Consider the following 55,750-nt stretch of genomic DNA (forward strand, 5'->3'; position numbering starts at 1 on the left):
AGGATGTCCGCCTGCACCTGCTGGGTGCTGTTGCCGCCCTCGGTGGGCATGCCGCCCTGCAGCTCGGTAGTGAGCGCGCGGAAGCGTTCGCGCAGCACGAAGTTCACCACGCGCTGGTCGGCCGAATAGCCGAATTTGAGCGCGACTTCCTCGGGCAGGATATCGACGCGCTCGATCGCCTCGGTCGGCAGGTCGCGGATCTCGGCGAAGCTGGAGATGCGGCGACCGTTGAGCAGGACCACCGGCCGGCCGCTGCCGCGTCCGCTGCCGGTCTGCGGTGCGAGCTCGGTGAGCAGGTCGGAAACCGAGGAGACGGCATAGGCGCGGATATCGGCCTGGTTGAGCTGGATCTCGGGCGGGATATCGCCCTTCACCGCGCCGCGCGGTTCGCTGGCGGTGACGACGATCTCGTCGGTATAGGGGTCGTCCTGCGCCGGCGCGGCGGGCTGAGTCTGCGCAGGGCGGCCGCCCGACTGCTGCGTCGTCGTCGTCTGTGCCTGCGCTGCCAGCGGCGATACGCCCGCCAGCAGTCCTGCCAGGGTGGTCCCCAGTCGCTTCATCGTTGCTCCGTCCCTTTTCCGAATCAGAAGCGGGCCCGCAGGCCCGCTCGTCCTTGTTCGGCGAGTACGACGCACATGTCGCAAAACTGTGCCCGATTATCGGATAAATTGTCGCGCCTGTTGCACAGATGCGAAAATGGGGGCCGAAGCCCCCATCGTCTGTATTCATGGTGCGGTCGAGAAGACTCGAACTTCCACGGCCTTTCGGCCACAACGACCTCAACGTTGCGCGTCTACCAGTTCCGCCACGACCGCACGTGAATTTCCGCCGGCATTTCCATACCAGCGGCTGGTAAGGCAGCGGCCCCTAGCAAAGCGAAATGGGGCTGGCAAGCCGCTTTGTGCGGGTTTCTTGCGTTGTCGCTTCCGCCTATGCCCCGCTCCATGCCCGTCGCCACGCCGCTCGCCGCCGAAACGCGCCGCCTCCTCGCGCTGGCCTGGCCGGTGATGCTCACCGGGCTCAACTGGACAATCCTGCACGTTACCGACGTGGTGGTGGTGGGCCTGGCGGGCAGCCACCAGGTCGCGGCCCTCGCGGCGAGCCGGACGATCACCTTCCCGGGAATCGTGATGGGGCTGGGCGCGCTGACCGGCATCCTCGTCCATGTCTCGCGCGCCGATGGTGCGGGCGAGCTGCGCCAGACCGGCCGCGTGCTCCACGAAGGGCTGCTGCTCGCGCTGCTGCTCGGCATGGCGAGCATGGCGATCCTGTTCGGCTTCGCGGCGCCCATGCTCGCCGGGGTGGGTGTTGCGCCCGATCTTGTCGCCGCGAGCACGCCAGTGGTGCAGGTGATGGCGCTCGCCTATCCGTTCCAGCTGCTCACCATCGCGACCAGCTTTTTCCTCGAAGGCGTCAGCCGGCCGGCGCGGGTGACGGTGGTCAACCTCGCGGTGCTGCCGATCAACGCGCTGCTAGCCTGGCTGCTGGCCACCGGCGCCTGGGGACTTCCGGCGCTCGGCGCCGTCGGCGCGGCGACCGCCACCGCCATCGCCTCCGCACTCGGCGCAATCGGCATGCTTGCCGCCGCCTGGACGCTGCCGCGCGCCGAGCCGCGCGGCGTGCGGTTGCTCGGCGACTGGGGGCGGGCGGAAACGTGGCGCGGTGCCTGGGCCCTTGCCCAGTTCGGCGTGGTGCCGGCGGTTGCCTCGGGGCTCGAACTGGTCGGTTTCTCGATCCTGATCGCGCTCTCGACGCAACTGGGGGAGACCACCGCCCATGCCTTCCAGATCGTCTTCTCGATCCACAACGTCACCTTCGCGGTGGCGCTGGGGCTGGGATCGGCGGCGGGGGTGCGCGTCGGCAATGCCGTGGGCGAGGGCGTGCCCCAGGCGGCGGCAGGGCGGGCGGGCATTGCCGCGCTGCTCGCCGGCCTAGCAACGGGACTGCTGGCGGCGTGCCTGATGTTCGTGCCGATGCTGGTGGTCGAGCGCTTCCCGGCACCCGGCGACGTGCATGCGATGGCGGCGACGATGCTGCTGCTCTGGGCGCCGTTTATCCTGTTCGACGGCGTCCAGGTGGTGTTCGTCTATGCGCTGCGCTCGCTGGGCGACCAGGTCGCGGCGGGCATCAACGGCATCCTCGCCTTCTTCCTGGTGACCGGCGGCCTGGGGCTGTGGCTGGTCCAGGCGGGGTTCGGCGCGACCGCGCTGGTGCTCGCCTCGGGGCTGGGCATGGTGGCGGCGGCGCTGCTCGATGGCGGCCGCCTGCTCGTCGTCACCCGTCGAATTCGCTCACGAAGCTGAGCTTCACCGACTTGGCGCCGCTCGGCACGTCGACCTTGGCGCCGTTGAAGTCGAAGCCGCCCTGCGGCTCCAGCATGCGGACCGGCGGGGTGATCCGCCAGCTATAGACCTCGCGGCGCTCGCCATCGAGCAGCTGGATGCGGATATCCGGCACATGCTGGGCTGCGCCGCTGTCGTTGAGCACCTTGCCCGAGACGATGAACAGCTTGCTGCCGTCGGCGCGGGCCTGAAGCGCCACGTTCTTCTCGCTGAACACCAGCTGCGCATTCGCGCCCCCGATCGGCAGGCCGAGCTGGGTAAGCACCTGCGGCGCCTTCCAGTAGAGCAACGCCGCGCCGCCGAGCAGCACCGAGACGAGCGCAACCAGCGCCGCGATCGTCCAGCGGATGCCGCTGCGCTTCTTCGGCTCCGGCTCGTCGAAGGGATCGTAGCTCGGCTCGGGCGCGGGCTCGGCCGCGGCGAAGCTGCGTGAGGGGAGCGGCGCGGGTTCGGGCTCCGGCGTGGGTGCTGCCACCGGGGCGGGGGCCGGTGCGGTCAGCTCTAGCGGCGCGCCCGACTGGAACCAGCTATGCTTGCAATTGGCGCAGCGCACCGTGCGGCCGTCGGGGCCGATCGCCGCATCCGGCACCTCGTAGCGCGATCCGCACTGGCTGCACTCCAAGATCATGCCCAAACCCCCTGGTACCTGCCGAAAACGCGGCAGGACGTGCGAGTCTAGCGGGGCCGATTCGGGCCAGCAAGCGACTTGGGACGGACGGCGGCTTGAGCGACATCCGGGGCTGTGCGATGGCGACCGGGTACCAAAGCGAACAGGAGGCCGGGCCGCACGGCGCATGGGCAACATCGTGCACTTCGAAAATGTCGGCCTGCGCTATGGGACCGGACCGGAAACGCTGTCCGACGTGAGCTTCACGCTGGCGACGGGGGGCTTCTACTTCCTCACCGGCGCGTCGGGCGCCGGCAAGACCTCGCTGCTCAAGCTGCTCTACCTCGCTCAGCGGCCGACGCGCGGCGCGGTGCGACTGTTCGGCGAGGATGCGGGGTCGCTGCCGCGCGCGCGGCTGCCCGGCTTTCGCCGCCGCATCGGCGTGGTGTTCCAGGATTTCCGGCTGCTCCCGCAGCTTTCCGCCTATGACAATGTGGCACTTCCGCTGCGCGTCGCGGGGGTCCGCGAAAGCGAGATCGAGGCGCCGGTGATGGAGATGCTCGCCTGGGTGGGGCTGAGCGCGCGCGTCACCGCCAAGCCGCCGACGCTGTCGGGCGGCGAGCAGCAGCGCATCGCCATCGCTCGCGCGGTGATCGCCCGGCCCGAGATCCTGGTGGCCGACGAGCCGACCGGCAATGTCGATCCCGACATGGCGGACCGGCTGCTGCACCTGTTCGAGGCGCTCAATCGGCTGGGGACCACCATCGTCGTCGCGACCCACGACCTCCACCTGATCGGCCGCATCCCGCGTGCGCAGCTGATGCGCGTCGAAAAGGGCAAGCTGGTCGATCCCAGCGGCCTGCTCCGCCATCCGCCGGGGGGCGCATGAACGGCTTCCGGCACCGCGCAGCGATCGACCTGCGGCTGCTCGGCGAGGGCCAGCGCGGCTGGGTGATGGCGGGCATCATGGGGATCATGCTGTTCCTCACCGTGCTGGCAGGCGCGCTGGGGCTGGGCGTGGCGCGCTCTGCCGGCGGGCTCGATCGGCAGCTCGCCGGGCAGCTGACCGTCCAGCTTGTCGAGCCCGATGCCGGGCTGCGCGACGTGCGTGCCAAGGCGCTGGTCGCGGCGATCGCGAAAGTGCCCGGCGTTGCCCGCGTCCGTGAGGCCGATCGCGCCGAGCTGGCGGCGCTGCTCAAGCCGTGGCTCGGCGATGTCGGGCTCGATCCCGAGCTGCCGATGCCGGTGCTGATCGACGTGACCGCGACCGAAGGCTCGGCCGCGCAAGTGACCGCCGCCGCCCGCCGCGTGGCTCCGCAGGCGCGGGTGGACAGCAGCGCGCGCTGGCTGTCGCCAGTGCGCGGGCTGCTCGGCGCGCTGGGGCTGGTCGCGATCGGGCTGGTGCTGGTCATCGCCGCCGCGACCGCGGGTGTTGCGCTGCTCGTCGCACGCGCGGGGCTGGACACGCACCGCGATACGATCGACGTGCTCCACATGCTCGGATCGACCGACCTCCAGGTGGCGCGCCTCCTCCAGCGCCGAATCGCGCGCGACACGCTGCTCGGCGGCGCGATCGGCACGCTGGCGGCGCTGGCGCTGGTCGCGCTGTTCCAGACCAAGCTGGCGCTGACCGGGTCGGACGTGCTGGGCGGCGTGACGCTGGCGCCGGTCGACTGGACCTTGCTCCTGCTGCTGCCGATAGGTTTCGCGTTGCTCGCCACCGTGGCGACGCGGCTCACCGTGCTCCACACGCTGGGGCGCAAGCTGTGATCCGGCGGCTGTTCTTCCTGCTGGTGCTGCTGGCGCTGGCCTGGGGCGCAGGCTTCGCGCTGTTCCTGTTCAGCCTCGGCAAGCCGCTCGGCGGACACCGCACCGATGCCGTCGTCGTGCTGACCGGCGGGCCGGGGCGGATCCAGCGCGGGCTCGACGCGCTCCGCCGCGAGGATGCCAGGCGGATGCTGGTCAGCGGCGTGAACCCGGACGTGCGCCCGCGCGAACTGGCCGCGCAATTCCCGGCCGATCGCGCGCTGTTCCGCTGCTGCGTCGACCTCGGCCATGAGGCGGTCGACACCCGCTCCAATGCCGACGAGACCGGCCGCTGGGTGCGCGACCATGGCTATCGCAGCGTGCGGCTGGTCACTTCGGACTGGCACATGGCGCGGGCCCGGCTGGAGCTGCGCCATGTGCTGCAGGGCGTGGCGATCGTCGGCGACGGGGTGCCGAGCACCCCCGGATGGCGGATGCTGCTGCGCGAATATCACAAATATCTGGTGCGCCGGGGGGCGCTGTTGCTGGGGGTCGATTGATGGACGCGGTGCGTACTGTTCTCTTCCGCATCTTCTTCTACGGCGTGTCGATCCTCCTGGTGCTGTGCGTGCCGGTCGCGGCGCTGTTCGGCAGCCGATTCCTGCGCGCCTATTCGAACTTCTGGGCGTGGACGCTGCAATGGATGGTGCGCCGGATCGTCGGCGCGCGGCTGCGGATCGAGGGCAAGGTGCCGGAGGGCCAGTTGCTGTTCGCCGGCAAGCATGAAAGCTATTTCGAGGCGCTGGAGCTGACCCGCATGCTCGGCAGCCCGGCGACGGTGATGAAGCGCGAGCTGGCCCGTATTCCGCTCTGGGGCTGGGCGGCGCAGCGCTATGGCACGATCGTCGTCGATCGCGAGGCCAATGCGACCGCGCTGCGCGCGATGATGCGCGCGGCGCAGGCAGCGCGGGCGAGCGGGCGCTCGGTGCTGATCTTCCCGGAGGGGACGCGGGTGCGCCCGGGCGAGGCGCCGCCGCTGCGCTCGGGCTTTGCCGGGCTTTACCGCGCGCTCGATCTGCCGGTGGTACCGGTGGCGGTGCGCAGCGGCACCGTCTGGCCGCGCAAGGGGCTGATGCGGCGGGGCGAGATCGTCTTCCGCTTTGGCGAACCGATACCGCCCGGGCTGCCCCGGCGCGAGATCGAGGCGCGGGTGCACGCGGCGATCAATGCGCTGAACGGGTGACGCTGCTCACCCTCACCCTCCCCACCGCCTTCGGCGGCGGGTCCCCTCCCTCTCCCAAGGGGAGAGGGCGCTAATTCCCTCTCCCTTTGGGATAGGGAGGGAGCGGCGAAGCCGCGGAAGGGTGAGGGTGGGATCAGGCTCGGCTTACCGAGGCCGGGTCCAAAGCCCTGCCGGCCGCGGCGTCGGCGCGCGACGTTTCGCCTGCGTCCACGCCTTCACGATCGCGCCGAGCTTCTCGCTGCCCGAGGTGGTGGTGCGGCTGTCCCAGGCCTGCGGGCCGCGTGCGCGTACCTTGCGCGCGATCCCGCCATAGATGTCGGCTGCTGCCAGCACCGCCCAGGCCGAGCGGAACGACAGCGCCGCCGCGCCGCCGCGCGCGCTGATCTCATAGCCTTCCGCCCGGTCGGCGAGGCGGGTGCCGAGAATCGCCAGCGCGTTGCGGTCGGCCATCGGGTCTGTCGCGCTAAGCCCCACTTCGGCGAGCCAGTCGGCGGGCAGGTAGCAGCGTCCGGCTTCGGCATCCTCGCCGATGTCGCGGGCGATATTGGCGAGCTGGAAAGCGAGGCCGAGGTCGCAGGCGCGGTCGAGCACGGGCTCGTCGTCGGGCGCCACGCCCATCACCACCGCCATCATGCAGCCGACCACGCCGGCGACATGGTAGCAATAGCGCAGCAGATCGTCCTCGGTCTGCGGGCGCCAGTCCTCGGCGTCGAGGGCGAAGCCGTCGATCAGGTCCCAGGCGAAGCGGTGCGGCATGCCGGTCTCGGCCGCGACGATGCGCAGCGCGTCGAACGCGGCGTCGCCGACCCAATCGCCTGCCAGCGCCGCGGCAGTGCGCGCGCGCACCTCCGCCAGTCGCGCCGCCGGATCGGCGACGCGGGTCATGCCATGGCCATGGTCCTGGCCGTCGACGATGTCGTCGCAGCGGCGGCACCAGGCATAGAGCAGCCAGGCGCGCTCGCGGGTCTTGGGGTCGAACAGCTTGCTCGCGGCGGCGAAGCTGCGCGAGCCGCGGGCGATCGACTCGCCCGCGGTCGCGACGATCGCATCGCGGCCGGGAAAGCGCATTACAGCTGTTCGCGCCGCAGCTGTGCGATCGGCACCACCGGCTGCGCCTCGGCCATCTTGGTCAGCAGCCCGTCGATCGTGGAGTCGACCAGCAGCAGCCCCTGATGCTGGGGCCGCACGAAGCCGACGGTACCCATATGCTCCCAGAACTCGACCAGCTTGTCGTAATAGCCGGCGATGTTGAGCAGGCCGATCGGATCGGCGTGATAGCCGAGCTGCGCCCAGCTCATCGCCTCCCACAGCTCGTCCATGGTGCCGGTGCCGCCGGGCAGGTTGACGAAGCCGTCGGCCAGCTCGGTGAAGCGCGCCTTGCGCTCGTGCATCGTCTCGCAGACTTCGAGGCTGGTGAGCCCGCGGTGCGCGACCTCGGCATTGACCAGCAGGGTGGGGATCACGCCGATCACCTCGCCGCCGGCCTCCAGCGCCGCATCGGCGACTGCGCCCATCAGGCCGAGGCGGCCACCGCCATAGACGACGCCGATGCCGCGCTCGGCGAGCGTGCGGCCCAGCGCGCGGGCGGCTTCGATATAGACCGGATCGGCCGGGCTGGCCGAGCCGCAATAGACGGCGATACGCTTCATGCTGTGCTCCTGTGGCGGGGCTGATAGCGTGTTTTGGCGGGGAGGGAGAGCCTGATCTTAAGCCCCTCCCCTTAAGGGGAGGGGTTGGGGGTGGGGCAGTGTCTCACAGAGACCAACGAACGGACTGGCATCCCTCCACCCCCAACCCCTCCTCCAAGGAGGAGGGGCTAAAGTTCGTTCAGGCCATCTCGCCCAGCATCAGCTCGGCGGTCGCCTTGGCGCTTCCCACCACGCCCGGAATACCCGCACCCGGATGGGTACCCGCCCCCACGAAATACAGGTTCGAAATCGCATCGTCGCGATTGTGCACGCGGAACCAGGCGCTCTGGGTGAGGATCGGCTCGAGGCTGAAGCCCGAGCCGTGATGCGCCGCCAGATCGTCGCGGAAGTCGGTCGGCGCGTAATGGAACTTGGTGACGATCCGCTCGGCCAGGTCCGGGATCAGCCGGCGCTGGACTTCCGCCAGGATGCGCGATTCCAGGATCGGTCCCACTTCGTTCCAGTCCGCCGGGAACTTGCCGAGATGCGGCACCGGCGCCAGCGCGTAGAAGGTCGAATGGCCCTCGGGCGCCATGCTCGGGTCCGAGGCGCTTGGGTGGTGGAGGTAGAGCGAGAAGTCCTCGCTCACCACGCCGTGGGTGTAGATGTCGTCGAGCAGCCCCTTATAGCGCGGGCCGAACAGGATCATGTGGTGCGGGATGTCGGGGAAGGTGCCGCGCAACCCGAAATGCACGACGAACAGCGAGGGCGAGTAGCGCTTGTTGACCAGCCGGTTCGCCGTCCGCCGCGCGCTGCGCGAATTTCGCAGCAGGTCGCGGTAGCTGTGGACGATGTCGGCGTTGCTCGCCACCGCGTCGACCTCGACCTCGAAGCCGCTATGCGTGCGCACGCCGACGACGCGGTCGCCCAGCGTCAGGATCTCGTCGACCGGGTCGCCGATCCGTACCGTGCCGCCCAGCCGCTCGAAATGCGTGATCATGCCCGCGATCAGCCGGTTGGTGCCGCCCTCGGCCCACCACACGCCGCCGTCGCGCTCCAGCTTGTGGATCAGCGCATAGATGCTGCTGGTCGCCATCGGGTTGCCGCCGACGAGCAGGGTGTGGAACGACAGCGCCTCGCGCAGCTTCTCGTTCTTCACATAGCCCGCGACGACCGAATAGACCGAGCGCCAGGCCTGGTTCTGCATCAGCGCAGGCGCTGCCTTGAGCATCGACTTGAAGTCGAGGAACGCCTTGGCGCCCAGCTTTACATAGCCTTCCTGGTAGACCCGCTCGGAATATTCCAGGAACTTGCGATAGCCGGCGATGTCATTCGCATCGAGCTTGGCGATCTCGCCCGCCAGCACGGCGTCGTCATTGGTATAGTCGAAGGTCGTCCCGTCGGGCCAGGACAGGCGGTAGAAGGGCGTGACCGGCTTGAGCGTCACGTCCTCCGAAATGTCATGGCCGGAGAGGCGCCACAGCTCCTTCAGCGCATCGGGATCGGTGATCACCGTCGGGCCGCCGTCGAAGGTGAAGCCGTCGCGCTCCCAATAATAGGCGCGGCCGCCCGGCTTGTCGCGGGCCTCGATCACGGTGGTGTCCACCCCCGCCGACTGGAGACGGATGGCAAGGGCGAGGCCGCCGAACCCGGCGCCGATCACGACTGCGCGGCGCATCAGCGGCCCCAGATCGCGGAAAGCGCGCGGCCCACCGGCACCGGCGGCTTGCCCGACAGCACCCGCACGCGGTCCCCGAAGGTCGATTGCGCGGCGTAGAAGCGCTGGATCAATCCTGCATCCAGACGGTAAAAACGTTCCAGCACGCGATAGCGCTCCTCGGGTTCGGCCGCCTTGAACAACATCGCGGCGAGCATGCGATAGAAGCCGCGCTTGCGCCAGAGCGCGCGGGAATAGCCATACAGCATTTGGTGCAGCGCCTCGCCCGAATAGTCGCGGGTCTCGGCGATCAGCGCGGCGGTGCGGATCGCGTCGGGGAAGGAATAGCCGGTCATCGGGTGGAACAGCCCGGCCTTCATCCCCGCCTTGGCGATGCCGCGGCCGCCAGCGGCCCAATAGGCGGCATGGTCGCCGCCCATCGCCACCGGCAGGCTGCCCACTTCCTCGCGCAGCACGCGATCGACCTGCCAGCCCGCGGCATCGGCATAGGCCTCGATCCGGTCGCCGGTGGCGAGGATGTCGAGCGAGGGCGTGTCGCTGTAATAGGTGTCCTCGACGAATATCCGCGTCGGGCTGAACGGCAGGCAATAGACGAAGCGATAGCCGTCGATCTGCGGCACCGTCGCGTCCATGATCACCGGCCGCGTCACGTCGTGCAGGTCGCTCAGCACCAGCTCGGCGCCGTGGAATTTCTGCCAGCCGAGCTGGAGCGCGCTGGTATCGCCGACGCCGCGGCAGTCGATCACCCCCTCGGCCTCGACCAGGTCGCCATCGGCGAGCGCTACGGCCGTCGGCGTGATGTCCGCCGCCTCGCGCTCGAGCAACAGGCTCTTCTCGCCCAGCTCGGCGCGCACCACCCGATCGAAATGGTCGGACTCGACCGAGTAATAGCGCGACGGCAGGCTGCGGAAATGGCCGGGAAAGGCGACGTCATAGCCGTTCCAGCCATGGCCGATCAGCGGCGCGGAGAGCCAGCGATGCTCGGGCGCGACGTCGTCCGCGAAGAACGACCAGAGGTGATTGCCGCCGATCCGTGCCGAGCCTTCGATCAGCCGGACGGTGCAATCGGGTTTCTTCTTCCGGATGGCCAGCGCGATAAGCCCGCCGGCGAGGCCGCCGCCGACAATGGCAACGTCACAACTGATGGTTGAAGGCATGGCCGTCGCCTAGCCCAAGGGCGGGGGTGTGGGAACCCCACCCTTGGGGACGCGGCGCGAAACGGTCGCCGGCCCGGGGCGCCCCGGCGCAGACCCAAGTGGTTCATTTTATTTTAACTATCGTCACGCGGCTTGCACACTTGGCCCCTAATGCCGGGGAACCGCGCTGGCGGTTTGTGAAGTAGGGGAACCAAAGCAATGCAGAAGAAGCTTTTTGGCGCGACACTGGTCGCCGCCACGCTGCTCGCCGCGCCCGTCGCGCAGGCGCAGGTTGCGCTCACGGCCAAGACCTACACCCAGAATTTCGACACGCTGGCGACCAGCGGCACCAGCAAGGCGCTGCCGACCGGCTGGAAGCTCGACGAGCGCGGCAGCAGCACCGCCGGTTCGGACGACGCCTATGCGACCAGCAACGCCAATACCGGCACCGCCTATGCCTTCGGCACCGGCAGCGAGCGGGCGCTGGGCAGCGTCACCTCGGGCAGCGCGACGCCGATCCTGTTCGGCGCCTTCTTCACCAATGCGCTGGGCGGCGCGATCGAGTCGCTCACCCTCAATTATTTCGGCGAGCAGTGGCGCCTCGGTACCGCGAGCAGCGAGCGCCTCAGCTTCGAATATTCGCTCGACGCCACCTCGCTGTCGAACGGCAGCTGGACGGCGTTCAATGCCCTCGACTTCGTTAGCATCAAGAACGGCACCGGTTCGGGCAGTTCGAGCAGCGTGCTCGACGGCAATGCCGCAGGCAATCGCGCGGACATCAGCGCGACGATCGGCAACCTGTCGATCGCCAATGGCGGCGGCTTTGCCATCCGCTGGACCGATCGCGACGTCGGCGGTTCGGACCATGGGCTGGCGATCGACGACCTGACGCTCATCGCCACGCTGGCGCCGAGCGCGGTGCCCGAGCCGGCCGCCTGGGCGATGCTGATCGGCGGCTTCGGCTTTGCCGGCGCCGCGCTGCGTCGTCGCGCGAAGAAGGCAGTGTTCGCCTGAAGACAGAGGAGGCGCCGGGCGGACCGGCGCCTCTTTCTCGTCAGAAGTCGAGCTTGGCCGAGAGCGAGACGGTGCGGCCGTTGATCGCGCGGCCCCAGCCGATGCCGTTCGCCGGCACTTCGCTCTGGTTGAACTCGAAGAAGCCGACCTGGTCGAACAGGTTGCTCGCGTTGAGCATCACTCGCACCCGGTCGATCGGCTTCACCACCAGGAAGGCGTTGACCACGGTGAAGCCCGGCATCTTGAGCAGGTTGCTGTCCTGCGCATAGCTGCTGGTGATCGTCACCACGTTGGTGCCGAAGGTGACGTTGCGCAGCTCGATCTGCGGCGTCGCTTCCAGCGTCCAGGCGGGCTGGTGGCGCGGTTCCTTGCCGGTCAGCGTCGGATCCAGGAAGTCCTTGGTGATCTTGGCGGTGGTGTAGGTGGCGCCGGCGGTGATGCTGAAGATGCCGCGGCGATAGCCGCCTTCCATCTCCACGCCGGTCGCGCGGTAGCTGCGGATGGTCTGGTTGGCCGATCCGTTGAGGACATTATGGTCGTCCGCGGTGGCGCGAAACGCGGTGACGTTGAGCGTCGCGCCCGCCTTGCGGAACTTGAACCCGCCTTCGAGCTGGCGGACCTGGTCATATTTGTCCGCCGCATTGGGCACGCTGCCGTCGACCGGGCTCACCGCGGGGGTGAACAGGATCTTGTCGGCATTGGCGCGGGCGCCGCGGCTGTAGCGGGCGAAGACCGAGAAGGGCTCGGCGACGCGGTAGTTGATCCCGCTCGAATAGCTCCAGTAGCCATAGTTGTAGTTGACCGGTGCCGGCGTATCGAGCGGCAGGAAGGCGACGCGCTTCTCCGGTGCGGAGATCACGCCATTGCCGTTGATGTCGTAGCTGATCAGGCCTACCCGGCCGCCGCCCAGGTCCGCGCCGATCAGCGAGCCGCGCACCCGGCCGCGATCATAGCGGACGCTGCCGCCGATCGAGAGCTTGCCGACATGGTAGTTCACCGAGCCATAGGGGGCGAGGATATCGTAGGACACGTCGAAGATGCGGCGGAATTTGCTGCCGTTGCGGCTGAAGGTGTAATAGCCGTTCTGGGTCTGCGCGACGCCGCTGGCGCTGGTGATGTTGACCATCGCGGTCTGAGCGTCGCCCGCCACATCGGTGTCGATGCCCGAGTGCAGCCAGGTCGCGTACAGCTTCTGGTTGGCCTTGTAGAGGCCGCCGGTCATGGTCAGGTCACCGCGGCCGAGCTTCCACACCTTGGTCGCGCGGATGTCGTTGGTGAAATTGTCGAGCGCGCCGATCCGGGTCTGCGCCATATAGTTGAACGAGAGCAGACCGTTGCCGTTGGCGTTCACCGGCACCAGCTGGCCGATATTGGGGCCGCTGGCATAGGTCGCCACTGCGCCGGTACCCGCCTGCGAGGCGGCGATCGTCGCGATCGGGCCGACGGCGGAGGGGAAGACGCGCAGGAAGTCGCCCGAATTGGCGGAGTAGCGCGCCCGCTCGCTGATCGTGATCCCGGCGACGTCGAACTGCGCCTCCAGGCCGATCGTCTTGCTCTTGGCGTGCATGCCGTTGGCGACGTCGAAGCGGGCGAGCTGGTTGCTGCCGTCCAGCGTCGTCACCGGGCCGATGAACGGTGAGAGCAGCGAATCCTTGCGGATGTCGAAGCCGCTGACGCTGCTCACGACGGGATTGTCGTTCGTGCCGGTGATCTTGATCGGATAGGGCGCGAAGGTGGGCGAGCGGTCGTCGAGCCACTTACCGCTCACCCGGACATAGCCGGTCGCGAACTGCTTGGTGACGTTGAAGCGGATCTGGCCGCCCTTGTAGCCGGTGAAGCCGATGTCGCGCGGGCCTTCGCCCGAGCGGTAATAGCCGCCGACATGGAAGCGCCAGCCATCGCCGAGCGGCTGGCCATAATCCATGTCCACCCGCTTCTCGCCATAGCCGAGCCCGACCGTGGCCTGCACCGCCCCGCCGCGGGTCTCGCCCGTCTTCGAGATCAGGTTGATCAGTCCGCCCGGCGCGTTGGACGAGAAGGTGGAGCCGGAGCCGCCGCGAATCGACTCGATCGCCGCCACGTTGAAGTCGGCGCGCATGAACACGTCGACCGCGACGTTGAAGATGTCGCCGAACTCGAGCACCGGCAGCCCGTCTTCCTGGAACTGCATGTATTTGGAGCCGCCGGCCGCCAGCGGCAGGCCGCGCACGGTGTAATTGGCGTTGCCCTCGCCGATGCCGCTCTCGACGCGCAGGCCGGGCATGGTGCGGAGCACGTCGCCGAGCGGCCGTGGCCCGAGCTTCTCGAACTCGCTGGCGCGGAAGGCGCTGGTCGAGGTGGCACTGTCCAACCGGTCGCGACCTTTGGCAACGCCAGTGGAGAAGACTTCCTTCTCGGGCACTTGCGCGGCTTTCGCAGGCTTTGGCGCCTCGTCCGTCGACTGGGCGAGCGCAGGATGCACGATGACGCTCGAGCAAAAGGCGAGCAGCAGATACCGCAGTTTCACGACAACCTCTCCCGACCCGTATGTGTTCTTCTGGGTGGTGCTATCTACGCAGTCGGGTGTTGATATTTCGGTGCCGCGCTTCTTCGTAGAACTACGAATGTTACGAAGGGGCAACAGTGCGCGCGGGCTCACAATCGGGATTGCGCCGCATTGCCGCCGTTCGCGCGAAGGGCTAGCAGCGGGAGACATGGACATTGCCCTTGCCATCCTCGTCTCCGCGCTCGCCATGACGGTGATCGTGGGCGTGCGCTACGTCGCCGCCTCGGCGGGCTTCGCGCTGGCGACGCGCGTGCGGCATCCGGGCCTCTATGCCGGCCAGGCCAGGCAGATCCGCAGGGAGATCGGCTGGAGCCTCGCTTCGGCGGCGATCTACGGGATCCCCGCCGGCATCGTCGCCTGGGGGTGGAAGGCGGAAGGATGGACGCGGATCTATGCCGATGTCCACGCGCTGCCGCTTTGGTATCTGCCGGTGTCGGTGTTCCTGTACCTGTTGCTGCACGACACCTGGTTCTACTGGACGCACCGGGCGATGCACGTGCCCGCGCTGTTCCGCCGCTATCACGCCGTCCACCATGCCAGCCGTCCGCCCACCGCCTGGGCGGCGATGAGCTTCCATTGGGGCGAGGCACTGTCGGGCGCGATCGTGATTCCGCTGCTGGTCTTCGCAATTCCCATTCATGTCGCCGCGCTCGGCTTGGTCCTGACGATCATGACGGTTATGGGGGTCACTAATCATATGGGCTGGGAAATCTTCCCGGCCTGGATGTGGCGGGGGCCGTTGGGTGCGTGGCTGATCACGGCGAGTCATCACCAGCGGCATCATGAGCGGTATGGGTGCAACTATGGATTATATTTCCGGTTCTGGGACCGGCTGTGCGGGACCGACCAGGGGCTGGGGCGGTTCGATCCTGCGGCGCGGCGCCTGGGCAGTCGTCGCTCTGCCGCTGCTGACCAGCGCCGCGCCGCTGGCGACGCTGGAGCTTGATTTCACCAAGCTGCGCTCGACACGCGGGCTGCTGCAGATCTGCATCGCACCCGCCGCCAGCCAGTTCCCCGATTGCCGCGACGGGCACGGCGCGATCAAGCGGACCATTCCCGCCGCCGACGGCAAGCTGCGCCTCAGCGGTCTCGCCCCCGGCGACTATGCCGTGGCGGTGATCCACGACGCCAATGGCAACGGCAAGCTCGACACCTTCATGGGCATCCCGCGTGAAGGCTTCGGCTTTTCGCGCAACCCGGTGATCGGTTTCGGCCCGCCGCGCTTCTCCGCCGCGCGATTCCCGCTCGAGGGCGGCAATGACCGGCAGGAAGTAAAGCTGCGCTACCTGCTATAGGAACTGCGTGAGATTGCAGGCGTTCCCCGGGTTCTGATCCTCGCGATCCTGTTCCCGGAGTACCCCCATGCCTTTCCTGCGCAACGCGACGCGCGCCGCGCTCGCCTCGCTCCCGCTGCTCGCGGCGGCACCTGCCTTTGCCCAGCAGAATACGGATTCGCCGCCCGACCTGACCCGCGACACCGTGACGCTCGGCGTCGGCGTGGCGACGGTGCCGAGCTATGACGGTTCGGACAAGAACGTCGTCACCGCCGCGCCGCTGATCCGTGGCCAGGTGTCGGGCATCAACTTCGTCGTGCTGGGCAGCCGCGCCTGGGCGGACGCGATCGCCGACAACAATGGTCCGGGCTGGGATTTCCAGGCGGGCCCGGTGGTCAACGTCAACCTCAACCGCACCTCGCGGATCGACGACCGTCAGGTCTCCGCGCTCGGCAAGATCGGTACCGCAGTCGAGGCCGGCGGCTTTGTCGGCATCGGCAAGCAGGGGCTGATCACCAGCGACTATGACAAGCTGACCGCGAGCTTCTCCTACGTCCATGACGTCGGCAGCGTGCACAAGAGCTACGTGATGTCGCCGTCGGTCAGCTACGGCACGCCGCTCAGCCGCAAGGCCTTTGTGCTGCTCAACCTCTCGGCCAATTACATGGGCAATGGCTATGCCCAGACCTATTTCGGGGTGACCCCGGGCGGCAGCGCGCGCAGCGGCCTGCCGGTCTATTACGCCCGCAAAGGCTGGAAGGACTGGACGCTGGGCGCGATGGGCAATGTCGCGCTCACCGGCGATCTCACCCATGGCCTGTCGGCGATAGGCGGCGTCGCCTATCGTCGCATGCTCGACGACGCGGCGGACTCGCCGGTGGTCCGCATCGCAGGCTCGCGCAACCAGTGGTACGGCGCGCTGGGACTTGCCTATACCTTCTGAGTGTCGACGTCGATAATTGCGACGAACGTCCTATTTCTTAACAACTTATGAATTGCCGCTGCGAGTCTTGGGGGCTAGCCTGCCCGTCCAAGACTCGCGGCATCTGTGGTCGCGGGGCAACATCAGGGGGAGATGTATGAAACTTGCAGCATTCGTTGGCGCCATTGGTGTGCTCGCCGCGACAACGGCCGCGCCGGCTGCGGCATCGGCGATCGACACCAGCGGCGGCTACGCATCGAAGATCGACTATTTCGGCGCGCGCTACACCCCCACCTATGGGCAGACCTTCACTGTCGGCAACGACAATGCGCTCAACGGCTTCACCTTCTATCTTGGCGGTGGTGCGGCCAAGGTGCGCGCCTATGTCTATTCCTGGAACGGCGTTGGGGCGCTTGGTACAGCGCTCTACGCCAGCGACGCGCGCAGCTTTGGCGGCACGGCGGGCGACGCGTTCGAGGCGCTCCACTTCGATGTCGGCGCGCTCGATCTGCGCACCGGGCAGCGTTATGTCGCCTTCCTCACCACGGCGGGCCTGACCCAGCCTCTCGCCGGCGAGAGCAGCTGGATGCCCACGGCGGGCAGCTTCGGCAGCAACGCCTATGCGGGGGGCGACTTCGTCTACACCAATGCCGGCGACAGCCTCGATGCGATCGCCGGTACGCCGTGGGACGATATCCACGGGCTATATGGCGATGTACAGTTCAGGGCCGAGTTCAGCCCCGGCACCACGGCTGGTGCGGGCGTGCCCGAGCCGGCGGCCTGGGCGATGCTGATCGGTGGCTTCGGGCTGGCCGGGGGTGCGCTGCGCCGTCGCCGGGCCCGCACCGCGGTTCGCTTCGCCTGATCTTCCTAACCTTTGGCAGGCAAGCGGCGCGTCGGGATTGCCCGGCGCGCCGCTTGCGCGTACACCGGCGCCATTCCCCGGGGGACCGCTGGCGCAGCGGTTGAGAGGAAGGCTGCAGCCTTCGACCCGCTGAACCTGATCCGGTTGACACCGGCGTAGGGAGGGAGGGTCTTGTTCCCCGAGGTCCGTCTGCTCTCTACGTCTGCCCAAGGAGTAGACGAGCATGGCCGACATTCCCGCCAAGACCGAAATCGGCGTTACCACCGGCCCGATCCGCGGCAGCCGCAAGATCCATGTCGGCAAGCACCGCGTCGCGATGCGCGAGATCCATCTGGAGCCCGGCAGCGGCGAGGCGCCGGTGCGCGTCTACGACACCTCGGGCCCCTATACCGATCCCGATGCCCGCATCGACATCATGGCCGGCCTTCCCGCGATCCGCCGCGACTGGATCCTGGGGCGCGGCGATGTCGAGGCCTATGACGCGCGCGAAGTGCGCCCCGAGGACAATGGCCTGAAGGGCCCGGACCGCTCGGCCGGCGTGCCGCAATTCCCCAACGTGACCAAGCGTCCGCTGCGCGCCAAGGCCGGCATGAACGTCAGCCAGATGCACTATGCCCGGCGCGGCATTATCACGCCCGAGATGGAATATGTGGCGGAGCGCGAGAATCTCGGCCGCGAGCGGCTCGCCGAATATGTCCGCGACGGCCAGGATTGGGGCGCCGAGATCCCCGATTACGTGACTCCCGAATTCGTCCGCGACGAAGTGGCGCGCGGCCGGGCGATCATCCCGAACAACATCAACCACCCGGAAAGCGAACCGATGGCGATCGGTCGCAACTTCCTGGTGAAGATCAACGCCAATATCGGCAATTCGGCGGTCGCCAGCGACGTGGCGAGCGAAGTCGACAAGCTGGTCTGGTCGATCCGCTGGGGCGCGGACACGGTGATGGACCTCTCCACCGGCCGCAACATCCACGACACCCGCGAATGGATCCTGCGCAACTCGCCGGTGCCGATCGGCACCGTGCCGATCTACCAGGCGCTGGAGAAGGTGGGCGGCATCGCCGAGGACCTCACTTGGGAGATCTTCCGCGACACGCTGATCGAGCAGGCCGAGCAGGGCGTCGACTATTTCACCATCCATGCCGGCGTGCGGCTGCCCTATATCCCGATGACCGCCAAGCGCGTCACCGGCATCGTGTCGCGCGGCGGCTCGATCATGGCCAAGTGGTGTCTCGCGCATCACCGCGAATCCTTCCTGTACGAGCGGTTCGACGAGATCACCGAGATCATGAAGGCCTATGACATCGCCTATTCGCTGGGCGACGGCCTGCGCCCCGGCTCGATCGCCGACGCCAATGACGAGGCGCAGTTTGCCGAGCTCTACACGCTGGGCGAGCTGACCAAGCGCGCTTGGGAGCAGGACGTCCAGGTGATGATCGAGGGCCCCGGCCATGTGCCGATGCACAAGATCAAGCAGAACATGGAAAAGCAGCTCGAGGCGTGCGGCGAGGCGCCCTTCTACACGCTCGGGCCGCTGACCACCGACATCGCGCCGGGCTATGACCACATCACCAGCGGCATCGGCGCCGCGATGATCGGCTGGTACGGCACGGCGATGCTCTGCTACGTCACGCCCAAGGAGCATCTGGGGCTTCCGGATCGCGACGACGTGAAGGTGGGCGTGGTCACCTACAAGCTGGCGGCACACGCGGCGGACCTCGCCAAGGGCCATCCGGCAGCCAAGGTGCGCGACGACGCGCTGAGCCGCGCGCGCTTCGAGTTCCGCTGGCGCGACCAGTTCAACCTGTCGCTCGATCCGGACACGGCGGAGAAGTATCACGACCAGACGCTGCCGGCCGAGGGCGCCAAGACCGCGCATTTCTGCTCGATGTGCGGGCCGAAATTCTGCTCGATGAAGATCACGCAGGAAGTGCGCGACTTCGCCGCGAAGCAGAACGCCTCGGCCGATACCTTCCTGGCGGCGACGCCGGCAACGGTGGATGCCGAGGCCGGCATGGCCGAGATGAGCAAGGTGTTCCGCGAAACCGGCAGCGAGCTCTACATGGGCGCCGGCGACCGCGAGCACGATTGACGGCTATGGAGCCGGGTGGGCAGCTTGCCTGCCCGGCTACCGATATACCTCGCGGCGATGGCCGACGCGCACCACGAGGATGACCACCCGCGCATCCTCGATCCGCGCAATCACGCGATAGTCGCCGATCCGCCACCGCCAATAGCCGCTATGGTCCCCGGTTAGCGCGGCGCCGAGCGAGCGCGGATCTTCCAGTGCTGCGATCCGCTCTTCGAGTGTCCGGAGGATGCGCCCGGCTTTCTGTTTGCTGAGCTTGCGGAGTTCCTTTGCCGCCTCGGGGGCGAACTCAATCGCCCAGGCCAAGCTCGGCCTTCAGGTCCGCCAGCGGGATCGCGTCTTCGGAGCGGAAATCCTTCATCCGCTCTTCGGCGAGGTAGAAGTCTTCGAGATCGTCGAGGTGCGCTAGGATCGCCTCGCGGGCGTAGAAGGTCTTGGTCCGCCCCGTCCGGGCCGCCAGTGCCTCCAGCCGCCTTTCCGTGTCTGCGTCGATTCGTACCGCGAGCATGTCCGCCTCCTTGCTATACAAATATAGCGTGACGCGGCGGGTCACTCAATAATGATAGCGGCAGCTCAGCACTTCCAGCACCTGCGCGTCGCCCGTTCCGCTTACCCGATACACCAGTCGATGCTCGCCGCTGATCCGGCGCGACCACCAGCCGGAGAGGTTGCGGCGGAGCGGCTCCGGCTTGCCGATGCCGGTGAACGGGTGGCGCCGGCATTCCTCGATCAGTGCGTTGATGCGATCGGCAACCTTGGGATCGTCGCGCTGCCAATCGACATATTCTGCCCAGGCATCGCGGTCGAACGTTACCTTCACGGCTGGATCAGCTCGTGCTCCTCGCCTTCACCGGCATCGAACCGGGCGATCCGTTCCATCAGCCGCCGTGCATTTTCGGGGGACGCAAGCAGGTGCATCGTCTCCAGCATCCCCTCCCATTCGCTCTCGGAGACCAGCACCACGCCCTCGCCCTTGGGACGCACGATCTGGATCGGCGCCTTGTCGGCGACGACGCGGTCCAGAACGGCCTTAAGATTGGCGCGGGTTTCCGAGACGGTCAGGGTCTGCATGGCAAGTGTTGTACATCAATCTGTACAAAACTTCAATCTCACAGCGGCGGCAGTGCCCAATCGATCGGCTTCTGGCCGATGCTCTCCAGAAACGCGTTCGCCTTGCTGAAATGCCGGCTCCCGAAGAACCCGGAATGCGCCGAGAGCGGCGAGGGGTGGGGGGCCTTGAGCACCAGATGGCGTCCGCCCTTGTCGATCGAGTCGACGAACGCTGCCTTCTTCTGCGCATGGCTGCCCCAGAGCAGGAACACCACCGGCTCCGCCTTCGCGTTGACCAGCCGGATCACCGCGTCGGTGAAGCGCTCCCAGCCGCGGCCCTGGTGGGCGGCGGCGCGGCCCATTTCCACGGTCAGCACCGCGTTGAGCAGCAGCACGCCCTGTTCCGCCCAATGCTCCAGGAAGCCGTGCTGCGCGCGGTGGATGCCGAGGTCGGTCTCCATCTCCTTGTAGATGTTGACCAGGCTCGGCGGCACCCGCACGCCGGGCTTCACCGAGAAGCACAGGCCGTGCGCCTGGCCCTCGCCATGATAGGGATCCTGCCCGAGGATGACGACGCGCACCTGTTCCAGGGGCGTCAGGTCGAGCGCGCGGAACCACGCGTTGCCCGCCGGGAAGATGCGCTTCCCCGCCGCCTTCTCGGCGCGGAGATAGTCGCGCAGCGCCGCCATATAGGGCTGGGCGAATTCCTCCTCCAGCGGGGCGAGCCAGCTCGGGTGGAGCTTCACGGTAGACATCCGATCAGGCCCGTACCGCGGTGACCAGATAGTTGAGCGCGTCATGCTCGTTCACCACGAAGCCGCGCGTCGGCGAGAAGGTCAGGCCCCGACGATCGAACACCTTCAGGCCTGCGTCGACCAGCAGCGCCTCCAGTTCCTCGGGCTTGAGGAAACGGCTCCAGTCGTGCGTGCCCTTGGGAATCGCGCCGGTGCCCTCGGCGAGCGTGATCATCGCCAGGCGCGACAGCGGCGTGCGGTTGGGCGTGGAGAGCACCATCAGCCCGCCCTCGGCCAATGCTCCCGCCAGCCCGCGCACGAAGGCAGCGGGATCGCTCACATGCTCGATCACTTCCATCGAGGTGACGAGATCAAAGGTCCGCCCCGCAAGGTCCTCGATGCCGCCATGGACATAGTCGATCGGCAGCCCGGAGAGTTCGGCATGCGCACGCGCCGCGCCGATATTCTCGGCGGCCGCGTCCACCCCGGTTACCCGCGCGCCGAGACGGGCCAGCGGCTCGCACAGCAGCCCGGCGCCGCAGCCGACGTCGATCGCGGTCTTGCCGGTCAGCGGCATGAAATCGGCCGAATCGCCTGCCCAATGCGCGTCGATCGCGCGGCGAATATAGCCCAGCCGCGCAGGATTCAGCCTGTGGAGCATGGCGGAGGAACCCTTTGGATTCCACCAATCGGCCGCCAGACGACCGAAATGTTCCGCTTCACGGGGGTCAATCGTAGCTATTGTTGCGTTCGGCATCGCTGGCTCCTATCAGGCACGCCCATCTCTCCCAAGGGCAGGAAACAAGCAACCAGCCATGGCGCGTATCGTAATGAAGTTCGGCGGCACATCGATGGCCGGGATCGAGCGTATCCGCAGCGTCGCCGCCCGCGTCAAACGCGAATGGGAGGCGGGCAACCAGGTCGCCGTGGTCGTCTCGGCGATGGCGGGCGAGACCGACCGGCTGGTCGGCTTCTGCCGCGAGGCCTCGTCGCTCTACAACCCCAAGGAATATGATGTCGTCGTCTCGGCCGGCGAGCAGATCACCAGCGGGCTGCTGGCGATCGCGCTGCAGGCGATCGGCGTGCCGGCCCGCTCCTGGCTCGGCTGGCAGCTGCCGGTGCAGACCTCGGACGCCTTCGCCAAGGCGCGGATCGAGGATATCGGCACCGACGCGCTGCTCGCCAGCATGGGCGCGGGCGAAGTTGCGGTGGTGCCGGGCTTCCAGGGCGTGCACGACAACCGCATCACCACGCTGGGCCGTGGCGGATCGGATACCTCGGCGGTGGCGGTGGCGGCGGCGGTGAAGGCCGATCGCTGCGACATCTACACCGATGTCGACGGGGTCTACACCACCGATCCGCGCATCGTGCCCCGCGCACGCAAGCTGAAGCGCGTGACCTATGAGGAAATGCTCGAACTCGCCAGCGTCGGCGCCAAGGTGCTCCAGACTCGTTCGGTCGGCCTGGCGATGAAGGAAGGGGTTCGCGTGCAGGTGCTCTCGTCCTTCACGGGCGATGACGCGCCGATGGCAGATACATTGCCCGGGACGATGATCGTGGGCGAAGAGGAGATTCAGGACGTGGAACGCCAGCTCATCACCGGCATCGCGCACGACAAGAACGAGGCCAAGATCACGCTCACCGCAGTGCCGGACAAGCCCGGCGCGGTGGCATCGATCTTCACCCCGCTTGCCGATGCCAGCATCAACGTGGACATGATCATCCAGAACATCGCGCACCAGAGCGCCGGCAGCGCCAGCGCGACGGACGTGACGTTCACGGTGCCGGCGGCGGATCTTGCCCGCTCGCTGGAGATCCTGGCGCAGCAGAAGGAAGCGATCGGCTTCACCGGCATCAGCCATGACACGCGGGTGGCAAAGGTGTCGGTAGTCGGCGTCGGCATGCGCAGCCATGCCGGCGTTGCCGCGACGATGTTCCAGACGCTGGGCGCGCGCGGCATCAACATCCAGGCGATCACCACGTCGGAGATCAAGGTCTCGGTGCTGATCGAAGAGGATTATACCGAGCTGGCGGTGCGCGTGCTGCACACCGCCTATGGCCTCGACGCGGACGACGTCGCCGCCTGACCCGTGCGCGGGGGCGTGGCCGGACCGGCTACGCCCCCGTCTTCACGACGAGGCGCTGGAGGACCACATTGTCGTCGATGCGCCAGACCTTCACGACATGGGCACCGGGCGCCACCGCGGGGAAGCGCGCGACGAGCGTGCGGCCGTTCTCCTCGACCGCCTTGTTCCAGTCGCGCTGGGCTTGGGTCTTGGTGTCGTTGGGGGCGGGGACGAGCGTGTCGGTGAGGATCTGCACCGGGCCGTCATTCACCGACACGCCGATGCGCTGCTGGTTGCGCCCCGTCGTGTCGAGGGTCGGCACCAGCTCCAGCGCGACGGTGAGCGGGCCACCCTTCGGTAGCACCACTGCATAGTCGACATGGACGCCGTCCGCCGCAGCGGTGGCGGGGCGACCCTGCGGGAAGGTCGTCACCGCGCCCTGCGTGCGGCCGAGATGCGGCACGCGACGCCAGTTTAGCCCCTTGCCGCCGCTGGCTGCCACGAAGTCCGGTGCCTCGATCACGATCTGATCGGCGGGGCGCGAAGGCGGCACGAAGACGATCGGCCCGGCCTTGCCGTCAACGCGGCGCACCATCGGCATCACCTGCTGCTTGGGCTCCTGCCAGTTGGTGTAGCCAATATGGGTCTGGGCCATCATCCCGTCCCATTTGCCGCCGTTCAGCGCGTGATAGGCGGCGGTGATCTCCGTATCGCGGGCGAAGGCGCGCTCGGCCTGCTCGGCGAACGCGTTGGCGCGCGCGTCGTTGGCTGCGGCCAGACGGCGGTTCCACGCGACGGCGTAGTAAAGCCGGTAGACGTTCGCGACCGCGAGGATCGGGTGCTCGACCAGCTGGAACCACGCGTCGCGCGCATCGGCGGCGATGCGGGGCTTCACCGCCGCCATGTCGCGCTCCAGCGCCTCCCATTCGGCGACCACGCGGCCGAAATCCCCGCCGTCGAGCTTGCCGTCACTCCGCACCGGGCCGAGCGCGAAGCTATCGGCGTCAAGCAGCTCGGGCTTCCGCCGTGCGGCGAGCTGGCCATAGCGGGTGAGCAGCGCGCCGACCTTCTCCGCCTGCGCCGGACCGAACGCCGCGCCTGCCCAACGCGCCGGATAGGCGGCCATCGTCTCCAGCGTCATCGCCTCGGGGTTCCACGCTTGCTCCAGGAAGAAGCTCAGCGGATATTCCATCGGCTTGAGGTCGCCGACATTGACGATCCAGATCGTCCGCGCGCCCCGCTGCCAGGCGAGGTCCATCTGCTGCCAGTTCTTCTCGATCTGGTTGGTGTTCAGCCACTTGTAGTTGCGCGGTGCCCCCACATAATCGAAATGGTAGTAGACGCCGTAGCCGCCCTTGCGGTTGAGGTCGGCGGTCGCCAGCCGGCGGATCTGGCCCCAATTGTCGTCGGCGAACAACAGCGTGACGTCGTCCGGCACGCGCATGCCGTGGTCGTAATAATCCTGCACTTCCTTGTAGAGCGCCCACATCTGCGGCGTCGCCTCGGCGGGGCGCTTGGTCACATCGGCCAGAATGCTGCGCTGGTCCGCCACGATCTTCTCGAGCAGCCCGGTGGCGGTGCCCTCCGCCATCGCCTCGTCGCCGTCGCCACGCATGCCGACGGTGACCAGGCAGTCATAGCCCTTGCCGTCGCCCTTCGACATCATCCTCTCGATGCCGCCCCGCCAGAAGCGGCGGAGATTCTCGGCATTGGTTGCGTAATCCCATTTGCCGCCGGTGACGCCCTGGTCGGTGTTGCGGTGCCATTCCTCCTGCGCGCGGGTCATCGGCTCGTGGTGCGAGGTGCCCATCACCACGCCCATCGCGTCGGCGAGCACCATGTTCTGGGGATCGTCGTCGTTGAACGCCTTGCCCCACATCGCCGGCCACAGATAATTGCCCTTCAGCCGCAGCAGCAGCTCGAAGACATGGGCGTACATCGCGGCGTTGATCCCGCCGAAATGCTTCTTGGCCCAGCCGCTGAAGGCGGGGTCCTCGTCGTTGATGAAGAAGCCGCGATAGCGCACCCGCGGCTGGTCGCGCCGCGAGCCGGGGGCGAGCGTCACATCGGCGCGGCGGCGCACCGGCACGTCGGCGAACCAGTGCCAGGGCGAGACGCCGATCCGCTGGGAAATATCGTAGGTGCCATAGACCGCGCCGCGCCGATCCGACCCCACGATCACCAGCGCCTGGGGGATGCCGGGGGCAGGGTTGTCGAGCACGATCTGGCGATAGGCTTCCCATTCGCCCTGCAGGTCGTGCACGTCGATCCGGCCCTGCCGCACCAGCGCGTCGAGCATCGGCGAGCGGCCGAGCTGGGCGATCAGCACCACTGGCGCCTTCGCCTCCTCGAGCTTCTCGATACGGCGCGGGGCGGTGCCGCCGACACGCGCGAGATCCTGGGCGAAGGCATCCGCGACATGGGTGAGCGCCGGGTCGGCACCTGCATCCACCACCAACGTCGCGGGCACGCCGCCGCGGATCAGCGGGAAGCCGACTCCCTTGCCGTCCACCAGGGCGAGCGGCTCCGACGAGGTGCCGGCATGCGCAGCGCCTGCGGCCAGCGCCGCCGCGGCCGATGCTTGCAGCAGCATGCGGCGATCCACCGCGAGGAGAGAATCAACGGGGGAGGACATCGCAACTCCTGGATTTTCTTATGGTTGATAGCGCTATCATGACCAGTTGCGGTTTGGCGGGCAAGGAGGAAACCGGCACATCGCGATGGTTGCGGCCCCTTGCAGAGTCCGCCCCCGCGGCGCTAGGCGCGCTCGATGACCAGCACCTCCACGATCGGCGCCGAGCGCCTGGCCCGCCGCATGGCGCGCGGCTGCGAATTCCTGGGCAGCGAGACCGCCATCCTGGGCGGCGCGATGTCCTGGGTATCTGAGCGCAACCTCGTCGCCGCCATTTCCAACGCGGGTGGCTTCGGCGTGATCGCGTGCGGCGCGATGAGCCCCGAGCTGCTCGACGCGGAGATCGCCGCGACCAAGGCGCTGACGGACAAGCCGTTCGGCGTCAACCTGATCACCATGCACCCGCAGCTGTTCGAGCTGATCGAGGTGTGTGGCAAGCACGGCGTGGGGCATGTGGTGCTCGCGGGCGGGCTGCCGCCGGCTGGCTCGCTCGACGCGATCAAGGGCCACGGGGCCAAGCTGATCTGCTTCGCGCCGGCGCTGAGCCTCGCCAAGAAGCTGATCCGCTCGGGTGTCGACGCGCTCGTCGTCGAAGGTATGGAAGCCGGCGGCCATATCGGCCCGGTCTCGACCAGCGTGCTGGCGCAGGAAATCCTGCCCGAGGTGGCTTCGCAGGTACCCGTGTTCGTTGCCGGCGGCATCGGCCGCGGCGAGGCGATCGCGGGCTATCTCGACATGGGGGCGGCGGGCGTCCAGCTCGGCACCCGCTTCGCGGCGGCGACGGAGAGTATCGCGCATCCCAATTTCAAGAAGGCGTTCATCCGCGCCTCGGCGCGCGACGCGATCGCCAGCGTGCAGATCGATCCGCGCCTGCCGGTGATCCCGGTGCGCGCGCTCAAGAATGCCGGCGGCGAGCTGTTCACCGCCAAGCAGCGCGAAGTGGCGCAGGCGCTGGACCAGGGCGGCATCGAGATGGCCGAGGCGCAGCTGCAGATCGAGCATTACTGGGCGGGTGCCTTGCGCCGCGCGGTGATCGACGGCGATATCGAGCATGGCAGCGTGATGGCCGGCCAGTCGGTCGGCATGGTCACCAAGGAAGAGCCGGTCGCGACGATCATCGCAACGCTGATGGCCGAAGCCGCCCACGCGCTGGAGAAGCGCGCGGCGTAAGACTGCGCGCGCTCCACAAACCCATCGTCATCCCCGCGCAGGCGGGGATCCATTGGCGCTGAATCCGCGGTTCCTGCCCCCAGCGTCCTGGCAAATGGATTCCCGCCTTCGCGGGAATGACGATGGTTGGTTCGGCGGGCATTCTCTGCCTGCCGCAGCGTCCGCGGTTCCGTATTCCGCGCTTTTGCTGCGCGCCCGGCTTGGCGCGGGTGCGCACAATCTGTTACCGCTGATCCATGGCCTTGACCGCAGCCGCCTCCGCCCGGGAAATCCTCACCCGCCTGCACGACCTGATGGCGAAACGGCTGCCGGTCCAGTCGAAGCTGAATTCGGTCGTCAACATCATCGGCGAGGCGCTGCACAGCGAGGTCTGCTCGATCTACCTGCTGCGCGAAGGCGTGCTGGAGCTGTTCGCCACCCGCGGTCTGGCGCAGGAAGCGGTGCACGTCACCAGGCTGGGGCTCGGCGAGGGGCTGGTCGGCACCATCGCCGCGCATGTCGAGACGCTCAACCTCGACGAGGCGACCAGCCACCCCAATTTCGTCCACAACCCCGAAACGGGCGAGGACCGCTTCCACAGCTTTGCCGGCGTGCCGATCATCCGGCGCGAGCGGGCGGTGGGCGTGCTCGCCGTGCAGCATGTCGATCCGCGCCGCTATGCCGATATCGAGATCGAGGCGCTGCAGACCGTGGCGATGGTGCTCTCCGAACTGATCGCGAATGCCGAGCTGATCGACGCCACCGGCGGCACCTCCACCCGGCTCCAGCCCACCGCGGCGGGCACGATCCGCGGCTTCCGGCTGGTCGAGGGCATGGCGCGCGGCGTGGCCGTGTTCCACCAGCCGCGCATCACCATCGAACATACCGTCGCCGAGGATACCGAGGCCGAGCGCCACCGCGTCTATGCCGCGTTCGACAAGATGCGCGAACAGATCGACCGCATGACCAGCCAGGCCGAGTTCGCCATCGGCGGCGAGCATGAGGAGATCCTCGCCACCTACAAGATGTTCGCCTATGACGAAGGCTGGAGCCGCCGCATCAACGAGGCGATCGATTCCGGCCTGACTGCGGAGGCGGCGATCGAGCGCGTCCAGCAGCGCACCCGCCAGCGCATGCGCGAGATCGACGATCCGCTGCTCCGCGACCGGATGCACGACCTGGAGGACCTGTCCAACCGCTTGCTGCGCATCGTCTCGGGCCAGCTCGGCACCGCCGCGCAGTTGGGGCTGCGGCAGGATTCGATCCTGATCGCGCGCAATTTGGGGCCGGCCGAACTGCTCGAATATGACCGCCGGCGGCTGAAGGGCGTGGTGCTGGAGGAAGGTTCGCTCACGGCGCACGTCACCATCGTCGCCCGCGCGATGGGCGTGCCGGTCTTGGGTCGCGTCCGCGAGATCCGCCGCGAGGTGGCCGAGGGCGACCTGCTGCTGCTCGACGTGGGCGAGGAAAGCCTGTTCGTGCGGCCGTCGCTGGTGATGGAGGAGGCGTTCGAGGCCAAGCTCGCGCTCAGCCAGAAGCGTCGCGCGGCGTTCGCCCAGCTCAAGAACGTCGCACCCGTCACCAAGGACGGGCACCGGGTGACGGTGATGGTCAATGCCGGGTTGCGCGACGATGTGGCGGCGCTGGACCTGACTGGCGCCGACGGGATCGGCCTGTTCCGCACCGAATTTCAGTTCCTCGTCTCCGCGACGCTGCCGCAGCGCGAGGCGCAGCGGCGGCTGTATCGCGACGTGCTCGAAACCGCCGGCGATCGGCCGGTGGTGTTCCGCACCGTCGATATCGGCGGCGACAAGGCGCTGCCCTATCTCAATCACGACGAGGATGGCGAGGAAGAGAACCCCGCCATGGGCTGGCGCGCGCTGCGGCTGGCGCTCGATCGCGACGGTCTGATGAAGGCGCAGGCGCGCGCGCTGATCGAGGCGGCGGCTGGACGCACGCTCAACGTGATGTTCCCGATGGTCTCCGAACCCTGGGAGTTCGACGAGGCGCGGGCGCTGTTCGAGGCGCAGCATGGCTGGCTTGCCGCGCGCGGGCGCAAGATGCCGACCGAGATCCGCTACGGCGCGATGCTCGAGGTGCCGGCGCTGGCCGAGGTGCTCGACCTGCTGCTGCCCAAGCTGCAGTTCCTGTCGATCGGCACCAACGACCTCACCCAGTTCCTGTTCGCCGCCGATCGCGCGCATCCCAAGCTGGCGCTGCGCTACGACTGGCTGAGCCCGGCGATCCTGCGCTTCCTCAAGCGGGTGAGCGACCAGGCGCGCGCCGCGGGCGTACCGGTGGCGGTGTGCGGCGAGATGGGCGGGCGGCCGCTCGAGGCGCTGGCGCTGATCGGGCTGGGCATCGACCGGCTGTCGATCACCCCCGCCGCGGTGGGGCCGATCAAGGCGATGCTGCGCGGCCTCGATCGCGGCGCGGTGATGGCGGCGATGGACGAGATGCTGCGGCACCCAGAGGCTCCCTTACGCGACGTGCTGACCGCCTGGGCGGAAGCGCAGGGCGTCGAACTGGCCTGACCATCCACCGGAATGATTTCCTCCCCGGCGTTGACAGCGATACGGCCGGGAGGGCATCCCCTGCAGCATAAGGCGGACGTTCCAGGGTCTAACGCGTTCGCCGGAGGACAGAATGCAAGGCGACATGCCCGAAGAATTCACCCCGACATCCGCGCGCCCCGGCGATCGTCTGCGCGCCGCGCGCGAAGCCATGGGGCTGGATCTCCCCGAGATCGCCGCGCGCACCCGCATCCCCCAGCGCCACCTCGAAGCGATCGAGCAGGGCACCTATTCCGGGCTGCCGTCGATCACCTATGCCAGCGGCTTCGCCAAGGCCTATGCCCGCGCGGTCAACGTTGACGAAGTGTCGATCGCGCAGGACGTCCGCGCCGAGCTCGGCCAGATCGAGCGGCCCGCCATCACCCCCGAATATCCGCTGCAGGAGCCGTCGCGCGCCGCCCCCGGCGGGATCGTCTGGTTGGGCGTGATCGTCGCGCTGGTGATCGTCGCCGGCATCGGCATCTGGTACGGCACCGACTGGTTCCGCGGCGGCAGCGCCTCGCAGGGCGACAGCCTGGTCCAGCAGCTCGAGCCATCCCCGACCCCCACGGCCCCCGCCCCCGCGCCGGCACCGACGCCGACCGTTCCCGCGGTCGAGCATGTCACCTTGGTCGCCCGCGGCCCGGCCTGGATCCGCATCACCGACGCGACCGGCAAGAAGCTCGCCGAGAAGGAACTGGCCGCCGGCGAGCGCTATGACGTGCCCGACGATGCCGACCATCCGCGCATCCGCACCGGCCGCCCGGACCAGCTGCAGGTGCTGCTCAACGGCAGCGAAGTCGCCCCGCTCGGCACCGAGGTGAAGGTGGTCGAGGCCGAGCTGACCTCGGCGGCGCTGCGTGCCCGCGGCCAGCCGGGTGCTACCCCGTCGCCGACGCCGGACGCGACCGCCGCCGCGACGCCGCTGCGTCGCCGCAGCACCCCGCGCGCCAGCAGCACCGATGCGACCGCGGCCCCTGCGGCCGCCACCACGCCGGCGGGTGACACGCCCAACCCCTGAGGGGGTGGCGCAAGCGGGCGCCGCTTGGCTATAGCGGCGCCACGCCTCCGTTCCCCGGGAGGCGCGTAAGGATTGATCGACGATGCGTATTGCTCTCGCAGCGGCACTGGCCTTTGCCGCGTTCGGCTTCAACGGCACCGCCATGGCGCAGGACGGCAATGTCGGCCCGCGCGTCGACAAGCTGGAGCGCGAAATGCGCGCGGTGCAGCGCAAGGTGTTCCCCGGCGGCGCGGGCATGACCGTCGAGCCGCAGATCACCCAGCAGGTCGACAACACGCCGCCCGGTGTGCCCGCGACCACGCCGCTGGCCGACCTGACCGAGCGCGTCGCGGCACTGGAAAGCCAGATCCAGACGATGACCGGCCAGGTCGAGCAGAACCAGTATCGCATGCGCCAGCTGGAAGAGGCGTTCGGCGCCTACAAGGCCGCCACCGATGCGCGCGTGAAGGCGCTGGAAACCCCGCCCCAGCCGGTGGCCGATGCGATGCCGACCGACGGCGCCGTCGCCGCCTCGGGCGATTCCGCCGCTGCCCCGGCGCAGCCCTCGGGCGACCGTGCCGCCAAGGTCGCCGCAGTGGGCAAGCCGAGCACCGGCGATGCCGGCGAGGACCTGTATCTCTACGGCTTCCGCCTGTGGCAGGCGAAGCTCTATCCGGAAGCGGCCAAGGCGCTGGAGCAGTACAAGGCCAAATACCCGACCGGCAAGCGTGCCAGCTTCGCGCGCAATCTGCTCGGCCGTGCCTATCTCGACGACAACAAGCCGAGCCTCGCCGCGGTCGCGCTGTACGAGAACTACACCAAGGACCCGAATGGCGAGCGCGCGCCGGACAGCCTCTATTTTCTCGCCCAGGCGCTGGTGAAGCTGAACAAGCCGGCGGGCGAGGTCTGCAAGGTCTATGACGAGCTGAACAAGGTCTACGGCCCCGGCCTCTCGGCCGAAATGCGCGCGGGCGTCGCCAAGGGTCGTGCGGATCAGCGCTGCAAATGACGCGTCGCTGATCGACGCGATCGCGGGCGCGGACGTCGCCCGCTTCACCCCCGACTGGCTTGCCGTGGCGGGGCGACCGCCCAGCGCCGCTGAACCTATCGGGATCGCCGTTTCGGGCGGCACGGACAGCGTGGCGCTGCTGCTCCTCGCCCGTGCGGCCTTTCCGGGCGCCGTGCTCGCCGCCACCGTCGATCACGGCCTGCGCGCGGAATCGGCAGAGGAAGCCGCATTCGTCGGCACGCTCTGCACGCGCATCGGCGTCCCCCATGCGATCCTGCCGCCGCGGCCCGAAATGCTGGCGGGCGGCAACCTGCAGGATCGTGCGCGAGCGATGCGCTATCGCTGCCTCGGCGACTGGGCCGTCGCCGCCGGTGCGCCATGGGTCGCCGTGGCCCACCAGCAGGACGACCTTGCCGAGACCTTCCTCCTCCGCGCCCGGCGCGGGGCAGGGCTGGGCGGCCTCGCCGCGATGCGCCCGAACCGGCCGCTGCGCACCGGCGCGCCGACATTGCTGGTCCGCCCGCTGCTCGGCTGGTCGCGCGCCGAGCTGGCCGCCTTGATTCACGCCGCCGGCATCGAGCCCGTCGAGGACCCGTCGAACCGCCATCCCCGCTTCGACCGCAGCCGCGCGCGCCGCCTGCTTGCAGAAACCCCCGAACTGCCGCCGTCGCGCCTTGCCCTCGCCGCCACCAACCTGCGCGACGCCGAAGCGGCGCTTGACTGGGTAGCCGAGCGCGAGTGGGCAGAGCGGGCAGAGGTGGACGACGACAAGGTCGCGCTTGACCTCGCCGATCTGCCGCGCGAACTCCGTCGCCGCCTCGTCGCCCGCGCGCTCAAAACGGTGGCCGACGCGCCGCCCCCGCGCGGTTCCGGGCTTGACCGGCTGATCGCCGCGGTGGATGCCGGTCGGGTGGCGACCTTGGCCGGAGTCGTGGTGCGACCGGGGCCCCGCTGGCAGTTCGCGCCGGCGCCCCCGCATCGATCACCATGATCGACGTTGTTCCATTGTCATTGACGCCGCCGCGCCTATCTTAGGGCTTGAAAGGTACCGGGTACACGATGAGCGATAACGGCAAGCAGCAGGGTCCGGAAAACGGGGGCAACAACCCCTGGATGAAGAGCCTGCTCATCTGGGTAGGTATTCTCGCAGCCCTGGCGCTGTTCGTCACCTTGTTCGACACCCGCACCGCGCAGCCCACCGGCAACGCGATCCCCTATTCGACCTTCCTCGACAAGGTGCAGTCGGGTGACGTGAAGGACGTCAACATCGCGGTCGGCTCCGGCGTGATCACCGGATCGACGAGCGAGGGCAAGTTCCGCACGAACAACCCGGGCGATCCCAAGCTGGTCGAGACGCTGCGCGGCAAGGGCGTGGTGATCAACGCCCGCCCCGAGGACAGTCCGTCGATCTGGCAGTATATCCTCGTCCAGTCGCTGCCCTTCCTGCTGTTCCTCGGCATCGCCTTCTTCGTGCTGCGCCAGATGCAGAAGAATTCGGGCTCGGGCGCGATGGGCTTCGGCAAGAGCCGCGCCCGCCTGCTGACGCAGAAGGAAGGCAAGGTCACCTTCGACGACGTCGCCGGCATCGACGAGGCGCGCGAGGAGCTGCAGGAGATCGTCGAGTTCCTCAAGGACCCGTCGAAGTTCGCACGCCTCGGCGGCAAGATCCCCAAGGGCGCGCTGCTGGTCGGCTCGCCCGGCACCGGCAAGACGCTGCTCGCCCGCGCGATCGCGGGTGAGGCGGGCGTGCCCTTCTTCACCATTTCGGGTTCGGACTTCGTCGAGATGTTCGTCGGCGTCGGCGCCAGCCGCGTGCGCGACATGTTCGAGCAGGCCAAGAAGTCGGCGCCGTGCATCGTCTTCATCGACGAAATCGACGCGGTCGGCCGTTCGCGTGGCGCCGGTCTGGGCAACCAGAATGACGAGCGCGAGCAGACGCTGAACCAGCTGCTGGTCGAGATGGACGGCTTCGAAGCCAATGAAGGCATCATCATCGTGGCCGCAACCAACCGCCCCGACGTGCTCGATCCGGCGCTGCTGCGTCCGGGCCGCTTCGACCGCCAGGTGCAGGTGCCGCGCCCCGATATCGAGGGCCGCGTGAAGATCCTGCAGGTCCATATGAAGAAGGTGCCGATCGCACCGGACGTCGACGCCCGCGTGATCGCGCGCGGCACGCCGGGCTTCTCGGGTGCCGATCTCGCCAACCTCGTCAACGAGGCGGCGCTGCTCGCGGCCCGTCGCGGCAAGCGGCTGGTGGCGGCGCAGGAATTCGACGACGCGCGCGACAAGGTGCTGATGGGCGCCGAGCGCCGCTCCATGGTGATGACCGACGATGAGAAGCGGATGACCGCCTATCACGAAGCCGGCCATGCCCTCGTATTCGCGCACGAGCCGACCGCCGATCCGATCCACAAGGCGACGATCATCCCGCGCGGCTTCGCGCTGGGCATGGTGCAGCCGCTGCCGGAGCGCGATTCGTACAGCTATCACCGTGACAAGATGCATGCCGATATCGCCGTGGCGTTCGGCGGCCGCGTGGCCGAGGAACTGATCTTCGGCTATGACAAGGTCAGCTCGGGTGCCTCGAACGACATCATGCAAGCGACCCGTCTCGCCCGCGCGATGGTCACGAAATGGGGCCTGTCGGACAATCTCGGCCCGCTCGACTTCTCGGAGAGCGAGGACAGCTTCACCGGCTATTCGGTGGCGCGCTCCAAGCCGATGTCGGACGAGACCGCACGGCTGATCGACGCTGAAGTGAAGGCCTTCGTCGAGAAGGGCCTCAACCGCGCGCGCCAGATCCTGGGCGACCATACCGACCAGCTCCACACCATCGCGCTGGCGTTGCTCGAATATGAGACGCTGACCGGCGAGGAGATCAAGAAGCTGATCGCGGGCGAGACGCTGGATCGCGGCGACCCGACCGGTACGCCGGGGATGCCGGCCGTGGGCGGCACCTCGATCCCCAAGACGCGCAAGCTCAAGGATCCGTTCGGCAACCCGGCACCGCAGGGGGCCTGAACGGTCTGGCATTGCCAGGTTCAGCTTCGCACCGATAAAGAACGCTCCCGGGAACCCCTCCCGGGAGCGTTTTTTCTTATGCGACGACTGTTTCTGGCGGCCGGTGGACTGATGCTGGTGGCGGTTCCCGCCCAGGCGATGAGCGTGGCCGACTTCCTCGCCAAGGTGAACGCGCTCAAGGCCAAGGGCGCGATGGCGATGTTCTCCTCCGACATCGGATTGCTCAAGCAGGAGATCGAAGGCGCATCGACCGCCTATCGCGGCGACCTCGCGGCGGAGGCTGCGGCGGGCAAGAAGCCGAGCAGTTGCCCGCCGCCCAAGGGGCAGGCGAAGATGAGCAGCAACGATCTGATCGCGGCGTTCGAGAAGATCCCGCCGGCGCAGCGCGGCATCAGCGTGAAGGCGGCGTTCGCTGCGATGATGCAGCAGCGCTTCCCGTGCAAATGATCCTGTAAACATAGGATAGTATTGGCGAAATCCTCGGAACGGCGGTTGCTTGCAAGCGGTTGGTGAAGCGCCGTCCGGCATCAACCTTGTCGGGCGCATCGATCACACGAAGCGCAAGGAGCGGACCGATGGACTATCGCAAGCTGGGATTTGGACTGGGCGTTTTCTCGATCGGGCTCGGCATCGCCGAACTCGCCGCCTCGAAGCGCATCGCGCGCGGGCTTTCGGCGGAAGACCATGACGGCGTGGTGCGGACCTTCGGTGCACGCGAGCTGTTCGCGGGGGCGGCGTTGCTTGCCGGGCCGGCGCACAGCGTGCGCGTGTGGAACCGCGTGGCGGGCGATGCCATGGATATCGCAGCGCTCGGCCTCGCCGCGCGGCGGGCACCGCAGAACAAGGCGGTGTGGGGTGCGATCGCCTTCGTCGCCGCAGCAACCGCGCTCGATATCGTGACCGCGATCGGGCTGGATCGCACCACGGGCAAGACGCTGCCGTTGGGGCAGGAAGAGGAAGCCGATGGCGCCAGCCCGGCAGTCGCGGAGACGCCTGCAGTGGAGGATAAGGCCACGTCGATCGAGCCAGGTGGTGCCCAGGCCCTCACGCCAGCGGTCGGGTGACAACCTCTATCCTCCCCCGCCAGGGGGAGGTGTCAGGCGCAGCCTGACGGAGGGGGCGGACGCACGCAGGCCCGAGAGGTTCGTGCTTCCTCCCCCTCCGTCGCGCTTCGCGCGCCACCTCCCCCTGGCGGGGGAGGATCATCTGCGCCTTACTCCCCCTTGGTCGTCGCGTTCGGGTTCGGGCCGCCCTCATAGTTGACATGGCTCTGCCCGCCATGGCCCATCAGATGGCCTGGGCCTTCCTTCTTCGCCTTGTCCGGATAAGGGTTCGGATAGGCGCCGCCTTCGCTCTCGCCCGCGCTGCGGCCATGGGTGTCGACGTCCGAGACGCCGTCGGGCGCGCCTTTGTGCGCATCGCCCCCGCTCGCCTGCATCGGTTGCTTGTCGCTCATGTGCCGCGCTCCTGACTCTATGGGTCTCTCGTTCATCAACGAAGGGTCGCCGCTGCCCGTTCCATTGATCGGCTGGCTCGTTCAGCGCACAAGCGACAGCTATGTTGAAGAAGCCGGAACGACCCGCATAGTTCTGTCCACGAGGCAGTCCAGTTGATTCATATCAATCACAAATAATCGATCAGCGCAGAAGTATCTGAACCATGTGCTCGGCCATCCGCTGTCTTCCCGTACGCAATGCTCAAGGAGAGACTGCATGTTCATGCACAACAAGCGCCTGCAATATACGGTGCGGGTGGCCGAGCCAAACCCGGTCCTCGCCTCGCTGATGCTCGAACAGTTCGGCGGCCCGGACGGCGAGCTGGCGGCGGCGATGCGCTACTTCACGCAAGGCCTCGCCGAGGATGATCCCGGCCGCAAGGACATGCTGCTCGACATCGCCACCGAGGAGTTGAGCCATCTCGAAGTGATCGGCTCGATCGTCGCGATGCTCAACAAGGGCGTGAAGGCGCATATCTCCGAAGGCGATATGGAAGAGGCCGAGCTGTACATGTCGCTCACGCAAGGCGGCAACAGCCACACCCAGGCGATTCTCTATGGCGGCGGCCCGGCGCTGACCAACTCGGCGGGCGTGCCCTGGACGGCGGCCTATGTCGACAGCCGCGGCGACCCGACCTGCGACCTGCGCTCGAACATCGCCGCGGAGAGCCGCGCCAAGATCGTCTATGAGCGGCTGATCAACATCACCGACGATGCCGGCATCAAGGACGCGCTCAAGTTCCTGATGACGCGCGAGGTGGCGCACCAGAAATCGTTCGAGAAGGCACTCTATGCGATCGAGGACAATTTCCCGCCGGGCAAGCTGCCGGGCGTGCCGGAATATGCGAGCATGTACGTCAACACCTCGCAGGGCGAGGGCGACATGCTGGGGCCGTGGAACGACGGGCCGGAATGGGATCGGGTCGACGATCTCCAGCAGACGCTCCCAGCCGACAGTGGCGACGGCATGCCGACCGTGACGCTGGGTTCGGCCGATACCGCCGCGCTGACGCAGCTGGCCGAGCGGACCAAGTCCGATCCCTCGACCAATCCGACCACCGGCGCCGATCTCGCCGCCGGCCCAGGCGCGGGGCGGACCAAGAACGACGTGGAAGCCTGAACCTTCCGCTTCCCGGCCGGGCACTGCTCGGCCGGGACCCGTTCAGCGGCGCTCGAGCTTGTCGAGCCAGGCGCCGAACCGGCCGCGCGAATAGGTGAGCGCCTGGTAGAGGCCGAGCGACGCCCTGGCCCAGCGGATGTACAGCCTCGGCATGCCCAGCCGATCCGCCGCCCAGGCGACGCGGTGGCTCCAGGCGGCGATCCCCGCCCGCGTGCGATAGACCAGCTTCCGGCGCCAGCCGATCCCGGCAGCATTGGGCGCCACGCGCTTGATTGGCCGGATCCCCCGGCGTGCCCAGGTCAGTCGATAAGCGAGCCCCTCGCGGCGATGGCGCAGCCCGGCGTCCTGCGTACCGGCGATGAAATCGGCGTCGACGCCTTCCAGCGCCAGCCGCCCGTCGCCGATCGCCGCCGCCACCACGTCGCGCAGCTGCGGGGACCGGACGATCACGACGTTCGTGCCGCGCCCGTCCGAGGAATAGGGCTCCACCCACGCATCACCGAACGCAATGTCCGCCGTTTCCGCGACGACGTCGTCGCACATGTTGCAAGCGCTGTTCTGGAAGAAGCCGGCGCCCCAGTCGCCGTCGGCCAGATGCCACCAGTCCTGCCAGCGTGCGCTGCCGTCGGCGAGCGTTAGGTGCGCGGTGTACCAGTTTGCCGGGCGATCGGCGTCCTTGCGGCGATACTCCACCGCGGTGACCGCGTCCGGGTCCACGTCCAGCTGCCAGGCGAAGCTGTCGACCAGCCGCCCGCTTTTCATATGGCCGCAGAACAGCCCCAGCGTAGCGGTGATCCGCTCGGCGAGCACCGGTTCGGCGGCGCGGGCAAGGTGCACCGCCTTCACGAAGCAGGGAATGCCGACCACGGCATAGCGGCCCGGCACGCGGCGGATCTCGTCGAGCACATGCGCCAGATGCACCGGGTGGTAGCGCGAGCGCGCGCCCTCGGCGATCTGGTCGAGGCTGCGCGAGATGCGATAGCCGAAATGCGGCGCGCCGGGGCCGGGCAGCGGCACGACATGCGCGACGCCGTCGATCAGCCCGCGGCGCAGCAGCTCGGCGGCGACCCAGCTGACCATCCCGCCCGAGCTGCCGCCGGCACGGAAATCCCCCTCGGCGACATGGCCGACATAGGCGGTCTCGAACCGGCCGATCCGCTGGTCGGCGATCGGCGCGCTTGGAAAGCGATCCCCGGCGATCGCGTTCTCGTCCACGGCTTCGGGCGAGAAGGGGCAGGTGGCGGCGAAGCGCGGCGTCGGCGTCTCGCGCCAGCCGGGCGGTCCCTGGGGCTTGAGCTGGCGGTAGCCGTCCCAGCCCATATGCCCGCCGCCGCCGCTCGACGCGCAGCCGCCGCAGCCGATGCACAATCCGGAGCGAACGATGGCGGCCGGGCTGGGCGCCTCAGCCAAGCACCTTGTCCAGATAGGCGTTCGACTGGTCGCGCATCGCCTCGATCCTGCCGCCGATCGCCGCGTCGAGCGGCACGTCGAGGATCGCGCCCAGGTCGATCCGCGCACCGGGCACCAGCAGGTGCCGCTCGGCACCGAGCAGCTCGGTCAGGTCGCGCACCTTGTTCATCCGATAGGGCGAGGGCGCGCAGGCAAAGGGCGTGTCGTTGAGCAATGCGAACACGCAGCCATGGAAGAAGTTGGTCAGCACCGCCTGCGCCCCCGCCATCGCCGCGGCGAAGTCGTGCGGGCCGGCATCGAGCCATTGCTCGTCCGCCCAGTCGTTGCGATAGCCGATGCTGATCAGCCTTATGCCGCGTGCCGACGCCCAGGCCCGGGCCGCCTGCGCGAATGCCTCGGGCATGCCATGGCCATAGACGAGGGCATAACGGCCCTCGGGCACCGGCGTCGCCGCGTCGGGCTGGGGCGGGAACTGCAGGCAGGGATCGAGCACCAGCGCGGGCGGCTTGCCGATCGCCTGCGCCACCAGGCGGCGGCTGTTTTCGTCGCGCACCGCGATCGTGTCGAAGCGGCGCAGTTGGTCCTGCCAATAGGGGTCGAGCCCGGCATCGGCATCATAGCTGCCGAAGCTGGCGGCATAGGCAGCCACGCATTCGGCGTTGAGCCCCTGGCCGAAGAAGATCGAGGCGCCGCCATACCAGGGATGGCGCAGGTTCCACACCTCGTCGCTGCCGACCAGCACGGTATCGACATGCGGCATCTCGAGCGGATCGACCAGGTCGAAGCCGGGCGAGAGCGGCAGCGCATCGAAGGCGCAGAGAAACTTGCGGAGCTTGGCGCCGTACAGCCGGCGATCCTCGGCGCTGGCGCGCGCCGGCAGCGTCGGCTGCAGCGCGTTGCGCCACTCGGCGCGGGTGACCCGCGGCGATTCATGGTCGAGCAGCATCACCCGGTGGCCGCGCGCATGCACGCCCTCGGCCAGGCACCGCGCCTGCCAATAGGAGCCGTAATTGATGCAGCGGTGGAAGGTGAGGATGCCGACGCTGCGCGTATCGCTGCGCAGGTCGTAGAGAAGCGTCGAAGAATCGTCGGATCCCGGTAGTTTCATGCGCGCGCGCACCCGGTGCCGAAAGCGGCCGAAGCCATGTGCTGTCCTCCCTCTGGTTTCGCCATGAACGAGGGGGAGGGCGCACGGTTTCGCCTTAAGCCTAAAAATTGAAGGTTAACGTTATCCTGACCAGGTCTCGGGCCAGTACAGGCGCATCGGATTGGCGACGAGCAGCTTGTGCTGGAGTTCGGCCGTGGGGGCGATGCGCGGTATCATTTCGACCAGCGCGCCGTCATCGGGGATCGCATCCTGCATGTTGGGGTGGGGCCAGTCGGTGCCCCACAACACGCGGTCCGGATAGTCGGCGACCAGCGGTGCCACCGCGGCCGCGAAATCGTCCCAGGGCGGGCCCTTGGCGTCGAGCCGGTCGGGGCAGGTGACTTTGGTCCAGATGGTGTTGCGGCTGTCGAGCAGCGCGCGGAAGGCGCGCATGTCGGGACCGTCCGGGCCCTGCGCCACGTCCGGGCGGCCCATATGGTCGATCACCAGAAGCGTCGGAATCGCGTCGAGGAACGGGCGGAGCTCGGCGAGGATGTCGGCCTCGAAATAGACGACGACGTGCCAGCCGAGCGGCTGGATGCGGCGGGCGACCTCTAGGAACTTGTCCTTGGGCGCATCGTCTACGAGGCGCTTGAGGAAGTTGAAGCGTACGCCGCGGATTCCGCCGGCGTGGAGCGCTTCCAGTTCGGCATCGGTAATTGCCGGATCGACGACCGCCACGCCGCGCGCCTTGCCGTTGGACCGGGCGATGGCGTGCAGCGTCGCGGCATTGTCGGTACCGTGGCAGCTCGCCTGGACGATGACGTTGCGGGTGAAGCCGAGCTTGTCGCGGAGCGCGAACAGCATCTCGGGCCCGGCATCCTCGGGCAGATACTTGGCCTTGGCGCTGAACGGGAAGTCCGCCATCGGGCCGAACACGTGGCAATGGGCGTCCACTGCGCCAGGAGGCGGGGTGAAGCGCGGTGTGCTGGGATCGGCGTGCCAGCTGGTGATGCGGCTCATGCGAAAACCTCTCCGTCCATCAGCTTGCGCGCGGTGCGCAGCATCGCGGCGGTGGCGACATTGCCCGCCTCGTCCAGTTCCATCACGCAGGTCGTCTCGCCGGTGGGGTGTTCGACCGAGAGCGTCTTGCGCCGGCCATCGGACACGACGGCGACCTCGGCCGCGGGTGAGCCGGGCAACAGGCAGGCGGTGGCGACGCTCACCGCGCCGAGCACGCCGATCGAGGCATGCGCCCGGTGCGGGATGAAGCTGCGCACCGTCACCGCGCCGCCGTTCCGGGGTGGGGCGACCAGCATCATCTTGGGCACCGATTTCTCGCGCACGTCGCCGAGGTTCATGCGCTCGCCCACGGCGAGGCGGATCGCCTCGATCCGGGCCTTGAGCGCGGTGTCTGCGTCCAGCGCGTCGCGGTCTTCATAGCCGGTGATGCCGACATCCTCGGCTTTCATCACCACGCAGGGCATGCCGTTGTCGATCAGCGTGACGGGCACGCCTTCCACTACGTCCACCACCTTGCCCGTGGGCAGCAGCGCGCCGCAGGAGGAGCCGGCGGTGTCGCGGAATTCGAGCGGGATCGGGGCGGCGGTGCCGGGCACGCCATCGATTCGTGCGTCGCCGGCATAGGTGACGCGGGCCTGCGGCGTCTGCACCGTGGCGACGGCGCGCTGGCCGGTATTCTCCAGATAGACGCGGACGCGTGTCTCGCCCTCCTGCGCCTCGACCAGCCCGCGCTCGATGGCGAAGGGGCCGATGCCGGCGAGGATGTTGCCGCAATTCTGCGCGTCGGAGACGATCGCCTGGTCGACGAACACCTGGAGGAACAGATAGTCGACATCCGCCCCCTCGCGGCTGGATTTGCGCACCACCGCGACCTTGCTGGTCAGCGGATCGGCGGCACCCATGCCGTCGATCTGGCGCGGATCAGGCGAGCCCATGATCCGCAGCAGGAAGGCATCGCGCGCGGCGGTGTCGGCGGGCAGGTCTTCGGCGAGGAAATAGGCGCCCTTGGAGGTGCCGCCGCGCATCCACATTACCCGGGCGGCGGTCATGCGGCGTACCCCATTTCTGTCATCCCCGCGGGGCGGATCCATTCGCAAATCGCTTCCGGCAGGCGCCGGGACGGCACGGCCAATGGATCCCCGCCTGCGCGGGGATGACGGCTGTTGGCGCGTGCCTCACACATATTTCAGGCCCATCGCTTCGAGCTTCGGCCGCATATTGTAGATGTCGAGCCCGAGTTCGCCCGCCGCCAGCCGCTTGCGCCGGGCCTCCTCGGACGCCTCGCGCGCCTGCGCCTTTTCCAAAACCGCAGCCGCACTTGCACGGGGCACGACGCACACGCCGTCGTCGTCCGCCACGATCACGTCGCCCGCGTTCACCAGCGCATTGGCGCAGACGACCGGCACGTTGACCGAGCCGAGCGTCGCCTTGATCGTCCCTTGCGCATGCACCGCCTTGGACCAGACCGGAAAGCCCATCGCGGTCAGGTCGCGCACGTCCCGCACGCCCGCATCGATGATCAGCCCGCGACAGCCGCGCGCCTGCGCCGAGGTGGCGAGCAGGTCGCCGAAATAGCCGTCGGTGCACGGGCTGGTGGGGGCGAGCACCAGGATGTCGCCGTCGCGCAACTGCTCGATCGCGACATGCACCATCCAATTGTCGCCGGGCGGCGCGTAGATGGTGACGGCACTGCCCGCGATCCGCGCGCCCACGTATATGGGCCGCATGTGCGGGGCGAGCAGCCCGGTGCGGCCCTGCGCCTCATGCACCGTGGCGACGCCGGCATGGGCGAGGCCGTCGATCACCGCAGGATCGGCGCGTTCGATGGTCTGGACGACGATGCCCGACATGGCAGCTCCTCTTGGATCTTCGCCGGTGGCGGTGCGCGTTTAGGGCGGCGGCATCCAATCGGAAGGATGGCAGGGTCATTAGTTTTTGCTAATCGTCGTTTGTGCAGGTCGATCAGCTCAATATCCGCCACCTCGCCGCCATGGCTGCTGCGGTGCGGCTGGGCAGCGTCAGCCGCGCGGCGGAGGCGGTGAATCTCACCCAGCCGGCGGCGACGCAGGGCATCGCCAAGCTGGAGGCGCAGCTGGGGATCGCGCTGTTCGAGCGGCGCGCGACGGGCATGGTACCCACCGAGGCCGCCGCCCGGCTCGCCCCGCGGGTGGAGGCGGCGCTGCGGCTGATCGGCAGCAACCGGGTGACGGCGGCGCAGCTGCGCGCGTTCGTCGCGCTGGCGCAGCAGGGGAGCTACCCGGCGGCGGCGCAGGCGGCGGGCGTGACGGTTTCCTCGCTGCACCGCGCGGTCGGCGATCTCGGGCTGGCGCTGGGGCAACGGCTGGTCGACCGGCGGGGGCGGGGGCTGGTGCTCACCCATTATGGGGTGCAGGTGGCGCGGCGGCTGCGGCTGGCGCTCGCCGAGCTGCGCGCGGGGGTGGAGGATCTCGGCGAGTTGGTCGGGCGCAGTGCCGGCCGCATCTCGATCGGCGCGATGCCGCTCTGCCGGGCAAGGCTGTTGCCCCATGCGATCAACGCCTTCCGCCGCGACCATGCGGGCATCGACCTGCTGATCCACGAAGGCGCGCATGGCGAGCTGGTGGGACCCTTGCGCGACGGCGAAGTCGACCTGATGATCGGCGCGCTGCGCGATCCCGAGACGCTGGGGCCGGACCTGGTCCAGGCGCGGCTGTTCGACGACCGGCCGACGATCATCGCCCGCGCCGGGCATCCGCTGGCGGCCGCGCCCGATCGGCTCACGGCGCTGCACCGCCATGGCTGGATCGTGCCCCCCGAGGGTACGCCGCTGCGCAGCTTGTGGCGCAACCTGTTTGCCGCGATCGGCGGGCCGTTGCCGCCGGTGCCGATCGAATGCGGCTCGGTGATGACGATCCGCGAGCTGCTCCAGGCCGGGGACGAGCTGACCCTGCTCTCGGTGGACCAGCTCTCGGTGGAACTGGCCAGCGGGCTGCTCGTCGATCTGGGGCCGGCGCCCGGCGCGGTCACGCGGACGATCGGCGTGACCCACCGCGCCGACTGGCGGCCCACCCGCGCACAGGCCGCTTTCCTGGCGACGCTCCATGCCTCGGCGGCAACGCTCTATACGTAAAAACTTATAGCGGGGCGGCGGATTCGATTGGTGACCCCGACGCGGCTCGGCCATGCCGAACCCATGCAAGACAGGATCGCCCTGATCGGCTTTGGAGAGGCGGGTTCGACCTTCGCGCGCGCCGGCGGCTGGGAAACCGATGCGCGGGTGTTCGATCGCAAGACCGACGGCGCCGATGCCGCCGCGATGCGCGAGCGCTATGCCGAGGCCGGCATCGAGGGCGCCGCGACGCCGGCCGAAGCACTGGCCGACCGCCCGCTCGTCCTGTCGCTCGTCACCGCCGATCAGGCGCTGGCCGTCGCGCAAGCCGCCGCGCCGCATCTGGCCCCGGGCGCGCTCTACTGCGACGGCAACAGCGTCGCACCGCAGACCAAGCAGGCGGCCGCGCGGGCGGTGGCCACGGCGGGCGCACACTATGTCGACCTTGCCATCCTCGCGCCGGTCGATCCCGCGCGCCTGGCGGTGCCGTTGCTGCTGAGCGGGGCGCAGGCCGAAGCCGCGGCGGCGGCGCTGGCCCGGCTCGGCTTCCAGAATCTCAGCATCGTCGGCGACGCGGTCGGTCGTGCCTCGTCGATCAAGATGATCCGGTCAGTAATGGTGAAGGGCATCGAGGCGCTGACCGCGGAATGCGTGTTGGCGGCCGAGGCGGCGGGCGTGCGCGACGCGGTGCTCGCCTCGCTCGACGCCAGCGAGCGCCCCCGGCCCTGGGAAGCGCGCGCCGATTACAATCTCGATCGCATGCTGATCCACGGGCTGCGCCGCGCCGCCGAGATGGAGGAAGTGGTCAAGACCCTGGAAGCGCTGGGCACCGGCGCCGCCATGACCCGCGGCACCGTCGAGCGCCAGCGCGCGATCGGCACGCTCGGGCTCGGCACCCCGCCCGAGGGGCTGGCGGAGAAGCTCGCCGCGATCGAGGAGAGGACGAAACCCGCATGACGATGATCATCGACTGTCACGGCCACTACACCGTGCTGCCCAAGGCGCACGACGCCTGGCGCGAGGCGCAGAAGGCGGCGTTCAAGGCCGGCGAGACCCCGCCGCCCTATCCCGAGGTCAGCGACGACGAGATCCGCACGACGATCGAGTCCAACCAGCTCCGCCTGATCCAGGAGCGCGGCGCCGACCTGACGATCTTCTCGCCCCGCGCCTCGGCGATGGCCCCGCATGTCGGCGACGAGGGCGTGGCGAAGGAATGGGCGCGCCGCTGCAACGACCTGATCGCGCGCGTCGTCGGCCTGTTCCCCGAGACCTTCGTCGGCGTGTGCATGCTGCCGCAGAGCCCCAAGGCCGATATGCAGGGCTCGATCGCGGAGCTGGAGCGCTGCGTCACCGAGCTCGGCTTCATCGGCTGCAACCTCAATCCCGATCCCGGCGGCGGGCACTTCACCCATCCGCCGCTGACCGACCGTTACTGGTACCCCTTCTACGAGAAGATGGTGGAACTGGACGTACCGGCGATGATCCACGTCTCGGGCAGCTGCAACCCGGCGATGCACGCGACCGGCGGCTATTACATCGCGGCGGACACGATCGCGTTCATGCAGCTGCTCGAAGGTGATCTGTTCAAGGATTTCCCGACGCTGCGCTTCATCATTCCCCATGGCGGCGGCGCGGTGCCCTATCACTGGGGCCGCTATCGCGGGCTGGCGGACATGCTCAAGAAGCCGTCGCTCGACACGCACCTGATGCACAACATCTTCTTCGATACCTGCGTCTATCACCAGCCGGGCATCAACCTGCTCGCGGACGTGATCGACACGAAGAACATCCTGTTTGGCTCGGAGATGGTCGGGGCTGTGCGCGGCATCGATCCCACCACCGGGCAGTATTTCGACGATACCAAGCGCTATGTGGATGCGCTCAACCTGGCCGAGGCGGCGCGCCACGCGATCTTCGAGGGCAATGCCCGCCGGGTGTTTCCGCGGCTCGACGCCCAGCTGAAGGCGCGCGGGCTGTGAGCGGGCCGCGCGACATCCACGCCTATCTGGCGGAGTTCGACGATATCCCAGGCACCCGCGTCTACACCGCGGCGCGGGCGCGGCAGGGGTACTGGATGAACCAGTTCGCGATGAGCCTGATGACGGCGGAGAATCGCGCGAAGTTCAAGGCCGACGAACGCGCCTATCTCGACGCCTGGCCGCTCAGCGAGGAGCAGAAGCAGGCGCTGCTCCACCGCGACTACAACCGCTGCCTCGATCTGGGCGGCAACATCTATTTCCTCGCCAAGCTATTCTCCACCGACGGGCTCAGCTTCCTGCAGGCGGTGGGCACGATGACGGGGATGAGCCCGCAGGACTATCAGGCGATGATGGTCGCCGGCGGCCGTAGCCCGCAAGGCGTCCGCTCGATCCGGGAGAAAAATTGATGGCACGGATTAGCGCGGGCGTCGCTACCAGCCATGTCCCCGCCGTCGGCGCGGCGATCGATCTCGGCAAGACCGCCGAGCCCTATTGGCAGCCGGTGTTCGCCGGATACGACTGGTCGAAACAGTGGATCGCCTATGAGAAGCCCGACGTGGTGATCCTGGTCTATAACGACCATGCCTCGGCCTTCGACATGCGGGTGATCCCCACCTTCGCGATCGGGTGCGCCGAGCGCTACGGCATCTGCGACGAGGGCTGGGGCCCGCGCCCGGTGCCCGACGTGATCGGCCATCCCGATCTCGCCTGGCATATCGCCCAGAGCTGCATCCTCGACGAGTTCGACCTGACCATCGTCAACGAGATGCAGGTCGATCACGGCCTCACCGTGCCGCTGAGCCTGCTATTCGGCCAGCCCGAGGCCTGGCCCGTGCAGGTGGTGCCGCTGGCGGTGAACGTCGTCACCTATCCGCCGCCCACCGGCAATCGCTGCTGGCTGCTCGGCGAGGCGATTGCGCGGGCGGTGGCGAGCTATCCCGGGGATCTCAACGTGCAGGTCTGGGGCACCGGCGGCATGAGCCACCAGCTCCAGGGGCCGCGTGCGGGCCTGATCAACGCCGAATGGGACAATCGCTTCCTCGACTGGATGAGCGGCCCCTATGGCGACGAACTGCGCGCCATCCCGCACATCGAATATCTGCGCGAGACCGGCTCCGAGGGCATCGAGATGGTGATGTGGCTGATCATGCGCGGCGCACTGGGGCGCGACGTGCGGGCGCTGCACCGCCATTATCACGTGCCTGCTTCCAACACCGCGGTCGGGCATCTCGTGCTCGAACCCGTCCGCTGATCCAAGACTTACAGGAGACCTCCATGCGTATTGCCCTGGCCGGCGCCGGCGCGTTCGGCGAAAAGCATCTCGACGGCCTGCAGAAGATCGACGGGGTGGAGATCACCTCGATCATCAGCCGCACCGCCGAGCAAGCCGAAGCGGTCGCCGAGAAATACGGCGCCAAGCATCATTCGACGGAGCTGGAAGATGCGCTCGCCCGCGACGATGTCGACGCGGTGATCCTTTGCACGCCCACCCAGATGCACGCCGAACAGGCGATCGCCTGCATGAACGCCGGCAAGCACGTCCAGGTCGAGATCCCGCTCGCGGACAGCTGGGCGGATTCGCAGGCGGTGCTCGCCAAACAGCAGGAGACGGGGCTGGTCTGCATGGTCGGCCACACCCGGCGCTTCAATCCGAGCCACCAATGGGTCCACAACCGCATCACCGCAGGCGAGATCGCGGTCCAGCAAATGGACGTGCAGACCTATTTCTTCCGCCGCAAGAACATCAACGCCAAGGGCCAGCCGCGCAGCTGGACCGACCATCTGCTGTGGCACCATGCCGCGCACACGGTGGACCTGTTCGCCTATCAGGCCGGCAAGATCGTCCAGGCGCATGCGGTGCAGGGGCCGATCCACCCCGAGCTCGGCATCGCGATGGACATGTCGATCCAGCTAAAGAGCGAAAGCGGCGCGATCTGCACCCTGTCGCTCAGCTTCAACAATGACGGGCCGCTGGGCACCTTCTTCCGCTATATCTGCGACAATGGCACCTATATCGCCCGCTACGACGATCTGGTGAACGGCAAGGAAGAACCGATCGACGTCAGCAAGGTCGATGTGTCGATGAACGGCATCGAGCTGCAGGACCGGGAATTCGTCGCCGCGATCCGCGAAGGGCGCGAGCCGAACAGCTCGGTCGCCCAGGTGTTCGATTGCTACCGCGTGCTCGGGCAGCTCGAGACCCAGCTGGCCGGCTGAGGATTCAGCGGACGCCGAGCAGGGTCAGCGCACGGGCGAGATCGGCCTGGCGGAAGGGCTTGGGGAGATGCGCGAAGTCGCGCCCCAGCCCTTCGACATCGGCATAGCCCGAGACGATCAGCGTCGGCAGCGTGCCGAGCCGCGCCTGCACCGTGCGGGCGAGATCGGTGCCGGTCATCCCCGGCATCAGGTGATCGGTGACGAGCAGGTCGGGCACCAGCCCCCGGTCGAGCATGCCGAGCGCCGCCTCGGCCGAATCCGCCAGCTGCACCTGATAGCCGAGGGCGCGGAGCATCTCTGCCGCCGTGCCGCGGACGATATCCTCGTCGTCGACCAGCAGCACCATGCCGGCGCCGTCATGGGGCTCGTGGCGCTGCGGCGCCTCGATGGCGGCAAGCGCTTCGGCGCTGACCGGCAGCCACAGCTCGACTTCGGTGCCTTCGCCGAGGCGGCTCGACAGCCCCATCGTGCCGCCCAGCTGGCTCGCAAGCCCGTGGACCATCGACAGGCCGAGCCCGGTGCCGCGCCCGACGCCCTTGGTGGAGAAGAAGGGCTCGATCGCCCGGGCGAGGGTGGCGGCGTCCATCCCCGAGCCGGTATCGCGCACCGCCAGCCGCACATAGCACCCTTCGGCAAGCGGCGTCGGCGCCTCGGCGGCCGCGCCGAGCCCCAGCCGCACTTCGAGCGCGCCGCCGTCCGGCATCGCATCGCGCGCGTTCACCGCCAGGTTGAGCAGCGCCATTTCCAGCTGGTTGGCATCGGCATGGGCGGGCGGCAGCGTCTCGGGCTTGCTGACCGACAGCGCGATCTTGGGGCCGAGCGTGCTGGCGAGCAGCGGCACCATGCCGTCGACCAGCGCCGCCATGTCCACCGGCGCGGGCTGGAGCGGCTGGCGGCGGGCGAAGGCGAGCAGCCGCTGGACGAGCGTGCTCGCCCGCTCGGCCGAGCGCATCGCGCCATCGAGCAACCGGTGCAGCACCGGATCGTCGCCGCGCTTGCGCAGGATCAGGTCGAGGCTGCCGATGATCGGGGTCAGCAGATTGTTGAAGTCATGCGCGACGCCGCCGGTCAGCTGGCCCATCGCCTCCATCTTCTGGCTCTGGCGCAGTGCCGCCTCGGTCTCGTGCAGCGCGGCGGTGCGTTCCTCGACGCGGCGCTCCAGCGTCTCGTTGGCGGCGCGCACGTCGGCGAGCAGCCCGGCATTGTCGATCGCCACCGCGGCCTGGGCGGCGAGGCTGCGCGCCAGTTCCTCGTGCCGCGCGGTGAATCGCCCGGGTAGCGGATGGCCGAACAGCAGCCCGCCCAGCACCGAGCGATCGCGCGACACCACCGGCACGGCCAGATAGCTGGTGACCACGGGATGGCCCGGCGGCATGCCGTGATGCGGCGCGTTGCGGCCATAGTCGGCTTCGCGCGTCACGTCATCGGAGCGCATCACCACATTGTGGAAGATCGGCTTGAAAATGGCGGTGGCGCGCGGGCGCCCCAGCGCTTCGAAGCGCGCGCGGTCCTCGCCGGAGAGCGTGAACAGGTGGAGACGCTCGCCGCTCTCGTCCATCACATTGTGGAAGAAGGCGCCGACGCTGGCGCCGGTGAGCGCAACCCCGGCATCGGTGAGCATCTGCACCAGCCGTTCGAGGTCGTGTTCGGCCGAAAGCGCCGCGCCGACACGGTTGAGCGTCTCCAGCGCGACTTGGGCGCGGCGCTCCTCGGTCACGTCCTCGCAGGAGATCGCGATCTGGTGGACCTTGCCGTCCCAGTCATAGATCGGCACCCAGTTCTGCCGCCAGGTGGAGGTGCCGTCGGGCCGCCCCCGCGTCGCCCCGGTGATCTCGATGCCGAGCAGTGGCTCGCCGCCCAGCACCCGCAATAGTGTCGCCACCACCTGCTCGCCGAGTTCGGGGACGATCTCGCTGACATGGCGGCCGATATGGTCGGCGATGGGTAGGCCGTTCCATTCGGCGAGCTGGCGGTTGATCCGCAGATAGCGCAGATCGGTGTCGAGCACCGCCAGCCCCACCGGCGAGTTGTCGTACATCACCGCAAGCTCGTCGGCCTGTTCGCGGGCCAGCCCCTCGCTGGCACGCAGCGCCGCCTCGCTTTCGCGCAGCCGGCGATCGGCTTTGACTCGCTCGGTCGTCTCGGAGACCACCGACATCACCCCGCCGACCGCCCCGTCCGCATCGAGCACGGGAGAAAGCGAAATGTCGAAATAGACGATTTCGCCGAAGCCATAGCGTTCGGTGTAGAAGCGGCGGTCGCGTGCCGAGAGCGTCTTGCCGGTCCTGCGGACATGGTCGAGCATCGGCCCCAGCTCGTCCCAGGTCTCGGCCCAATAAGGCTGTGCCGGGTTGCCGAGCGCTTGCGGATGCTTGTTGCCGATCGTCTGGGCATAGGCGGGGTTGTAGAGCGCGACATAGTCGGGCCCCCAGAAGATCGCGATCTGGGCATGCGAGGGCAGCATCAGCAGCAGCGCGTCGCGCAGGCTGCGGGGCCAGCTCTCGGGCGGGCCGAGCGGCGAATCACGCCAGTCCCGCGCCGCGATCAGTCGATCGAGCGGTGCCGTGCCGGGGGCATCAAGGCCCGCCGGCGGGTTCATCCCTCGGCGGGCACGATCGGATTGATGTCGCGGCGGGGACCCGTCGTACGCCGGTCGAGCGCGGCGCGGATGCGATCGGCCAGCTGCTCGCGGCGATAGGGCTTGCCGATCACGTCGAGGTTCGAACCGCGCGGGATGTCGGCGACGAGGTCCTCGTTATAGCCGGTGGTCATCAGCACCGGCGTGTCGGGATGGGTCTCGCGGAACTGCTCGACCAGTTCGAGCCCGCTCATGCCGCCGGGCATGACGATGTCGGTGAACAGCAGGTCGATCGTCTCGGTCTTGAGCCGCTCCAGCGCCTCCTCGCCGCTGGCGGCGAGTACGACGCGGTAGCCGAGCGCGGCGATCTGCTCCTGCGCCAGCGCGCGGACGTCGTCGCTGTCCTCGACCAGCAGGATGGTCTCGCTGCCGCCGGTGGCGCCCTTGCCGAGCGCTGCCTTGGGTGCGGGGGCGGAGGGCGTCGCGCCGGTCATCGCATTGGCAACCGGGAACAGCATGCGGATCTCGGTCCCCTCGCCGGGCGCGCTGTCGATCTCCAGACGCCCCAGCGATTGCTGGACGAAACCATGCACCATCGCAAGGCCCAGCCCGGTGCCGCGCTCGGCGCCCTTGGTGGTGAAGAAGGGCTCGGTCGCGCGGCGGCGGACATCCTCGGGCATGCCGGTGCCTTCGTCGCGGATGGTTAGGACGACATAGTCCCCCTCGGGCAGCTGGTGCATCGGCGCATCGCCGTTGAGCTTCCACAGCCGCGTCGCGATGGTGACGGTACCGCCCTTGGGCATGGCGTCACGCGCGTTGAGCAGCACGTTGAGGATCGCCATTTCCAGATGGGTGGGATCGATCTGCACTGCCGGCAGCCGCCGCTCGAGCGCCGTGACCAGCCGGATCTGCGCGCCGACGGTGTTGTCGAGCAGGTCGCCGAAGTCGTGGATCAGCTGGTTCATGTCCACGGTCTTGGGCTCCAGCCGGGTCTTGCGCGCGAAGGCGAGCAGCTGGCGGGTGAGCTTCGATCCGCGATCGGCGGCGCGCGCGGCGTTGTTGAGCAGCCGCTGGTGCCGGTCGTCCTCGGTCTGGCTGGCGACGATGTCGACATTGCCCGACACGACCTGGAGCAGGTTGTTGAAATCGTGCGCCAGGCCGGCGGTGAGCTGGCCGATCGCCTCCATCTTCTGTGCCTGGCGGAACGCCTGTTCGGACTCGCGCCGCCGCGTCACGTCGAGCTGGCTGGCGAAGAAATAGAGCAGCTCGCCATCGGGCCCGAGCACCGGCGCGATGAACACCGCGTTCCAGAACGAGCTGCCGTCGCGACGATAGTTGATCAGCTCCAGCGCGATCGCTTCCTTGGCCTCGATCGCGGCGCGCAGCTCGGCGACCGAATCGCGATCGGTCTCGGCGCCCTGGAGGAAGCGGCAGTTGCGGCCGAGGATCTCGTGTTCCTCATAGCCGGTGAGGTCGAGGAACGCCTTGTTGGCGAAGACGATCGGGTTGTCCGGCTGGTTCGGATCGGTGAGCGTCATCGGCATCCGCGTCATCTGCAGCGCGGCGAAGAATACGGTGCTGCGATCGCCCAAACCGGGCGTACCGATGACGGCACGCTTCCAGTGGTGCGTCGGATGATTGCCCGTCGGGCTGTAGGAGGTCGAGTCGTTCAGATCGCCGGCCGATTCCCCGGTCGCGGCGGGCTTATGCTCGTCGTCATTCTGCACGCGTCTGGCTTCCTCGTGATCACAGCAACCCGCCAGACAAATGCGCGAAACGCCGTTTCGGTTGCGAACCTTCTGGAAGCGTAGGGAAAAGTCAGCGCCCCCGCCAGTCCAGTTGCGACCAGCCGCGCGCCGCGGCGAGTTTTGCCAGCGGGCCGTGCGCATTGACCGCGAACGCCGCGTCCGCCCAGCCGAGCAGCGGCGCATCCGAGACGTGATCGGAATAGGCGCGGACGTAACAGTTAGCGCGCAGCAGACCCTCTACCGCCAACCAATTTTCGATCATGTGGAGCTTTACGGGCCCGTAACAGTTCTCGCCCTCGAGTTCGGAGAGAATATGCCCTTGCCCGTCCCGCCTCGCATTGGTGGCGATCACGTCGTCGAAGCCCAGCCTTTTGCCGATCGCCTCGGCATAATAACGGTGGGAGGCGGTGGCCATCACCAGCCGGTAGCCGGCGGCGCGATCGGCCTCGATCTGCGCGCGGGCGCCCTGCAGTACGCCCTTCTGCAGCTCGAGATCGGCAAAGGCCTCGGCCACCGCGGTCATGTCGGCGGGCGGCAGCGCGCGGCCGAGCAGCAGGCGGTGCGACAGGCGCTTGAGCCCCGCGCGATCGATCCGGCGCGCCAGATAGGCCAGGCCACCCAGCGCCACCAGCGGGAACAGCCCCAGCCGCCACGGTGCACGGGTGCGCGCGACGTGCAGCAGGAACCGCGTCCAGGTCGGTTTCGCGGTGATGGTCTTGTCCATGTCGTAGATGGCGAGGCGTTGCATTGCGCTCTCTAGCCACGGAGGAACTTGCCGTTCCAGCAAGAATCGCGGAAAGGGGGTTTCGATGAGGGCACCCGCCGACTTTGAACGGTCCGACGACAACGGCGAGGCGGTGCTCCGCTTCTCCGGCAATCTTTCGCTTGCCTGCCTGGGCGACCTGCCCGCGCGGCTGGAGACGGTGGAGGGCGGGGTCGCCCGGCTCGACCTCAGCGAGGTCGGCCGGATGGACACCGTGGGCGCCTGGGTCGTCCATCGCTTCGCGCGCGATCGCGGCGCCAAGATCGAGGGGCTGAACGCCGACGAGCAGCATCTGCTCGACCAGGTGGTCGCCGCCGAACACCCGATCCAGCTTCCGCCGCCCCCGCCCGGATCTCTCACCCGTGCGCTCGACGAGATCGGCAAGGCGGTGATCAATTCGGGCAGGACGCTGTACGGCCTGCTCGGCTTCATGGGCGCGACGGTGCTCGCGCTGTGGCATGTCATCACCCATCCGCGCCGCTTCCGCTTCAACGCGACAGTGCAGCGCTTCGAGGTGGTCGGCGTCGGCGCACTCGGCATCATCGGGCTGATGAGCTTCCTGATCGGCATCGTCATCGCCCAGCAGGGATCGGTGCAGCTGCGCCAGTTCGGCGCGGAGATCTACACGATCAACCTGCTCGGCCGGCTGACGCTGCGCGAACTCGGCATCCTGATGACCGCGATCATGATCGCCGGCCGCTCGGGTTCCGCCTTCGCCGCGCAGATCGGCACGATGAAGCTGACCGAAGAGATCGACGCGATGCGCACGATCGGCGTCTCGCCGATGGAAGCGCTGGTGCTGCCGCGCGTCTTCGCGGTGGTGTTCATGCTGCCGCTGCTCGGCTTCTATTCCTCGATCATCTCGATCCTCGGCGGCGGGCTGCTCTGCTGGGTCGACCTGGGCATCACGCCGGTCACCTTCATCCAGCGCATCCATGAAGTGGTGCCGCTCACCGACCTCTGGGTCGGGCTGGTGAAGGCCCCTGTGTTCGGCGCGATCATCGCCATGGCCGGCTGCTTCCACGGCATGCAGGTGGAAGGCGATGCCGAACAGGTGGGCCAGCGCACCACCACTGCAGTGGTGCAGGCGATCTTCCTGGTGATCGTGCTCGACGCCTTCTTCGCGGTGTTCTTCACCAATGTGGGTTGGGCATGACCGACGCTGCGCGCGACAATGATCGCGAAATCCTGATCCGCGTCCGCGGCCTGCGCAACGGCTTCGGCGAACAGATCGTTCACGACGATCTCGACCTCGACGTGCGCCGCGGCGAGATTCTCGGCGTGGTCGGCGGCTCGGGTACCGGCAAGTCGGTGCTGATGCGCTCGATCATCGGCCTGCAGACCCCGCTCGACGGCACCGTCGAGGTGTTCGGCGAGAACACGATCGGCCGCGAGGAGACCGACGCGGTCGACATCCGCAAGCGCTGGGGCATCCTGTTCCAGGGCGGCGCATTGTTCTCGACGCTGACCGTCTCCGAAAACGTCCAGGTGCCGCTCAAGGAATATTATCCGGGGCTCGACCAGGCACTGCTCGAGGAAATCGCCGCCTACAAGGTGGTGATGACCGGGCTCCCGGCCGAGGCCGGCCCCAAATATCCGGCCGAGCTTTCGGGCGGCATGAAGAAGCGTGCCGGGCTGGCGCGCGCGCTGGCGCTCGATCCCGAGCTGCTGTTCCTCGACGAGCCCACCGCCGGGCTCGATCCGATCGGCGCGGCGGCATTCGACGAGCTGACCGCATCGCTCCAGAAGACGCTGGGGCTCACCGTGTTCCTGATCACCCATGATCTCGACACGCTCTATGCGATCTGCGACCGCGTCGCGGTGCTGGCGGACAAGCGGGTGATCGCGGTGGGCACGATTCCGGAGCTGTTGGCGTTGGACCACCCGTGGATCCAGGAATATTTCAACGGACCGCGCGGCCGCGCCGCGGTCGCGGGCCCGAACCGGCCGGTGCATGAGGATAAGAGGGGCTGATGGAAACGCGTTCCAATCATGTGCTGGTCGGCGCGGTGGTGCTGATCCTGCTGGCGGTGCTCTGCCTGTTCATCGTCTGGCTGTCGCGGCTGGGCGGCGGTGACGAGCGCCAGTACGACATCTTCTTCAAGCAGTCGGTCGACGGCCTCAGCCGCGGCTCCTCGGTGAGCTTTTCGGGCGTGCCTGCGGGCACGGTGAAGGACATCCAGTTCTGGCGTCCGGACCCCAGCCTGGTGCGCGTGCGCATCAGCGTGCAGCCCGACGTGCCGATCCTCGAGGGCACCAACGCCACGATCCAGGGCAGCTTCACCGGCCCCAGCACCGTGCAGCTGGACGGCGCGGTGAAGGGCCAGCCGCCGATCGAATGCCCCAAGGACAATCCCCGCGCGGCCTGCCCGCTGGGCGTGCCGGTGATCCCGACCAAGGCCGGCGGTCTCGGCGCGCTGCTCAGCTCGGCACCCAAGCTGCTCGAGCGGCTGACCACGCTCACCGAGCGCGTGTCCGACCTGCTCGACGAGAAGAACCAGGCCTCGATCGGCGGCATCCTGGCCAACACCAACCGGCTGACCAAGTCGCTGGCGGATCGCGGGCCCGAGATCGCCGCGACGCTGGCCGAGACGCGCGTCGCGATCCAGCAGGCCGGCGCCGCCGCGCAGCAGATCGGCCAGCTCGCCGCCACCACCAACGGCATGATGGCGAGCGACATCAAGCCGACCATCGCCAATCTCAACGCCACCATCACCTCGGCGCGCAAGAGCGTCGAGACGCTGGACGCGACGATCGGCGATGCCCGGCCGGGGATCCAGGCCTTCTCGAACAAGACGATGCCCGAGGTCGGCCAGCTCGTGCAGGATCTGCGCGAGATGTCGCTGGCGCTCACCAATGTCGCGCACAAGCTCGATCAGGGGGGCGCCTCCAGCCTGATCGGGGCGCCTGCGCTGCCCACCTACAAGCCGAAGAAGT

At 68.3% G+C, this 55,750-nt stretch carries 53 protein-coding genes, 1 tRNA gene and 1 riboswitch (2 of these 55 cut by a window edge); of the genes, 30 read left to right on the top strand and 24 right to left on the bottom strand.

What is annotated here, in order from left to right; translation table 11 throughout:
- Both BM009_RS12045 and BM009_RS12050 read right to left on the bottom strand, forming a co-directional pair.
- Positions 1-560 carry the beginning of a TonB-dependent receptor gene (locus BM009_RS12045; RefSeq protein ID WP_093296422.1) on the bottom strand. Its footprint begins 2,011 nt before the window's first position, so the window shows 560 of its 2,571 coding nt (coding positions 1-560); it begins with the start codon at positions 558-560; its stop codon lies beyond the left edge, outside the window.
- Between the two features lie 168 nt (positions 561-728).
- Positions 729-815, bottom strand: a tRNA-Leu gene (locus BM009_RS12050).
- 129 nt (positions 816-944) lie between these two features.
- On the opposite strand from BM009_RS12050, the gene BM009_RS12055 reads away from it, so the two are divergent.
- Positions 945-2,303 carry an MATE family efflux transporter gene (locus tag BM009_RS12055; protein ID WP_093296423.1) on the top strand — a complete coding sequence of 453 codons (1,359 nt, stop codon included), beginning with the start codon at positions 945-947 and terminating at the stop codon, positions 2,301-2,303.
- Here the strand turns inward: BM009_RS12055 and BM009_RS23145 are convergent.
- Positions 2,275-2,970: a zinc-ribbon domain-containing protein gene (locus BM009_RS23145; protein WP_093296425.1), complete on the bottom strand. Its 696-nt coding sequence runs from the start codon at positions 2,968-2,970 to the stop codon at positions 2,275-2,277. The genes BM009_RS12055 and BM009_RS23145 overlap by 29 nt on opposite strands.
- A 166-nt stretch (positions 2,971-3,136) precedes the next feature.
- Here BM009_RS23145 and ftsE point away from each other — a divergent pair, with 166 nt between their 5' ends.
- The 4 genes from ftsE to BM009_RS12080 are packed head-to-tail and all read left to right on the top strand — an operon-like array spanning position 3,137 to position 5,938.
- Complete coding sequence (gene ftsE, locus BM009_RS12065) at positions 3,137-3,838, top strand: cell division ATP-binding protein FtsE (RefSeq protein WP_093296427.1); 702 nt, start codon at positions 3,137-3,139, stop codon at positions 3,836-3,838.
- Positions 3,835-4,719, top strand: a complete 885-nt coding sequence (locus BM009_RS12070; RefSeq protein WP_093296428.1) for a cell division protein FtsX — start codon at positions 3,835-3,837, stop codon at positions 4,717-4,719. Before ftsE ends, BM009_RS12070 begins: the two co-directional genes overlap by 4 nt.
- Positions 4,716-5,255, top strand: a complete 540-nt coding sequence (locus BM009_RS12075; protein WP_093296430.1) for a YdcF family protein — start codon at positions 4,716-4,718, stop codon at positions 5,253-5,255. Before BM009_RS12070 ends, BM009_RS12075 begins: the two co-directional genes overlap by 4 nt.
- On the top strand, positions 5,255-5,938 hold the full coding sequence (locus BM009_RS12080; protein WP_093296431.1) for a lysophospholipid acyltransferase family protein: 684 nt from the start codon (positions 5,255-5,257) through the stop codon (positions 5,936-5,938). Before BM009_RS12075 ends, BM009_RS12080 begins: the two co-directional genes overlap by 1 nt.
- Before the next feature lie 144 nt (positions 5,939-6,082).
- On the opposite strand, the gene BM009_RS12085 is transcribed toward BM009_RS12080, so the two are convergent.
- From BM009_RS12085 to crtY, 4 genes are all read right to left on the bottom strand, one after another.
- Complete coding sequence (locus BM009_RS12085) at positions 6,083-7,006, bottom strand: phytoene/squalene synthase family protein (RefSeq protein WP_093296432.1); 924 nt, start codon at positions 7,004-7,006, stop codon at positions 6,083-6,085.
- Entirely contained in the window at positions 7,006-7,587 is a 582-nt protein-coding gene (locus BM009_RS12090) for an LOG family protein (protein WP_093296433.1), read from the bottom strand. The genes BM009_RS12085 and BM009_RS12090 overlap by 1 nt, the downstream gene beginning before the upstream one ends.
- A 178-nt stretch (positions 7,588-7,765) precedes the next feature.
- On the bottom strand, positions 7,766-9,244 hold the full coding sequence (locus BM009_RS12095) for a phytoene desaturase (protein WP_093296434.1): 1,479 nt from the start codon (positions 9,242-9,244) through the stop codon (positions 7,766-7,768).
- Positions 9,244-10,401, bottom strand: a complete 1,158-nt coding sequence (crtY, locus tag BM009_RS12100; protein WP_093296436.1) for a lycopene beta-cyclase CrtY — start codon at positions 10,399-10,401, stop codon at positions 9,244-9,246. Before crtY ends, BM009_RS12095 begins: the two co-directional genes overlap by 1 nt.
- A 198-nt stretch (positions 10,402-10,599) precedes the next feature.
- Between crtY and BM009_RS22975 the strand changes: the two genes are divergently transcribed.
- On the top strand, positions 10,600-11,394 hold the full coding sequence (locus tag BM009_RS22975; RefSeq protein ID WP_093296437.1) for a PEPxxWA-CTERM sorting domain-containing protein: 795 nt from the start codon (positions 10,600-10,602) through the stop codon (positions 11,392-11,394).
- Positions 11,395-11,434: 40 nt separating this feature from the next.
- On the opposite strand, the gene BM009_RS12110 is transcribed toward BM009_RS22975, so the two are convergent.
- Entirely contained in the window at positions 11,435-13,900 is a 2,466-nt protein-coding gene (locus tag BM009_RS12110) for a TonB-dependent receptor domain-containing protein (protein ID WP_093296439.1), read from the bottom strand.
- A gap of 187 nt (positions 13,901-14,087) precedes the next feature.
- Between BM009_RS12110 and BM009_RS12115 the strand changes: the two genes are divergently transcribed.
- From BM009_RS12115 to thiC, 5 genes are all read left to right on the top strand, one after another.
- Entirely contained in the window at positions 14,088-14,885 is a 798-nt protein-coding gene (locus tag BM009_RS12115) for a sterol desaturase family protein (protein WP_093296441.1), read from the top strand.
- Complete coding sequence (locus BM009_RS12120; RefSeq protein ID WP_254772273.1) at positions 14,875-15,234, top strand: DUF2141 domain-containing protein; 360 nt, start codon at positions 14,875-14,877, stop codon at positions 15,232-15,234. The genes BM009_RS12115 and BM009_RS12120 overlap by 11 nt, the downstream gene beginning before the upstream one ends.
- Positions 15,235-15,301: 67 nt before the next feature.
- On the top strand, positions 15,302-16,156 hold the full coding sequence (locus BM009_RS12125; RefSeq protein WP_093296443.1) for a MipA/OmpV family protein: 855 nt from the start codon (positions 15,302-15,304) through the stop codon (positions 16,154-16,156).
- A 136-nt stretch (positions 16,157-16,292) separates the two neighbouring features.
- Positions 16,293-17,000, top strand: coding sequence for a PEPxxWA-CTERM sorting domain-containing protein (locus BM009_RS22980; RefSeq protein ID WP_254772259.1), 708 nt, complete (start codon positions 16,293-16,295; stop codon positions 16,998-17,000).
- A gap of 68 nt (positions 17,001-17,068) precedes the next feature.
- A riboswitch (TPP riboswitch) is annotated at positions 17,069-17,179 on the top strand.
- A gap of 44 nt (positions 17,180-17,223) precedes the next feature.
- Positions 17,224-19,095, top strand: a complete 1,872-nt coding sequence (gene thiC, locus BM009_RS12135; protein WP_093296444.1) for a phosphomethylpyrimidine synthase ThiC — start codon at positions 17,224-17,226, stop codon at positions 19,093-19,095.
- 36 nt (positions 19,096-19,131) lie between these two features.
- On the opposite strand, the gene BM009_RS12140 is transcribed toward thiC, so the two are convergent.
- Genes BM009_RS12140 through ubiG form a run of 6 tightly spaced genes read right to left on the bottom strand, consistent with a single transcriptional unit; the run spans position 19,132 to position 21,633 of the window.
- Positions 19,132-19,398, bottom strand: a complete 267-nt coding sequence (locus BM009_RS12140) for a type II toxin-antitoxin system RelE family toxin (protein ID WP_093296446.1) — start codon at positions 19,396-19,398, stop codon at positions 19,132-19,134.
- Positions 19,382-19,600 (bottom strand): type II toxin-antitoxin system RelB family antitoxin, encoded by a 219-nt coding sequence (locus BM009_RS12145; protein ID WP_093296607.1) that lies wholly within the window; start codon positions 19,598-19,600, stop codon positions 19,382-19,384. Before BM009_RS12145 ends, BM009_RS12140 begins: the two co-directional genes overlap by 17 nt.
- A gap of 45 nt (positions 19,601-19,645) precedes the next feature.
- On the bottom strand, positions 19,646-19,912 hold the full coding sequence (locus tag BM009_RS12150) for a Txe/YoeB family addiction module toxin (RefSeq protein ID WP_093296448.1): 267 nt from the start codon (positions 19,910-19,912) through the stop codon (positions 19,646-19,648).
- Positions 19,909-20,163 (bottom strand): type II toxin-antitoxin system Phd/YefM family antitoxin, encoded by a 255-nt coding sequence (locus BM009_RS12155; RefSeq protein WP_093296450.1) that lies wholly within the window; start codon positions 20,161-20,163, stop codon positions 19,909-19,911. Before BM009_RS12155 ends, BM009_RS12150 begins: the two co-directional genes overlap by 4 nt.
- Before the next feature lie 38 nt (positions 20,164-20,201).
- Positions 20,202-20,897, bottom strand: a complete 696-nt coding sequence (gene ung, locus BM009_RS12160; protein WP_093296451.1) for a uracil-DNA glycosylase — start codon at positions 20,895-20,897, stop codon at positions 20,202-20,204.
- Between the two features lie 4 nt (positions 20,898-20,901).
- Positions 20,902-21,633 (bottom strand): bifunctional 2-polyprenyl-6-hydroxyphenol methylase/3-demethylubiquinol 3-O-methyltransferase UbiG, encoded by a 732-nt coding sequence (gene ubiG, locus BM009_RS12165; protein WP_093296453.1) that lies wholly within the window; start codon positions 21,631-21,633, stop codon positions 20,902-20,904.
- A 58-nt stretch (positions 21,634-21,691) separates the two neighbouring features.
- On the opposite strand from ubiG, the gene BM009_RS12170 reads away from it, so the two are divergent.
- The gene (locus BM009_RS12170; RefSeq protein WP_093296454.1) at positions 21,692-22,963 is read left to right on the top strand and encodes an aspartate kinase; all 1,272 of its coding nucleotides are present in this window, start codon (positions 21,692-21,694) and stop codon (positions 22,961-22,963) included.
- Positions 22,964-22,991: 28 nt separating this feature from the next.
- On the opposite strand, the gene BM009_RS12175 is transcribed toward BM009_RS12170, so the two are convergent.
- Positions 22,992-25,535 (bottom strand): glycosyl hydrolase 115 family protein, encoded by a 2,544-nt coding sequence (locus BM009_RS12175; RefSeq protein ID WP_254772260.1) that lies wholly within the window; start codon positions 25,533-25,535, stop codon positions 22,992-22,994.
- A 177-nt stretch (positions 25,536-25,712) separates the two neighbouring features.
- Between BM009_RS12175 and BM009_RS12180 the strand changes: the two genes are divergently transcribed.
- From BM009_RS12180 to BM009_RS12215, 8 genes are all read left to right on the top strand, one after another.
- Positions 25,713-26,744 (top strand): NAD(P)H-dependent flavin oxidoreductase, encoded by a 1,032-nt coding sequence (locus BM009_RS12180; RefSeq protein WP_175487994.1) that lies wholly within the window; start codon positions 25,713-25,715, stop codon positions 26,742-26,744.
- Between the two features lie 236 nt (positions 26,745-26,980).
- Positions 26,981-29,257, top strand: coding sequence for a phosphoenolpyruvate--protein phosphotransferase (ptsP, locus tag BM009_RS12185; protein WP_093296457.1), 2,277 nt, complete (start codon positions 26,981-26,983; stop codon positions 29,255-29,257).
- 124 nt (positions 29,258-29,381) lie between these two features.
- Positions 29,382-30,296 carry a helix-turn-helix domain-containing protein gene (locus BM009_RS12190; protein ID WP_254772261.1) on the top strand — a complete coding sequence of 305 codons (915 nt, stop codon included), beginning with the start codon at positions 29,382-29,384 and terminating at the stop codon, positions 30,294-30,296.
- An 82-nt stretch (positions 30,297-30,378) separates the two neighbouring features.
- Positions 30,379-31,284, top strand: a complete 906-nt coding sequence (bamD, locus tag BM009_RS12195; RefSeq protein ID WP_093296461.1) for a tol-pal system YbgF family protein — start codon at positions 30,379-30,381, stop codon at positions 31,282-31,284.
- The gene (tilS, locus tag BM009_RS12200) at positions 31,262-32,275 is read left to right on the top strand and encodes a tRNA lysidine(34) synthetase TilS (RefSeq protein ID WP_093296463.1); all 1,014 of its coding nucleotides are present in this window, start codon (positions 31,262-31,264) and stop codon (positions 32,273-32,275) included. The genes bamD and tilS overlap by 23 nt, the downstream gene beginning before the upstream one ends.
- A gap of 68 nt (positions 32,276-32,343) precedes the next feature.
- Positions 32,344-34,305 carry an ATP-dependent zinc metalloprotease FtsH gene (gene ftsH, locus BM009_RS12205; RefSeq protein ID WP_093296465.1) on the top strand — a complete coding sequence of 654 codons (1,962 nt, stop codon included), beginning with the start codon at positions 32,344-32,346 and terminating at the stop codon, positions 34,303-34,305.
- 78 nt (positions 34,306-34,383) lie between these two features.
- Positions 34,384-34,752, top strand: a complete 369-nt coding sequence (locus tag BM009_RS12210; RefSeq protein ID WP_093296467.1) for a hypothetical protein — start codon at positions 34,384-34,386, stop codon at positions 34,750-34,752.
- 128 nt (positions 34,753-34,880) lie between these two features.
- Entirely contained in the window at positions 34,881-35,369 is a 489-nt protein-coding gene (locus BM009_RS12215) for a hypothetical protein (protein WP_093296468.1), read from the top strand.
- A gap of 149 nt (positions 35,370-35,518) precedes the next feature.
- On the opposite strand, the gene BM009_RS12220 is transcribed toward BM009_RS12215, so the two are convergent.
- Complete coding sequence (locus tag BM009_RS12220; protein ID WP_093296470.1) at positions 35,519-35,761, bottom strand: hypothetical protein; 243 nt, start codon at positions 35,759-35,761, stop codon at positions 35,519-35,521.
- A gap of 256 nt (positions 35,762-36,017) precedes the next feature.
- Between BM009_RS12220 and BM009_RS12225 the strand changes: the two genes are divergently transcribed.
- Positions 36,018-36,920 (top strand): manganese catalase family protein, encoded by a 903-nt coding sequence (locus tag BM009_RS12225; RefSeq protein WP_093296471.1) that lies wholly within the window; start codon positions 36,018-36,020, stop codon positions 36,918-36,920.
- 42 nt (positions 36,921-36,962) lie between these two features.
- Here BM009_RS12225 and BM009_RS12230 read toward each other — a convergent pair whose 3' ends face one another.
- The 5 genes from BM009_RS12230 to ligK form a co-directional block, all read right to left on the bottom strand.
- On the bottom strand, positions 36,963-38,330 hold the full coding sequence (locus BM009_RS12230; RefSeq protein ID WP_254772262.1) for a Coenzyme F420 hydrogenase/dehydrogenase, beta subunit C-terminal domain: 1,368 nt from the start codon (positions 38,328-38,330) through the stop codon (positions 36,963-36,965).
- Positions 38,323-39,438, bottom strand: coding sequence for a polysaccharide pyruvyl transferase family protein (locus BM009_RS12235; protein WP_093296474.1), 1,116 nt, complete (start codon positions 39,436-39,438; stop codon positions 38,323-38,325). The genes BM009_RS12230 and BM009_RS12235 overlap by 8 nt, the downstream gene beginning before the upstream one ends.
- Before the next feature lie 120 nt (positions 39,439-39,558).
- On the bottom strand, positions 39,559-40,440 hold the full coding sequence (locus tag BM009_RS12240) for an amidohydrolase family protein (RefSeq protein ID WP_093296476.1): 882 nt from the start codon (positions 40,438-40,440) through the stop codon (positions 39,559-39,561).
- Positions 40,437-41,489, bottom strand: coding sequence for a 4-oxalomesaconate tautomerase (locus BM009_RS12245; protein WP_093296477.1), 1,053 nt, complete (start codon positions 41,487-41,489; stop codon positions 40,437-40,439). Before BM009_RS12245 ends, BM009_RS12240 begins: the two co-directional genes overlap by 4 nt.
- A gap of 126 nt (positions 41,490-41,615) precedes the next feature.
- Complete coding sequence (gene ligK / locus BM009_RS12250) at positions 41,616-42,290, bottom strand: 4-carboxy-4-hydroxy-2-oxoadipate aldolase/oxaloacetate decarboxylase (RefSeq protein ID WP_093296479.1); 675 nt, start codon at positions 42,288-42,290, stop codon at positions 41,616-41,618.
- A gap of 101 nt (positions 42,291-42,391) precedes the next feature.
- Here ligK and BM009_RS12255 point away from each other — a divergent pair, with 101 nt between their 5' ends.
- The 6 genes from BM009_RS12255 to BM009_RS12280 all read left to right on the top strand — a co-directional run bounded on the left by BM009_RS12255 (position 42,392) and on the right by BM009_RS12280 (position 47,724).
- A complete protein-coding gene (locus BM009_RS12255; protein WP_093296481.1) occupies positions 42,392-43,549 on the top strand; it encodes a LysR family transcriptional regulator in 1,158 nt (385 codons plus the stop codon).
- A 63-nt stretch (positions 43,550-43,612) separates the two neighbouring features.
- Positions 43,613-44,485, top strand: coding sequence for an NAD(P)-dependent oxidoreductase (locus BM009_RS12260; RefSeq protein ID WP_093296611.1), 873 nt, complete (start codon positions 43,613-43,615; stop codon positions 44,483-44,485).
- Positions 44,482-45,507 (top strand): amidohydrolase family protein, encoded by a 1,026-nt coding sequence (locus BM009_RS12265; protein WP_093296482.1) that lies wholly within the window; start codon positions 44,482-44,484, stop codon positions 45,505-45,507. The genes BM009_RS12260 and BM009_RS12265 overlap by 4 nt, the downstream gene beginning before the upstream one ends.
- The gene (ligA, locus tag BM009_RS12270; RefSeq protein ID WP_093296484.1) at positions 45,504-45,914 is read left to right on the top strand and encodes a protocatechuate 4,5-dioxygenase subunit alpha; all 411 of its coding nucleotides are present in this window, start codon (positions 45,504-45,506) and stop codon (positions 45,912-45,914) included. Before BM009_RS12265 ends, ligA begins: the two co-directional genes overlap by 4 nt.
- The gene (locus BM009_RS12275) at positions 45,914-46,759 is read left to right on the top strand and encodes a class III extradiol dioxygenase subunit beta (RefSeq protein WP_093296486.1); all 846 of its coding nucleotides are present in this window, start codon (positions 45,914-45,916) and stop codon (positions 46,757-46,759) included. The genes ligA and BM009_RS12275 overlap by 1 nt, the downstream gene beginning before the upstream one ends.
- 23 nt (positions 46,760-46,782) lie before the next feature.
- Complete coding sequence (locus BM009_RS12280) at positions 46,783-47,724, top strand: Gfo/Idh/MocA family oxidoreductase (RefSeq protein WP_093296487.1); 942 nt, start codon at positions 46,783-46,785, stop codon at positions 47,722-47,724.
- A 4-nt stretch (positions 47,725-47,728) separates the two neighbouring features.
- On the opposite strand, the gene BM009_RS12285 is transcribed toward BM009_RS12280, so the two are convergent.
- The 3 genes from BM009_RS12285 to BM009_RS12295 form a co-directional block, all read right to left on the bottom strand.
- Positions 47,729-50,323 carry a PAS domain-containing protein gene (locus tag BM009_RS12285; protein WP_093296489.1) on the bottom strand — a complete coding sequence of 865 codons (2,595 nt, stop codon included), beginning with the start codon at positions 50,321-50,323 and terminating at the stop codon, positions 47,729-47,731.
- The gene (locus BM009_RS12290) at positions 50,320-52,029 is read right to left on the bottom strand and encodes a histidine kinase famiy protein (protein WP_093296491.1); all 1,710 of its coding nucleotides are present in this window, start codon (positions 52,027-52,029) and stop codon (positions 50,320-50,322) included. Before BM009_RS12290 ends, BM009_RS12285 begins: the two co-directional genes overlap by 4 nt.
- A 91-nt stretch (positions 52,030-52,120) precedes the next feature.
- The gene (locus tag BM009_RS12295; protein ID WP_093296492.1) at positions 52,121-52,798 is read right to left on the bottom strand and encodes an HAD family hydrolase; all 678 of its coding nucleotides are present in this window, start codon (positions 52,796-52,798) and stop codon (positions 52,121-52,123) included.
- A 61-nt stretch (positions 52,799-52,859) separates the two neighbouring features.
- Here BM009_RS12295 and BM009_RS12300 point away from each other — a divergent pair, with 61 nt between their 5' ends.
- The 3 genes in view from BM009_RS12300 to BM009_RS12310 are tightly spaced (each overlapping or abutting the next) and all read left to right on the top strand, a layout consistent with a single transcriptional unit that may run on beyond the window.
- Positions 52,860-53,969, top strand: coding sequence for an ABC transporter permease (locus tag BM009_RS12300; protein ID WP_093296494.1), 1,110 nt, complete (start codon positions 52,860-52,862; stop codon positions 53,967-53,969).
- Positions 53,966-54,787: an ABC transporter ATP-binding protein gene (locus BM009_RS12305; RefSeq protein WP_093296496.1), complete on the top strand. Its 822-nt coding sequence runs from the start codon at positions 53,966-53,968 to the stop codon at positions 54,785-54,787. The genes BM009_RS12300 and BM009_RS12305 overlap by 4 nt, the downstream gene beginning before the upstream one ends.
- Positions 54,787-55,750: the 5' portion of an MlaD family protein gene (locus BM009_RS12310; protein WP_093296497.1), read on the top strand. It continues 2 nt past the right edge of the window; 964 of the gene's 966 nt are visible here — the first part of the coding sequence; it begins with the start codon at positions 54,787-54,789; its stop codon straddles the right edge of the window (only 1 of its three bases is visible, at position 55,750). The genes BM009_RS12305 and BM009_RS12310 overlap by 1 nt, the downstream gene beginning before the upstream one ends.

Source organism: Sphingomonas sp. NFR04, assembly GCF_900114095.1.
Taxonomy (GTDB): Bacteria; Pseudomonadota; Alphaproteobacteria; order Sphingomonadales; family Sphingomonadaceae; genus Sphingomonas.

Excerpts from the sequence above, each read along its gene's own strand:
- BM009_RS23145 (WP_093296425.1), bottom strand. The coding sequence starts at position 2,970 with ATGATCTTGGAGTGCAGCCAGTGCGGATCGCGCTACGAGGTGCCGGAT.
- BM009_RS12210 (WP_093296467.1), top strand. The coding sequence starts at position 34,384 with ATGCGACGACTGTTTCTGGCGGCCGGTGGACTGATGCTGGTGGCGGTT.
- BM009_RS22975 (WP_093296437.1), top strand. The coding sequence starts at position 10,600 with ATGCAGAAGAAGCTTTTTGGCGCGACACTGGTCGCCGCCACGCTGCTC.
- BM009_RS12080 (WP_093296431.1), top strand. The coding sequence starts at position 5,255 with ATGGACGCGGTGCGTACTGTTCTCTTCCGCATCTTCTTCTACGGCGTG.
- BM009_RS12190 (WP_254772261.1), top strand. The coding sequence starts at position 29,382 with ATGCCCGAAGAATTCACCCCGACATCCGCGCGCCCCGGCGATCGTCTG.
- ptsP (WP_093296457.1), top strand. The coding sequence starts at position 26,981 with ATGGCCTTGACCGCAGCCGCCTCCGCCCGGGAAATCCTCACCCGCCTG.
- BM009_RS12125 (WP_093296443.1), top strand. The coding sequence starts at position 15,302 with ATGCCTTTCCTGCGCAACGCGACGCGCGCCGCGCTCGCCTCGCTCCCG.
- ligK (WP_093296479.1), bottom strand. The coding sequence starts at position 42,290 with ATGTCGGGCATCGTCGTCCAGACCATCGAACGCGCCGATCCTGCGGTG.
- BM009_RS12055 (WP_093296423.1), top strand. The coding sequence starts at position 945 with ATGCCCGTCGCCACGCCGCTCGCCGCCGAAACGCGCCGCCTCCTCGCG.
- BM009_RS12180 (WP_175487994.1), top strand. The coding sequence starts at position 25,713 with ATGACCAGCACCTCCACGATCGGCGCCGAGCGCCTGGCCCGCCGCATG.
- ftsH (WP_093296465.1), top strand. The coding sequence starts at position 32,344 with ATGAGCGATAACGGCAAGCAGCAGGGTCCGGAAAACGGGGGCAACAAC.
- BM009_RS12265 (WP_093296482.1), top strand. The coding sequence starts at position 44,482 with ATGACGATGATCATCGACTGTCACGGCCACTACACCGTGCTGCCCAAG.
- BM009_RS12215 (WP_093296468.1), top strand. The coding sequence starts at position 34,881 with ATGGACTATCGCAAGCTGGGATTTGGACTGGGCGTTTTCTCGATCGGG.
- BM009_RS22980 (WP_254772259.1), top strand. The coding sequence starts at position 16,293 with ATGAAACTTGCAGCATTCGTTGGCGCCATTGGTGTGCTCGCCGCGACA.
- BM009_RS12085 (WP_093296432.1), bottom strand. The coding sequence starts at position 7,006 with ATGCGCTTTCCCGGCCGCGATGCGATCGTCGCGACCGCGGGCGAGTCG.
- thiC (WP_093296444.1), top strand. The coding sequence starts at position 17,224 with ATGGCCGACATTCCCGCCAAGACCGAAATCGGCGTTACCACCGGCCCG.
- ubiG (WP_093296453.1), bottom strand. The coding sequence starts at position 21,633 with ATGCCGAACGCAACAATAGCTACGATTGACCCCCGTGAAGCGGAACAT.
- BM009_RS12295 (WP_093296492.1), bottom strand. The coding sequence starts at position 52,798 with ATGCAACGCCTCGCCATCTACGACATGGACAAGACCATCACCGCGAAA.
- BM009_RS12170 (WP_093296454.1), top strand. The coding sequence starts at position 21,692 with ATGGCGCGTATCGTAATGAAGTTCGGCGGCACATCGATGGCCGGGATC.
- BM009_RS12155 (WP_093296450.1), bottom strand. The coding sequence starts at position 20,163 with ATGCAGACCCTGACCGTCTCGGAAACCCGCGCCAATCTTAAGGCCGTT.
- BM009_RS12225 (WP_093296471.1), top strand. The coding sequence starts at position 36,018 with ATGTTCATGCACAACAAGCGCCTGCAATATACGGTGCGGGTGGCCGAG.
- BM009_RS12280 (WP_093296487.1), top strand. The coding sequence starts at position 46,783 with ATGCGTATTGCCCTGGCCGGCGCCGGCGCGTTCGGCGAAAAGCATCTC.
- BM009_RS12070 (WP_093296428.1), top strand. The coding sequence starts at position 3,835 with ATGAACGGCTTCCGGCACCGCGCAGCGATCGACCTGCGGCTGCTCGGC.
- BM009_RS12175 (WP_254772260.1), bottom strand. The coding sequence starts at position 25,535 with ATGCTGCTGCAAGCATCGGCCGCGGCGGCGCTGGCCGCAGGCGCTGCG.
- BM009_RS12090 (WP_093296433.1), bottom strand. The coding sequence starts at position 7,587 with ATGAAGCGTATCGCCGTCTATTGCGGCTCGGCCAGCCCGGCCGATCCG.
- BM009_RS12285 (WP_093296489.1), bottom strand. The coding sequence starts at position 50,323 with ATGAACCCGCCGGCGGGCCTTGATGCCCCCGGCACGGCACCGCTCGAT.
- BM009_RS12275 (WP_093296486.1), top strand. The coding sequence starts at position 45,914 with ATGGCACGGATTAGCGCGGGCGTCGCTACCAGCCATGTCCCCGCCGTC.
- BM009_RS12245 (WP_093296477.1), bottom strand. The coding sequence starts at position 41,489 with ATGACCGCCGCCCGGGTAATGTGGATGCGCGGCGGCACCTCCAAGGGC.
- BM009_RS12260 (WP_093296611.1), top strand. The coding sequence starts at position 43,613 with ATGCAAGACAGGATCGCCCTGATCGGCTTTGGAGAGGCGGGTTCGACC.
- BM009_RS12145 (WP_093296607.1), bottom strand. The coding sequence starts at position 19,600 with ATGCTCGCGGTACGAATCGACGCAGACACGGAAAGGCGGCTGGAGGCA.
- BM009_RS12220 (WP_093296470.1), bottom strand. The coding sequence starts at position 35,761 with ATGAGCGACAAGCAACCGATGCAGGCGAGCGGGGGCGATGCGCACAAA.
- BM009_RS12235 (WP_093296474.1), bottom strand. The coding sequence starts at position 39,438 with ATGAAACTACCGGGATCCGACGATTCTTCGACGCTTCTCTACGACCTG.
- ung (WP_093296451.1), bottom strand. The coding sequence starts at position 20,897 with ATGTCTACCGTGAAGCTCCACCCGAGCTGGCTCGCCCCGCTGGAGGAG.
- BM009_RS12305 (WP_093296496.1), top strand. The coding sequence starts at position 53,966 with ATGACCGACGCTGCGCGCGACAATGATCGCGAAATCCTGATCCGCGTC.
- BM009_RS12115 (WP_093296441.1), top strand. The coding sequence starts at position 14,088 with ATGGACATTGCCCTTGCCATCCTCGTCTCCGCGCTCGCCATGACGGTG.
- bamD (WP_093296461.1), top strand. The coding sequence starts at position 30,379 with ATGCGTATTGCTCTCGCAGCGGCACTGGCCTTTGCCGCGTTCGGCTTC.
- BM009_RS12300 (WP_093296494.1), top strand. The coding sequence starts at position 52,860 with ATGAGGGCACCCGCCGACTTTGAACGGTCCGACGACAACGGCGAGGCG.
- BM009_RS12240 (WP_093296476.1), bottom strand. The coding sequence starts at position 40,440 with ATGAGCCGCATCACCAGCTGGCACGCCGATCCCAGCACACCGCGCTTC.
- crtY (WP_093296436.1), bottom strand. The coding sequence starts at position 10,401 with ATGCCTTCAACCATCAGTTGTGACGTTGCCATTGTCGGCGGCGGCCTC.
- BM009_RS12095 (WP_093296434.1), bottom strand. The coding sequence starts at position 9,244 with ATGCGCCGCGCAGTCGTGATCGGCGCCGGGTTCGGCGGCCTCGCCCTT.
- ftsE (WP_093296427.1), top strand. The coding sequence starts at position 3,137 with ATGGGCAACATCGTGCACTTCGAAAATGTCGGCCTGCGCTATGGGACC.